The following is a 57671-nucleotide window of genomic DNA, read 5'->3' as shown; positions in this document are numbered from 1 at the left end:
ATAAGTCAGGTCTGTCCACTCAAATGTCATACCGTTCGGTAATTCACTTTCCAGGATTTTGGTAATGGCTGCTTCTGCCTGCCCGGAGCTGTATCCAGGTGCTGGTGCACCGTTGATTTCGGCAGTCGGGTAGCCGTTGTAATGCATGACCCGATCCGGACCTGCAGTGTGGCTCACGTCCACAAATGAGGCCAGAGGTACCATGTCGCCAAACTGATTACGAACCTTGAGTTTGTCGATCTGGTCAGCGTCTTCACGGAAATTCTGTTCCGCCTGGACGTTCACTTGGTAGGTGCGACCAAACATGTTGAAGTCGTTGACGTATAGGGAACCCAGGTAAACCTGCATTGTATCGAAAATGTCATTCAGCGGAATGCCGTGTGTTTTGGCTTTTTCCCGGTCCACATCCACGTCGATCTGAGGAACATTTACCTGGAAGCTGGAAAAAATGCCGGTAAGTTCTGGCGTTTGCCAGGCTTTCTGGATGACTTTCTGAGTCTGAGAAAACAGTTCTTCGTAACCCAGACTGGAACGGTCTTCCACCTGCAGTTTAAATCCTCCGATGGTGCCAAGGCCCTGAACAGGAGGCGGCGGGAATATGGCAACAAAGGATTCTTTAATGCTGGCAAACTGCTGATTGAGCTGCCCGGCAATAGCTCCCGCTGACATGCCTGGATCCTTGCGCTCCTCGAATGGTTTCAGAGTCACAAAAACAATCCCGGCATTAGGGCTGTTGGTGAAACCATTGATGGACAACCCAGGAAACGCTACCGCAGAATCCACGCCGGGATGTTCCATGGCGATTCGGGACATTTCCCGGATCACCGCTTCAGTCCGGTCCAGATTGGCGGCATCCGGCAACTGGGCAAATGACACCAGATATTGCTTGTCCTGTCCTGGAACAAAGCCGGTAGGGGTGTTGGCAAACTGTTGATAAGTCAGGGCCAATAAACCTCCATAGACCAGTACCACAATGGCGCTGCCACGGATCAGCCGTTTGACGCCAAAGGTATAGACGTTGGATAACCCATTGAAGAATCGGTTAAACGGCGCAAACAGCCAAACCCCGAACAGTTTGTCCATGATACGCGTGGGCAGGTCCTTCTTGCTGTCGTGTCCTTTCAACAATACGGCTGCCAACGCCGGGCTCAATGTCAGAGAGTTAAAGGTGGATATGATGGTCGAAATCGCAATGGTCAGGGCAAACTGCTTATAAAACTGACCTGTCAGACCTGAAATAAAAGCGGTCGGAATAAATACCGCGCTCAATACCAGCGAGGTGGCAATAATCGGGCCGGTAACCTCTTTCATTGCCTGCTTGGTGGCCTCAATCGGCGACTTGCCCATTTCGATGTTTCGTTCGACGTTTTCCACCACCACGATGGCGTCGTCGACCACAATCCCTATTGCCAGTACCAGGCCAAACAGAGACAACGCATTGAGAGAAAAACCGAACAAGTGCATGACCGCGAAGGTGCCGACTAACGAAACCGGTACCGCCACCAATGGGATGACGGATGCACGCCAGGTTTGCAGGAACAGCACGACGACCACGACAACCAGAAGTATCGCTTCCAGCAGCGTTTTGACGACCGCTTTAATCGATCCTTTTACAAACACCGTAGGGTCATAAACGATGGAATAATCCACCCCTTCCGGGAAGGTCTTTTTCAACTCCGCCATGGTGGCACGAACGTTTTCGGAAATCTCAATGGCATTGGATCCGGGACGTTGGAATATCGGTAAGGCGGCAGCCGGCTGGTTGTTCAGAAGTGAACGCAGCGCGTAAGAGTTGGCACCCAGTTCAATGCGTGCGATATCGCTAAGACGGGTAATTTCGCCATGATCACCAACCCGAACAATGATGTTGGCAAACTCATCTTCAGATTGGAGACGCCCTTTCACATTGATCAGAAGCTGGAACTCGCTGGTGCTGGCTGAAGGAGGGGAACCAATTGCACCAGCGGCGGCCTGGCGGTTTTGCTCACGAATAGCCTGAATAACATCGGAAGTAGTGAGATTCAGGCTGGCCACTTTCTCAGGATCAAGCCAGATGCGCAGAGAGTAATCTCCTGCACCGAATACCCTGACGTCACCAACCCCATCAATACGAGCCAGCTCGTCTTTAACGTTGAGCACCGCATAGTTGGACAGGTACAGCATGTCATAGCGATTATCCGGTGAGGTGATGTGAACCACCATGGTGAGATCCGGCGAGGACTTTTCTGTTACCACCCCAAGTCTCTGCACTTCTTCGGGTAACCGGGGCAGCGCGCGGTCAACGCGGTTTTGTACCTGCACCTGGGCTTTGTCCAGATCAGTCCCCAACGCGAACGTGACCGTCAGGCTGAGTCGGCCGTCAGAAGTGGACTGTGAAGACATATACAACATGTCTTCCACACCGTTAATCGCCTGCTCAAGAGGCGAAGCTACCGTTTCCGCAATAACCTTGGGGTTAGCGCCGGGATAATTCGCTCTAACGACGACTGTAGGCGGAACGACTTCCGGGTATTCGGTAATCGGTAATTCAAATACCGATATCGCCCCGGCGATAAAAATCAGAATCGACAGCACCCCGGCTAATATGGGGCGCTGGATAAAATACTGGGAAAAATTCATTAAAGGTCTCCAGAATTCGACAACAGTTCGAATCAGCCGCGAGGCTCAGTCGTTGCAGAATCGATCTTGTCAACTGTCGGCGTACGCTCTGCAGTCAGCGGAGGATCCAGCTGCTGTCGGCTATCTTCAACAATCTGCTGCTGGCTATAAAGCTGCTGCAAAGACTCTTCACTGAACATTGAGACGGTTTCCGTCTGAACCTGAGAGCCAGGACGTACCCTTTGTAAGCCATTCACCACAATTTTTTCATTACCTTTCAAACCGGTGCGGATAATTCTCATGTCCTCGATTTTTGGCCCCAATTGGATGCCACGATATTCCACGCGGTTGTCATCGGTTAGTACCAGTACATACTTGTTGTTGAGGTCAGTACCGATGGCACGGTCGCTGACCAGAACCGCTTCGTATTGTGGGCTGGCAGCCAGTTTTACTCTGACAAACAGTCCAGGAGTGAATTGGTTATCCGTGTTGTCGAATACCGCACGGGCGCGAATGGTTCCAGTTTGTGGGTTGACCTGGTTGTCGATGAAATCCACATATCCCAGATGGGGATAATTGTCTTCATTGGACAAGCGCATGAACACTGGTGTTTTGTCGGCTTTGGCATCACCTTTGGACTGAGCCTTGTACATGGCACGATATTCCAGGAATGTCTGCTCATCGGCATCGAAGTATGCGTGCACCTTATCGGTGGAAACCAGCGTGGTGAGCTCGGACTGTCCAGCCTGCACGTAGTTACCCTCGGTAATCAGGGCCTGGGAAACACGACCGCTAATAGGAGCTTTCACTTTGGTGTAGCTAAGGTTCAATAAAGCGGATTCCAGGGCTGCCGAAGTTGCTTCTACCTGGGCAATAGCCTGATCTTTGTCTGCGGCCCGGTTGTCCACTTGTTCGATAGATATGGCATTCTGGCTTTTCAGCGATTGGGCACGTTTCAGATCACTTTCAGCCAATGCCTGTTTGGATTGGGCCGATTTCAGTTCTGCCCGCAAGCGTGAAACTTCTGCCTGATAAGGGCGGGCATCTATTTCGAACAGCAGATCTCCCTTATTAACCAGTGCTCCCTCTTCGAAGGCAACGTTCTCAATATAACCGGATACCCGTGGACGCAGGGTGACGGTCTCGGTTGCTTCAAGTCGTCCGGTAAACTCGTCCCATTCCGTAATGGTTTCGCTTACGACGGGAGCCACACTGACAACCGGCAACGGTGGTTGGGATTGCTGTTGCTGAGGTTCAGCCGGGGCGCTGCAGGCAGTCATCAGCAATAACCCTGTCAGTCCGAAAAGACTATTTCTGGCAAGGACTATACGACGACGCAGTCCCAGACTGGTGTCAGTTAAAACAGTATTCATTACAAGCTCCTTGAATTGACCTTATGTATCCATCGGTCTCAGGATGAACACGGGGTAGAAATTGACCATTGGTAGAAATTGACCACCGGTAGAAGTTAAATAGTGGACCTATTTTGAACGGAGTCTCCTGACAACTGTCTGTCAGGAGACTCCGCTTGATACCCATTGGTGTACAGGTGCCATTTTGCGCTTGAGTATGTATATCGTCTAATTTATATTTCGTATTTAACACATCATGAGTTGAAATGTATTGATAGCTGAGCAGAGGAAAAATAGATGAAAAACATAGACTTGAATCTTCTTTTGATCTTCGATGCTGTCATGACAGAGAGTTCTATCAGCGGGGCAGCAGAGCGTTTATCCATGACTCAGCCAGCCGTTTCAAACGCTGTGGCACGGATGCGGCAGGTATGGAATGATCCGCTATTTATCAAAGACGGGAGGGGAATCAAGCCCACCACATTTGCTTTAAGCCTCTGGAATCAGACCAATGGACCTCTGACGATGATCAAGGATGCAGTGAACCCCCAGGAGTTTGATCCCTCTACTGCAAAACGCCGGTTCCGGGTTGCCTGTGCCGATATTATGGTCGACCTGGTCTGGCTACCCATGCGACGCCTGATTGAGCGGGAAGCGCCTCATATTGATCTCCATGCCGTGCCCTATTCCAGATTGAACGCCTCCACTATTCTCCCGAATGCGGAAGCTGATCTGGTGATCGGTGTGCTGGAAGATATGCGGAGTTCCGATCGTAAGGAGCTGTTGTTCCAGGGAGAATATGTCTGCGCCATGCGCAGGGACCACCCACTGGCCAGTCAGGAACTGTCACTGGAACGATATCTTGAAGCCGATCACCTGCTGGTTTCCCTATCTGGAGATGCGGAAGGTTTTGTGGATACCGCTTTGAAGCAAATGGGCAAGTCCCGCCGTGTGGCTGTCACCGTAAATCACTTTGCCTCCGTCCCTGCCATGCTGTTGGGTACCGACCTGATCAGTGTGGTGGCCAACACGGTAGTGGCCAAGGAAGCACTGGCCGGAAAACTTCATATTACAGTTCCTCCTGTAGCAATCCCCAGCACCCAGGTCGCCGTCTCCTGGCATGCCCGCCACGACCGTGATCCCGGTCTGCACTGGCTCCGTGAAAATATCGTCCACTTTGCGCGGCAGGAGTGGGCAAAATATGGACCTGCCTGTTGTCTGCAAACCCTGGCATGTAAAGCCTCTGCAATGCACTCAGAGAAATCGAGAAAGGAATTGCACTGATGAGGTTGTGTATATCACTAATTAAAAATGGCTCTATTTTCTATTTCTTGAGGCAAAGAAATACCAAACCGTTGTAACTGTTTGCGGTTGAAGTATAGAACACCTGATTGGTCCACTTCGGGGACAATGGAAAGTGGGGATTGACCTTCCAGAATTTTAAGTGCAATGGCTCCGGCTCTTTTACCGTGTGTTTTACCATTAATAACCAGGGCTCCCACCGCACCATTGTCCCCGACTGTATAGTCCTGATTTGCGAATATTGGAATTTGACTGGTTGAGGACATTCCGGCGATGGATTCTTCGGCGGACAGGTACCTGCCGTTTTCGTCCTTAATGTTGAAATACGCCACCGGAATCACGGCATCATAGGTTTCATGAACTGAGCGGAGCGTTTCCAGCCAGTTTGACCATGTGGGAGCGATTTCAATATTGGCCACTATGCCTGTGGTGGCGAAAGTCTTTTGGTCAAGCAAGGTATTCTTTAACTCTGCGCGGGAGGTTTGACTGTTTCCTGCTATTACGAGTACCCGTTTAGCTTTCGGCATAATTTTTGAGATAAACCTTAAAGTGCCGAGAATGGGTGTTCTTTCCAGGACACCAGTCATGTTTGGCGGCAGTAAACCATCTGAAAAATAGACTCGTGGATTATCATTAATGCCTAAAAAAACAACCGGAATATTTTTTTTGGCAAGTTTGGGCCCGAGGAACTTTAGCGCGTTATCATCACCAAGAAAGATAAGATCTGCCTTCGATTCCTCGATTTTCTTCAATGCCTGATCTGCTCGGTCCTGAAATTCAGTTTCAGGCAGTCTTTTGGTGTCCATGTAAAAAGTCTCTACAGTAGCTATTGCAGACACCGATTCCCGGATACCGGCTTCGCACTGATTTGTCCAGGGAAATTTATAGTGATAGCTGGAGACCAGCAACACGACTTTCGATTCTGGCCATCCTTTGGCGGAATGAAATGCACTAACTATAAAGACAATTAGCAGCATGTATTTCATATCATCCACCGATTCCTGGTACTTGGTTTATAAAACGGAATGGCTGAGAATTATGCGCGCTTTACTGTCGGCAGCCTTCTTCGCCGGAAGTATTCAGGGGTACCATTAGGAAGTATAGCTTCTGAGAACACATCCACATCTGCATATCTCCAAATCTATGATGGCCTGCCTGGTGATATTTGTCGTCAATCATCAGTTGGTTGAGGATATGTGGGGTTTATCTACTTCGCGGGACTATTAAGTATTCAAAAAACGGAGCAAAGTATTCAAAAAAACGGAGCAGCAGGGCACTGCTCCTAACGGGGGCTTTAGATCGCTTTAGCCACAAAATTCTTTAATTGGGCGAAGCCGGCGACACCACTTTGGTTGGCGACGGCTTTGCCGTCTTTGAAGACGATCAGGGTTGGAATGCTGCGGATGCCCATGGCTCCGGCAATATCCCTGTTTTCATCAACGTTGACTTTGACTACTTTGATATCTTCGGCCATGTCTTCTGCCAGCTCATCCAAGAGAGGAGCGATGGCGTGGCAGGGGCCGCACCACTCTGCCCAGAAATCTACCAGTACGGGCTTGTCTGACTTGATAACGACATCGCCGAATTCGCTTTCGGAAATGTGCTGAATAAATTCGCTCATGTTAAACCTCAATTATTCAAGCGTTACGGCGGGAAGGCTTTGCCTTCGCAGGCCACTTGTTTATCTGTTGAGGCTATCTTGCCTGGGGACCTGGCAGGTTACTAATTGACCATTGATATAGCGATTATCACTTCCCGTGATATAAGAGCGCACGAAGCCAGGTCAGCGGTATGCTGGAATAGTCGTTCTTCCAGGCGAGTATTTAGAGCATCAAGGAGTCTCAGGTTCAATGATGACACCACGGATGATGATGCGGTCGATCTTGGCAATGTCCCGGATGTTTTGAGAAGGATCACCATCAATGATGAGAAGGTCTGCTGGAGCGTTTTCGCTAATGGTGCCCAGTCCGTCTAACTGCAGCCAATCTCCAAGAATTTCTCCTGGCTTTCCGGTGGCCATGGTCAGCGCCTCTACAGGTGAGTATCCACAACGGTCCACTAGCAGATAGAGTTCTGCATGCGTAGAAGCACCGGCGGAAGCGCCTAAAAGTGGCGTATCGGTACCCACCAGTAAGGGGATTCCTGCCTTGCGCATCTTGTTGCATCCTTCATAGCGATCGACAGAGTGGCGGGAAATATTCTCTCCGTATTGGAGCATGGCAGGGGTAACTTCAGGCTTGTCGGCAAACGCCTGGACGGCCCCGGTATCCATGACACGTGCATCGGCGGCCGTCACTGGGTTTTTCCCTTCGCTAACCAGGGTGACATTCTGGAATATCCGTAACGTGCTGATGACCGGAGTGCCGGATTGTTTCAGATGTTCGAGACTACTATCTGTCAGTTCCGAGCTGTTAACACTGTGTGCAAAAAGGTCGACGCCGGCTTCAAGCCCGGTTTCCATATCTTCAGCGGTACCGATATGTGCAGCTACCGGCAGGCCTGCTTCATGGGCCGCGGCAACTGTTTTACTGGCTATTTCCAGAGGCATGGAGGGAGTGTTCAGGGGGATACGGTCAATCATGATTTTGACCAGAGAAGCTCCTTCTTCAATGCGGGAATGGGCCAATGCCTGAAAATCGGTATTGTCGTCGATTTCGTCCATCATCCATTGCTTCACCAGGCTTGAGATCGGCCAGCTCACGGTCTCCTCGATCAGCGGACCTGGATGGCTTTCTGCGACGGTCACCTGGCGCCCGGCATACGCGAGCCTGGGTCCTGCGATGTCGCCGGACTCCAGCTCCTCATGGAGCGACTGTAATTGTCCGGAAATTCCTCCCATATCCACCACTGAGGTGACGCCGAATGCCAGAAAGGCTGACAGGGTCCGTTCTGGTGGATAGAAGGTCTTACGCCAGGGCGGCGCATCGGTGCCTCCGACGTGAGTATGGAAATCAATGAGACCCGGCATCACCAGCTTACCTTCTGCCTGCAGCTCTGTACCGGCAGAAACATTTAGCGGGTGTGGAGCCACGCGAACGATGCGTCCGTTCTCCACAAGCAGGTCCATGTTTTCCTGGATCGGGTGGTCGGCTTGTCCATCAAAAATACGGGCATTCGTAATCAGCAGGCTTTGTTCACTGCTCTTTTTGACCATCGGAGGGAGAGAGGCATAGTGAAAGCATCCAGACATACCGGCAAGTGTGATGGAGACGGCGAGGGGGCCTATTAGTCGAGAGAGCTTACCATGATGATATGCTGAGAAAGGGATCATGATTATTTTCCGTTGTAATGAGACTGGCTGTTGCGCATAAGACTTTATCAAACGCCAAAATACAAACTGGGATATTCGCCACAACTTTAACATCCGCTTTTACTGGCCGGGCATGCAGAACATAAAACGCCGGTACCTTGTAATTAACGACAGACACTTATATTTGTTGCCGACTGATAAAAATGGGCATACATTTACCTCTCTTAACATCATATTCTGTGATGTAACCCGGACGGACAGGATAAATGAAGAACCAGGACCTGACACTGCTATACGTATTTGATGCCATCATGACGGAAGGATCCGTGACACGAGCCGCTGATCGGCTCGCCATGACCCAGCCTGCGGTCTCCAATGCGGTTTCCCGTATGCGACATCTCTGGAAAGACCCTCTATTTGTGAAAAAAGGGCGAAGCATTGAGCCAACTTCATTTGCCTTGAGTTTATGGGATCAGGTCAGAGCGCCCATGCATGAACTTTCCAACGCGATAGATGCCAGTGCATTTGAACCTGCTGAATCCAAACGAAAATTCCGCATTGCCGTTACCGACGTGCTGGTCGATCTGATCTGGCAATCACTGGCATGTTCATTACAACGTAAGGCTCCCGGCATTGACCTTTATGCCGTGCCATACACGCAGGCAGATGCATTCAATCAGTTGAGGGAAGCTCATGTTGACCTGGCGATTGGTATGCTCACCGGTCATGACAGCAGCCTACGGAGTATCTGGCTATTTGACAGTGAATACACGCTGGCCATGCGAGACGACCATCCATTGGCGAAGAACGGTATCACCCTGAAGGATTTTCTGGCGGCGAAACATCTGATGGTTTCCCTGTCTGGTGACACTACCGGTATTGTTGATCTGGCTTTGTCACAAAGAGGCTGGAAGCGCCGGGTGGCTGTCACGGTGAACCATTTTGCTGTCGTGCCCCAGCTACTGCGAGAATCCGACATGATTGCGGTAATTCCCAAAATTGCCACGGGTGGAGCCGGCTATCAGGATGGCATTTGGTTTGCCGATGTTCCTTTTGATCTTGACCCCACCAGTATCTATCTGATTTGGCACACCCGTCATGATCGTGACCCGGGGTTAATGTGGATGCGGCAGCTGGTGGAAGACATCACCAAGATGAAATGGAAAGGCTGTGCTCACTGTACTGGTAAGGGAAGCGCTGTGGTCGGTTTATAGAATTCAAAGTACTTTTTATCTTATATATAACAATAGGTTAGATGTTTTTTAATAAATATTTAACCTTATATTGATTTGAACTCTAATCAATGTCTGGTTAGAATGATGCGCTCTTTAGTCACGAGAGCAATGAAAAATGACGAAAACTAAGTCGGATGAGTCCGACATTAAGTTTCGCCACCCCACATCAAAAGACGGCTTAGCCGTTAATCAATTGATCGGCAGATGCCCACCCCTGGACACCAATTCCGTCTACTGCAATTTGCTGCAGTGTTCTCACTGGAGTGGGACCAGTGTCTGTGCCGAAATCGATAACCGAATCATGGGATTTATTTCCGGATATCGGGTCCCGGACAAGCAAGACCACTTATTTGTATGGCAGGTTGCCGTCGATGCCGAAGCCCGGGGAAAAGGCTTGGCCGGACGTATGCTGAGAGAGCTTGTTAACCGCCCCGGCAGTGAAAATATCCGCTTTATGCAGACCACAATTAATCCGGACAACCAGGCATCCTGGGCGCTGTTCGAAAGCCTGGCTGCAGAACTCAATACTTCCACCCAACGGGAATGTCTGTTTGGACGGGAGTCGCACTTTGGTGGCCGGCATGATGACGAGATCATGCTGACGATCGGCCCTTTTTAAGCGAATAGATATATGGGGAGGCCTGCATCAAAGGTGACAAAGATGCAGGAAAGGGCGAGGTATAACTGAAATTTACGTAACCGGACATGACTGTTAGTTTCAGTCAAATGAGAACCGGCCCCGCTAGCGCAGCAGATGTAGATTTTTAGCAGTAAAAAGGTAGTCACTCACAAGCACGAACGACGAGTTTGTTATTACGGAATTAAGAAAGAAAACAGGTACCATCATGAATATTTTTGAAAATGTTGAATCCGCCGTACAGAGTTATGCACGTTCATTCCCTAAAGTGTTTAAGCGTGCCCGGGGAGCACGTATCGAGGATGTCGATGGTAACAGCTATATAGATTTCCTGGCTGGTGCTGGAACGCTGAATTACGGGCATAACAACCCGAAGTTGAAGCAACCATTGTTGGACTATATCGCCGAAGACGGTATTGCCCATGGCCTGGATATGCACACCGATGCCAAAGGCCGGTTTCTGGAAAACTTTGACGCGCTGATCCTGAAGCCCCGGAATTTGAAGTATCGCCTTCAATTCACCGGTCCGACCGGTACCAACGCTGTCGAAGCGGCGTTGAAAATTGCCCGTAAAGTTACTGGGCGCACCAATGTGGTGGCATTCACCAATGGTTTCCATGGTTGCACCTTGGGCTCCGTGGCTCTGACAGGCAACAGCCACCACCGCGACGGTGCCGGTGTATCGCTGAATGATGTGACCCGCCTGCCCTATGACGGTTACCTGGGGAAAGACTTTGATACCACCAGGTTGCTGGAAAAAATGATCAAGGATGGTAGTAGCGGTCTGGATCTGCCTGCTGCAGTGATTGTAGAAGTGGTGCAGGGTGAAGGTGGATTGAACGTTGCCAGCGACCGCTGGTTGCGTCGTCTTGAGAAAATCTGTCGGGATCACGGCATTGTTCTGATTGTTGATGATATCCAGGCGGGATGCGGCCGTACCGGTCACTTCTTCAGCTTTGAACCTTCCGGTATCAAACCGGATATTGTGACCTTGTCCAAATCACTGAGTGGATTTGGTCTGCCCTTTGCCCTGACATTGATCAAGCCCGACATGGACATCTGGAAACCCGGTGAACACAACGGGACCTTCCGTGGAAACAACCATGCGTTTGTCACCGCCAATGCTGCCCTGGAGCATTATTGGAAGGATGATCAGTTTGTGACTGAAGTTCGTGAAAAAGCGGACTTGATCGAGAAGCGATTCAGCAAAATGGCTGATCGTTTTGGTCATTCCCTGTTTAAGGTGAAAGGCCGGGGGATGATGCGTGGTCTGAGTTGTGTGGACGGTGAACTGGCCGCTGCGATTTGTCAGAAGAGTTTTGGCAAGGGCTTGATTGTCGAAACCAGTGGGGCTGATTCCGAAGTGGTGAAATGCCTGTGCCCACTGGTGATATCAATGGATGATCTGAGTGAAGGTTTATCCATTATTGAAGAAAGTATTAAAGAAGTGGTTGCCAGTGAAGAATGGCGTGCAGCCGGCTGATAGTCTGGTGGCTGACGACATTAAGACAGAAGGCATTGAGACAACCACAGAAATAGAATCTGGAGCACGAGAATGATTGTTAGAACACTGGAAGAAGCTAAAAAAACTGATCGGCGGGTGTCCGCGGAAAACTGGGAAAGCGTACGTCTTTCTCTGAAGGATGATCAGATGGGCTTTTCCTTTCACATCACGACGATTTATGCGAACACGGAAACCCCGATTCACTATCAGAATCATCTGGAAACCGTTTATTGCATATCCGGTGAAGGGGAAGTGGAAACCGTTGCCGATGGTAAGGTATATCCTATCAAGCCCGGTACCGTTTATATCCTCGACAAAAACGATAAGCACCTGCTGCGGGGCTTCACGGACATGACAATGGCCTGTGTATTTAATCCCCCCCTGAACGGCAAGGAAACTCACGACGAGAACGGCGTCTATCCGCTGGAAGCGGAAACAGTGGTGGACTGAGTCAGTGGCCGGTGATTGCCGGCCACAACTGTTAACTCATTCACCTCTGTTAATCAAACAAGGAGGAGCACCATGAAACACGTCAGTGAAATCAGCATGATTGCTGGAGATAAACCCTATGCCTCACGTACCGGTGATGAGACCCTGATTCAAAAACGTCAGGATCCGGTGGTTTATGTTGAGAACAACCAGATTGATCGGGCAGATCAGGGTGAGGCTCAGAAGTCTGAACAGCCGGCTCTGGCATCCGAACACGCTCTGACCTCTGAACACGTTCTAACACCAGAACAACTGGAAAGCTACCGTAAGAATGGTTTTCTGATGCTGGATAACGTATTTACCGAAGATGAGGTGGGGCCGTTGCGCCGGGAGCTTAACCAGATGCGGACGGATCCATTGTTACGCCGCCGTCCGGAGAGCTTCAATTACGTCGATGACGAACTGCATTCCGTATTTGGGGTACACAAACTGAATCCGTTGTTCGGCAAAGTGGCCCGGGACGCGAGATTAACCTCGATTGCCCGTCAGATACTGGCCGACGATATTTATATCCATCAATCCAGACTGTGTTACAAGCCCGGGTTTACCACGGAGAAATTCTTCTGGCATTCGGACTTTGAAACCTGGCACGTTGAAGACGGTATGCCGCGGATGAGAGCCTTGAGTATCTCTATCGCTCTGACCGAAAGCCATGAGCATAACGGCCCTTTAATGATGATTCCCGGATCTCATGACTATTACGTCCGCTGCAGCGGGGACACTCCCAAGGATCACTACAAGCAGGCCTTGAAACAACAGGAACACGGCATTCCTGATACTGCAGTGCTGAGTACGTTAATGTACGACGGAGGGATTCAGTCTGCCTGTGGCAAACCGGGCTCTATCGTCGTGATGGACAGCAACACCCTGCACGGAAACAACGGCAATATTACGCCGGATCCCAGGGCCAATTTCTTTGTGGCCTATAATGCCTGGTCCAATCAGTTGCAGACACCGAACTGTGAGCGTGAACCACGTCCTGAATATGTGGCTGCCAGAAAAGTGGGCTCGCCTCTGGCATAAGTGTCAGACTAACCTTCCACACGAGCCACTTTGTTGACCGCTGTCCGGGACCCGATTCGGTTGGCCCGGCCGGCGATTAACGAACCTCCGACGATGGCCAGACATGCCAGAGCCAAAGACCAACTGGCTTCTGCCTGGCCGGCGGCAACCAGCAGAACGGTTGAGATGAGCGGAGCCGCATAGGCGAGAACTCCCAGCAACTGGATGTTGCCGTGCTTGATACCAAAATCCCAGGTAAAAAAGGCGATCCCCACCGGCCCCAGACCCAATCCGATGACGCCAAGCCACTGCCATGTATTCTGGGGCCAGACCGTGGTTTCCCAGTACCCGTGACACACTAACGCCAATAGGGCGGTAAAGGCACAAAACCAGCCTACTGCATCTGTGGTGACCTGTTTTACCAACCGGCTGGCGACTGAGTAAGTTGACCAGATAACGGCGCATGCCAGAGCCAGTATATAGCCGGTGATGTAATCCCATTGAAATCCGGTACTGCCTTTTCCTATCAACAGCCAGCAACCGACGAGCGCTAATAGTGCTCCCACAATATGATATCTGTGTAAAGATTCGCCTGGCAGCAGAGCCGCCAGAAGTACAATCATCAATGGCCAGAGGTAGGCCAGTAAGCTGACCTCCACGGCTGGAGCCAGTCCCATTGCCAGGAAATAGCACAGGTGATAACCGAAGTAGCCTCCCACACCAAGTAACCAGGCCAACGGGGGCTGGCGTAGGTAGCGAAGACCGGAAACACCCTGTTTCCACCAGCGGATGAGCATTAGTAGAAATGCCAGGCCGAAGCACATTGCCATCAATTGAAAAGGTGGAATCAGGCCTCCTGTCAATTTGGTGAGCAGAGCCAAAGTGCCCCATAAAAAAATTGAGATAAAGCCGATGAAAGTCGCCGATTGTCGCTGTGGCATGCGTGGCTGTGACATACATCGCTGTGACATAAAAGTACTCCTGGATAGTGATGACAGGAGTCTAAGAAGTCAGACCTTATACGTCTTTGCTGAAACGGCAGTGTTATTTGGTGTTCTGGTGAAAAGTGTTTCCATGGGGCATTGTGGTGCTGGGGCGAACATCGGTATCCAGGCGCGTACTGGTTCCTAGGCAAGATCGCTATTTGAACGAAAGTACCGGGGAGACTTGCCGAAATGCTGACGGAAACGGTCACTGAACGCCGACAGATTGGAATAGCCAACCTCATCTGCAATCCGCTGAACGCTCAAATCAGTTTGTTCCAGCAATTGCCGGGCATGTTGCATGCGCAGGGATGTCAGATACTGGTGTGGCGTCTGGCGATAACTTTGCTTAAACAAATCAACCAGCTGGCGCTGGCTAAGATGAGCCACTTCTGCCAATTGATAAAGTGAAACGGGCTGCTGGTAATGTTGATCAAGCCATGTTTTGGCAGCTGCAACCCGGCGATCTATGCATACTGTGCCACCATGGCGTTCCATCAGTAACTGGGTCAGGAGAAGCAACATCGTCGTCTTACTTTGGCCCTCATTGCCGACGACGGTTTGGCATTCCAATATTTGCTGGTGCATGAACTCCACATAGCGGACAAGAGCCGGGTCCATGGGGAGGAATGCAGGGAGTCGCTCAAGGGTGGGGGCCAGCGAGTGAGGAATATCTGCGACGACAAAACGGTTGTTGTCATCAGCGGCAAAGCTGTGATTTTCACCGGCCGCTATGAATGCAGCCTGTTGGGTGTATACCTGCCCTCCGGAATGTCCCACCGTCATTTGGAGTTGCCCTTGAACGGGTAACACCAGTTGGTGGTAGTCATGCTGATGGTTTTGCATCTCGCAGTGATAACTGCGCAGATCCAGATTGGGAGTCAGGTTGTTCATCGGCATAGTATAGCCGGGCTGATGCTAATTCGAACAGGTGCTCAACTTATAACACGCGCTATTTCTATTAAGTGCTATTTATACCAAGTGCTTTATGTTGACCGGGTAATGCACTTCGACCAGACACTTTAATTCAATCAATTGATCTATCTCGAATAAGAGCTTTAGGTGGCGGCATAACCTTTGTGCCGGATACTGTGGATAAATCTATTTCAGATAGTGCTCAACGATGGCTTGATACTCGCCATCGTCGATCAGTTGCTGTAGTTGCCTGTCAAATTCAGCGACGAATTCGGACATAGTGGTCTGTTTTGAAAAGGCGAAATATGCCGGCTTTTGGGAAACCACCAGCGAGGATGCCTTAATCTCCTTTGCCAGGCCAAGCTGTTTGATTTCCAGTATCCCGGTGACTTCATCCGCGATGACACCGTCAATCCGATTCAGGGCCAGCATCTTCCAGAGGACCTCCCGGTCGCTCTGTGGGACCATTATCTTGAAAAAGTCCGGGGTTGATTTGAGCCGATCAAACTCAGAACTGTAGGAAACATTGATTTGCACTCCCAGCCGAAATTTGGTGCCGGAAAGCTGTTCCAGTCGGGTCCAGGGCAGGGTGGCCGCATCCTTCGTCCTGACAAAGAGAATGTTGGGCGAGGATAAGCCCACTTGGGAATAGTTGGCATATACTTCTCTTTCAGCCGTTTTATATGCACCGCTGATGAGGTCTATCCGGCCTACTCTTAACTCCTGCAGCCCACGTGCCCAAGGCATTTTGATAAACCTTAGCTCGCATTCCATTTGTTGAAAGACCTTTTTGGCAGTTTCAACACTGATTCCCTGGACTTTACCGGGGTTATCCGGGCTGGAAAAACTATACGGTGGATCGTCATTCCAGCGCATAAGTTTGCTGCAGGCTCCAAAGGTAGCCGGTACCTGTAACATTAAAAATGCAGATATGATCAAAGCAGCATACATAGGGCAGCGTTGATTATGGGGAATCATGGAAGACCGCTTTATCTGTAGGTTCTGAGTAAATTATGGTCCAAAATTCAGTCATTATCCTGACCAGACAGTGCTGGATATTGAAATTTCGAACATAGACTGCGAATCAAATTAGTGGGCTCATTATGGTGATAGGACAATTTATCGGTGGAATCGGACTGTTCCTCCTGGGGATGACACTACTCACTGATGGATTGAAGCTGGCGGCAGGCCCAGCGCTGGAAATTATGCTCGGTCGTTGGACATCCACGAGATGGAGAGCCTTGGTCAGTGGGCTTTCCATAACGGCTCTGGTCCAGTCATCAAGCGCTGTCACGGTGGCAGCACTGGGATTCGTCAATGCAGGACTGTTGGTATTTGATCATGCCGTATGGGTGATATTCGGCAGTAATGTCGGCACCACGCTAACTGCCTGGCTGGTGGCGTTGCTGGGATTCAGTATCAAGATTGATGCTTATGCTCTGCCGTTGGTGGGAGTGGGCGCTTTTCTCCATTTGATGCTGAAGTCCAATCGCCACAGAGCGATCGGTACTGCGATTGCAGGATTTGGTTTACTGTTCCTGGGGATTGATATCATGAAATCTGCGTTTGAAGGTTTAGGCGCGGGAATCAGTGATGGCCTTACCGCTGATGGAAGTTTTTACTTGCTCTGGATGGTGGTGGTCGGGGCCATACTCACGGTACTGATGCAGTCCTCCAGTGCGGCCATTGCGGTGATCCTGACGGCGATAGCCGGACACTTACTTCCGTTGGAAGCAGGGGCAGCGGCGGTGATCGGTGCCAATATCGGAACCACTTCAACGGCCATTCTGGCTTCTTTCGGGGCGACCGCCAGTGCCAAACGATTATCGGTTGCCCACGTCCTGTTCAATCTCATCACCGGTTTGGTAGCTTTGCTGTTGCTACCCCTGTTTATGTGGGCAGTGACGGAATTATTGAAAGGTGAAAGTCAGGCGGAAAATCCTGCGGTATTTCTGGCGGCGTTCCACTCTCTGTTCAACCTACTTGGAGTTGCCCTGATGTGGCCGTTGGGAACGCCCATGATCCGCTGGCTCAAAACCCGCTTTCAGCGTGGCGGAAAAGTGTTGTCACTGAAGCATATCGATAAAAATGCTTCGGTGGTCCCCGATCTGGCCTTCCGTGCGGTGCGCATGGAGCTTGAACGCTTCCAGGGTTTGTTGTCAGCGCATATACGTGCCTCGTTATTGAATCCCGAGGACAAAGTGACTGAAGAAACCCGTAATGCCTTAAGGGAATTGCTTGATGAGATTAATCAATACATCAGCAATCTGCTTCAGCAGCCCTTGTCCGCATCGATGGCAAACCAGATTCCGGATGCTTTGCAGGTAGTTCAGTATGCCTATAACCTGCTGGAAACCATGGATTCATTGCGCAAGGAGCCGACGGTTCAGGCTGAGCTGATGACTCAGCTTAATGATTGGTTGGTCAATCATGCTTTCCCCTCCAATCTGGAACCCTTGGATATGTTGGGAACCAGTAAGGATGCCGATGACTCATATCAGAGGTTGAAACAACGGCTGTTGGATTCAGCCATGGAAGGGCGGTTGGGGCTGTCCAAGATGAACCAGCTCCTGCAGCGCTTGAGTCAATACAAGCGTTTACAAGAACAACAGATTAAAGCAGTTCGTCTATTGCTGGACATGGGAAGTTAACGCTTACTGACCGTTTCGAGTCGGCTCATTCCCGATAGTGAAGGGGGCGAGCAGGGAATCGCCTCAAAAGCTCTGGCAAGTTGTTCTGCTGCTGGAGAAAAGTAAACAATCAACTCGCAGTGGAGTCGACCCTCCGATTCATGACGATAATATACGGGAGCTTCCTCTTGCGATTGAGTCTGCTGAAGCATGTCGCAAGCTTTCGTTTGTATCTCTGAGAGGGCTACATCAGCGAGTAGTGCGTCTCCCAGGTTTTTCCTATACCAACCTGTCATCACCGGTTACCAGAATCAAGATACCCTCAGCTTAATGGGACGACTCGATAGCAGCAACGCCGTGCACCTTCGATAATGTGGTCGGTTCGTTCTACCGTTGCCACCCCCTCAAAGCAATGCTGAAAGTTCTCCAGCTCTGTTCGGCACAGGCCCTGACATTGTCGGGCTGCCACGCAAATCGGGCAATGGTTTTCGATAAGAAGGTAGTAATCGCTTACTTCTTTTGCTTTGGCCATATAGCCTTCGGCGGAGCGTAGCTCTGCCAGCTTTTCAAGACGCTGAAAGGCATCTTTGATTGGTGTCAGTATGGCCAGATAGCTTTGCAGTTGCTTGCGATTCCGCACTTCAATCAGCTTGTCTAATCCTTCTTCGCCAAAGACCTCCCGTGTGGAAGCAATCAGATCCACCGTGAGATTGGCATGGCTGTCAGGAAAACGAGCCTGAGCCTTTTCCGACAAATACCATTTTGCCAGCGGACGACCCCGGGGCTGCTTTTCTTCACGGCTGTAAAGCAGTCGTTCCTGTTCCAGACGGGCAATGTGCTGACGTGCGCCCATCGTGGTCATGCCCAGCCAGCTGCTGAGTTCTTTGGCACTGGCAGGGCCTCGGGATTTGATCAGGTAGAGAATTCTTTCTGCACTGTCTTCCTGAGAACTCAAAACATTTCTCCCATGGGTTTCAACAGAGCCCAGTATAACGTCATAGCTAAAATTTAAGAAAGCGATAGCTTTACTAATTGTGGTTTTCAGGAGTAAAGTTTTAATTAGTAAAGTAAATGCTTTACTAATTTGTGGTAAGCAATATCGGGATCAAACAAAGCAATAACAGTGAACAAAGAGGACACAATCATGTATCTGGAACATGCAAATATCACCGTAGAAAATGCTCAGAAAACCATGGAATTTCTGAAAACGGCTTTTCCTGATTTTGAGCTGCGGGGGGAAGGAAAGCTGTGGAATCAACCTGGTAAGTGGGTTCATTTTGGTAACGAGAGCTTTTATTTCGCTCTGCAGCAATGTGATGACCATTTGAGTGAAACCGGCACTCGCTATCTCAATGACGGGATTAATCATGTGGGGATGGTGGTGGAAGATCTGGATGGAATTCTCTGCCGGTTTAAAGAGAAAGGCTATTCAGGCTATGAAAGTGATGCTCACCCATATCGTCGACGGGCCTATTATTACGATCCAAATGGCATTGAATGGGAGTTTGTGCAGTATCTCAGTGAGAAATCTGAGGAACGCAATTACTACGAGCAGCAAGCGTGATGATTAATGGTTTGGAGGCCGAAATGGACCAGAGCCTGAACATTGCCATGATCCTCGGTAGTATCCGGGAACAACGATTTTGCGATACGGTGGCCGCCTGGGCGGCTGCCGAGGTGGAACGGTATTTTCAGGCAGCGCCTGAGGTGATCGATCCATTGCATCTGAATATCCCCGGACTCCCTGGCGGATCTGATCACTCGGCGCAGAGCTACAGAGATAAGTTGCAGCAGGCTGATGCATTTGTCGTCGTGGTTCCCGAATATAACCATAGCTATCCGGCGGCACTGAAGGTTGTGGTTGATTCTGCCAAGGCCGAATGGCGGGCGAAGCCTGTGGGCTTTGTCAGCTATGGTGGAATTTCCGGGGGGCTGCGTGCGGTGGAACATATGCGTCAGGTGTTTGTGGAGCTGCATGGAGTGAGCGTGCGGGATTCCGTGAGCTTCGCTTCGGCTTGGGAGCAGTTTGATGAGAACGGAAAGCTCAGAAAACCTGAACGTGCCGAAAGTGCCATGTCGCGAATGTTGGCTCAATTAAGTTGGTGGGGGCGGCATTTGAAGCAGGCCAGGCAAATGGAACCCTATGAGGTATAGGCTTACGAGGAACAAAGAGAGTATTGGTTCAGGGCTGCGCTTGTCGCAGTCCTTGCTACATGTCCAGTCATGATTTCCGGGGTGAACCTAAATGCCAGGCTCTTGCGTAAACCCATTAGTCAGTAAGCAGGAGTCAAGATGAATCACCCACCATCCGATAAATTCATTCGAAATCTACACGTCGTTTTTGGCGATCAACTATCAATGGAAACAGCAGCATTCAGTGAACTGGATAAAGAGCTGGATGCGATTCTCATGATGGAAGTGGACCATGAAGCTACTTATATTCCCCAGCATAAAATTCGTCTGGCATTGTTTTTCTCTGCCATGCGCCACTTTCGTGAGGCATTGAGGAAGAAAGGTTTCCGCGTCTTCTACACGGAGCTGGAAGATCAGGAAAATACCCACTCCTTTGCCGGTGAAATTGAGCGTTGCGTGTTCTGTTGTCATCCACAACAGGTCTTGGTGACCGAACCTGGGGACTATCGTGTTCTCAATACCCTCAAGCAATCTTTGAAAGCTCTATCGGTTCCTCTAAAAGTTGTTACAGACGACCATTTCATGTGTTCCATAGACGAGTTTAAGGCGTTCGCAAAGGATCAGGAATCGCTCCTGCTTGAGCGCTTCTATCGTACGATGAGACGGCGCTACGGAATTCTTATGCAGGGAGACGAACCTGAGGGTGGCCGGTGGAACTATGATAAGGATAATCGTGAATCATTCGGCAAAGAGGGCCCTGAGAATGTGCCTAAGATGCGGACGTTTAATCCTGATCAGATCACCTGTGATGTGATCCGGTTGGTTGAGCAGAGATATGCTGACAGCCCCGGTCACCTGGATTTTTTCGATTATCCGGTAACACGCCGGCAGGCACTTGAATCGCTGGAGGATTTTATTACCCATCGATTACCGGATTTTGGGCGTTATCAGGATGCCATGGTAACGGGTCATCCCTATCTGTATCACAGCCGTTTAACCTGTGTGTTGAACCTGCATTTGCTTGATCCCCGGGAAGTCATAGATGCTGCTGTGGCGTCCTACTATTCCGGTAAAGCCCCGTTAAATTCGGTTGAGGGTTTTGTTCGTCAGGTCCTGGGCTGGCGGGAATATGTGAGGGGAGTGTATTGGCTGAAAATGCCGGACTATGAGCACCAGAATGCCTTGAAGGCTCATCAGGATATGCCTGCGTTTATGTGGACTGCCGAGACCGATATGCGTTGTCTACAAGCCTGTCTCCAGCAATTGGTGGACCATGCCTATGCCCATCACATTCAGCGTTTAATGGTTTTAGGCTTGTTTTCCATGTTGTTGGGAGTGAATCCCTGGAAGGTGCATGAATGGCACATGTCTATGTATGCGGATGCAGTGGATTGGGTTTCGGTGCCGAATGTGCTGGGGATGAGTCAGTATGCCGATGGGGGCTTTCTTGCCACAAAACCCTACGCAGCGTCCGGTAACTATATTCAGAAGATGAGTAATTATTGTCGGCATTGCCGTTATAACCCCAAGCAGGCTACCGGTGAGAAGGCGTGCCCCATCACTACGCTTTACTGGGATTTTCTTGACCGCCATCGGGAAGTCATTCGCGAGAACCATCGTATGAAGTTCCAGTATTCTAACTTGCTGCGGAAATCCGAAGGTGAGATGTCAGCCATTCGCCGGCAGGCAGAATCGTTGCGAAAACGCTATACATGACCAGGCTGCGATTGATCTGCTACAGTAGCCAGCCAAATGATAAGGCGGTAGCTAGCGACAGTTTTCTATGTATATCGAATTAATGGATGTGGTCTGGCTCACTGTGATCGCCAGTATTGGTGGGATATGGTGGCATGGATTCAAGGTCAAGGAACGGGCGTTGGCCGCCGTAAGAAAACGTTGCGAGGAACTGGATCTGCAGTTCCTGGATCAGAATGTTGCCCTGCGATCTATCAAGTTAAAGCGTACTACGAGCGGCCAGGCTAGAGTGTATCGGGTCTATGGTTTCGAATTTTCCTCAACGGGAGAAGAGCGTTACCGTGGTTATGTGACACTCCTCGGTATGCAGGTTCAAGAGATCATAATTGAACCTCACAGGCTTCACTGACAGGCACCTCACTGCTTATCCTGCAATAAAACCTTCATACAGAAGCGATAGGGTCTCCTATTTGACTCACCACTTAACCCACCAATAAGAAGTGACAGAGGGGATTCCACATGAAGTTGCACGCATTAGCGATTGCATTGGGCCTGGTTGTGTCCACAGGTGCAAGCGCACAGCATTTTTTTCAGCCGATAGTTTCTCTAGAGTTATTGGGCCAGCATCAGACTGGTGTGTTTGATGAAGGTGCCGCTGAGATCGTTGCCTACGATTCCCGTAACCAGCGTATTTTCAAAGTAAACGCGGATGCTGCCGCCGTTGAAGTGCTGGATATTCACGATCCTTCCCACCCCTTGTTGATTGGTACTATTGATGCCTCAGCCCTCGGTGGAAGTGCGAATAGTGTGGCGGTACACAAAGGCCTGGTCGCTGTTGCCATTGAAGCCGAGAATACGCAGGAGCCAGGGGTTGTGGCATTTTATGATGCTATGACGCTGACGCTTCTGAACACCTTACCGGTTGGTGCGCTGCCTGATATGGTGACGTTTACGCCGAATGGCCGATACGCACTGGTGGCTAATGAAGGCGAGCCTAATGACGATTACACGGTTGATCCCGAGGGCTCTGTCAGTATTGTCGATCTGCGTCACGGGGTGAAATATGCCGAGGTACGCACCGCTGATTTCTCCCGTTATAACGGAATGAAAGAAGTTTTACAGGCCAAAGGTGTTCGCGTGTATGGGCCAGGTTCTACAGTGGCGCAGGACTTTGAGCCGGAATATATCGCCGTATCCCGTAACTCGCGCTATGCCTGGGTGAGTCTGCAGGAAGCCAATGCTATGGCCGTGGTGGATATCAAAAAAGCAAAAGTAATCGATATTCAGCCCCTGGGAACCAAAGACCATAGCCTTCCGGGTAACGAACTGGATGCAAGCAATAAGGATGACGGCATCAATATTACCAATTGGCCGGTAAAGGGCATGTATATGCCGGACTCCATTGCCAGTTACTCTTTCTTTGGCCAGACCTATATCGTGACGGCAAACGAAGGGGATAGCCGGGATTATGATGGCTACAGCGAAGAGGAACGGGTAAAGGACCTGGACCTTGATCCGACAGCTTTTCCCAATGCCGCGATGTTGCAGGAAAGCGAGAATCTGGGCCGCCTAAAAGTCACCACCGCCAATGGCGATACCGATGGCGATGGTGATTTTGACGAACTGTATAGCTATGGCGCCCGATCCTTTTCCATCCGTAGTGCTTATGGTCGCTTGGTGTACGACTCGGGATCAGATTTCGAAAGGATCACCGCCGAGAGAATTCCGGAAAACTTCAACAGCAATAATGACGAAAACGGCTCCTTTGACAGCCGTTCAGACGATAAGGGACCAGAACCGGAAGGTGTCACCCTGGGCAGGATATATGGGCAGACCTATGCGTTTATCGGTCTGGAGCGGGTTGGCGGTATTATGGTGTACGACATTACCAATCCGTACCGGGTCAGTTTTGTAGACTACTTTACTTCACGCAATTTTGAGGTGGATGCACAGCTACCCGATGATAGTGTTAACCCACTGGTGGGCGACCTTGGACCGGAAGGATTAACCTTTATCCCGGCACATCAAAGCCCTAACAGAAAGCCGCTCCTGGTTGTGGGTAACGAGGTAAGCGGAACCACCTCGATTATCCAAATCAATGTGGACTTTCCCTGGTTTCACCTTGGGCGTTAATCTTTCCGCATCTGATGTCTAAGCGGAAATAGAAAACGATGTAGAAAACAAGGGCAGCAAGGATGCTGCCTAGACGTCTTCACTGATCAGTTTAGTGATCGCGTGGATGCATGATCCACTTTGCTGCAATGCCTACGACAATGGCCCAGAATGCGGAACCCACTCCAAACAGGGTAATACCGGAAGCGGCAATCAGGAACGTGATCAATGACGCTTCGCGATCAGCCGGATCAGCCAATGCTGTGTGCAGGCTGTTGCCGATAGTAGCCAGCAAAGCCAGGCCTGCGATTGCGACCACCAGAGCCTTCGGGAAAGCCAGGAATAATGCTGACACCGTGGCTCCGAATATTCCCAGAAACAGATAGATCACCCCCCCGGATACGCTGGCCCAGTAACGTTTGGATGGATCTTTATCCACATCGGGGCCCATACAGATTGCCGCCGTGATAGCCGCCAGATTGAGAGCATAGCCACCAAATGGTGCGAGTATAAGACTCGCCAATCCTGTCCATGTAACGGTAGGCGAGATCGGCGGTTGGTATCCATGAGCCTTAAGCACGGCAACCCCAGGGATATTCTGTGAGGTCATGGTAACAATGAATAGGGGAACGCCGACACTTAGTAGGGTAGTCATATTGAATACTGGCCATGTGAATATTGGTGTCGCAAATTCGAGGCTCAGACGGCTGAAGTCTAATGAATGATCCCAGGCAGCCCAGACAATGCCGACCAGCAGTACCAGCACGACGGTATAACGTGAGCGAAAGCGTTTAAAGACTAGGTAAGTGAGGCCCATTATAGCGACCAACGAGAAGTCATCTCCAAAGGCGCGAAAGACATCCAGGCCGAACTGCAACAATATTCCTGCCAGCATCGCAGCCCCTATGCCCAGAGGAATATGTTTCATCATACGCTCGAAAAGTCCGGTGACTCCTGATATCAAAATGAGCAGTGAAGACAACACGAAAGCCCCGGTTGCTTCAGCCAGCGAGACTCCCATCAGGCTGGTGACCAGGAGTGCCGCTCCAGGAGTCGACCATGCGATGAACAACGGCATTTTATAGGCGACCGACAGACCAATGCTGGTGACGCCCATGCCAATCCCCAGCGCAAACATCCAGGAGCCGATTTCCTCCGGCGTAGCACCCACAGACTGTGCCGCCTGGAAGATAATCGCCGCTGAACTGGTGTAGCCGACCAGCACAGCAATAAATCCCGCGACCAGATGATTTATGGAAAATCCTTTCAGCATGGAGATCTCCGTGCAATCTGAGTATTATGAATGTGCGCTATAACGCACGTGTGAGAATATCACTTGTGCGCTATAGCGTACATATGAAATTTATTCAGGGGAGATACCTGTCAGTGGATTCGATCAATCAGCATATTGCCGAAGTCCTGAAGCGTGAGCGAAAACAGAAAGGCTGGAGTCTGGATAAGACGGCACAGGCAACGGGTGTCAGCAAGGCTATGCTGGGGCAGATCGAACGGGAGGAGTCCAGCCCGACAATTGCCACATTGTGGAAAATCGCCACCGGGATGCGCCTGTCATTTACGTCCCTGGTAACTGATACCGAAAGTAGCCGACCGCCAACCCTATTGCACAGGGCAGGGAACTCTAAGACCCCTATGCCGGAAGACGCTCTGGCTGTGGAAATTCTGTTTCCGTTTGATCCCGTATTGGGCTTTGAGTATATGGAGCTGACCCTTCCGGCTGGAATCAAGCACTTGTCTGATCCCCATGAGACCGGAGTGATTGAACATGTCACTGTCATAAAAGGGAAGCTGGAAATTCTTCACCGAGGGAAGTGGATCAAGCTGAAAAAGGGAGATGCGTTGCGGTTCGCTGCTGATGAATCTCATGGTTACCGGAATTCCAGTCAAAAGCCGGTAGTATTTCATAATGTGATTCATTATCCCGGCAGGTCCTGAAGCCTACTGGTATTCGGAATAAGATCGTCGGGGAGAAACAAAAAAACCACTCCCGAAAAGGGAGTGGAAGGATTGCGCGGGCAAGGTCCGCCGAGGCACGGTTTACTTACCCTATGGCCCGCGAGGAGGCCATTGCATGAAGCCAGGGCAGGCTTCGAAAGGTACAAATAAGATATGGAGCAACAACTATTGCCCCCCGGAGAAACTCCGGGGGATGCGGCACATCCTTGTACCAAGCCTCACTGTGTTCTTACTTTTCCCAAGACTTGATCAGGGCATCGTAAGAAACAGTTTCACCATTAGGTTTCTCGTTAGCCAGTTTGGCTTTTGGAGAACCAGCTTTGTTCAGCCATTCGTTTGGATCCACTTCTGGATTCAGCTTAGGACCACACTCGCCTTGAACGTTGGCACGTTCCAGACGCTGTAATACGCGATCCTGAGCCTGGGCCAGACCGTCCAGAGCTTCCTGTGGAGTTTTCTCACCGTTAGCGGCTTCTGCAATGAACTGCCACCACAGCTGAGCCAGCTTCGGATAGTCAGGTACGTTGGTACCGGTAGGAGTCCACTGAACGCGGGCAGGGCTGCGGTAGAATTCCACCAGACCGCCGAGTTTTGGAGCTACTTGAGTCATTTCTTCAGACAGGATGTCAGACTCACGAATCGGAGTCAGACCAACCAGAGTCTTCTTCAGAGAGACGGTTTTGGACACAGTGAACTGCGCATACAGCCAGGCTGCCAGACGACGCTCGTCAGGTGTGGATTTCATGAAGGTCCAGGAACCAGCATCCTGATAACCCAGTTTCATGCCTTCTTCCCAGTAAGGTCCTTTTGGAGAAGGTGCCATCCGCCATTTTGGCGTTCCGTCAGCATTTACAACAGGCAGACCTGGTTTGGTCATGTCCGCAGTAAAGGCGGTATACCAGAAGATTTGCTGAGCGATGCTACCCTGGGCTGGGACAGGACCAGCTTCAGAGAATGTCATACCCTGAGCTTCAGGGGGAGCATACTGACGCAGCCAGTCAACGTATTTGGTTGTTGCATATACGGCCGCAGGACCATTGGTCGCGCCACCACGAGTAACACTGGAACCAACAGGACGACAACCGTCTACACGAATACCCCACTCGTCAACGGGGACCCCGTTAGGAATACCCTTGTCACCTGCACCTGCCATGGAGAACCAGGCATCGGTGAAGCGCCAGCCGAGGGATGGGTCTTTTTTACCGTAATCCATGTGACCGTAAACACGCTGACCATCGATTTCTTTCACGTGAACGGTGAAGAATTGTGCGATGTCTTCGTATGCAGACCAGTTCTTGGGTACACCCAGCTCATAGCCGTAGATTTCCTTGAACTTCTTCTTAAGGTCTGGACGCTGGAACCAGTCATAGCGGAACCAGTAAAGGTTGGCAAACTGCTGGTCCGGGAGCTGGTAGAGTTTACCGTCAGGACCGGTGGTGAAGGAAAGACCGATGAAGTCTTCCAGGTCGAGAGTCGGCAGAGTGTAGTCTTTGCCGTCACCTGCGATCATGTCAGAGATGGGAACCACTTTACCGTAGCGGAAGTGAGTACCGATCAGGTCCGAGTCATTGATGTAACCGTCATAAATGTTACGGCCTGATTGCATCTGGGTTTGCAGCTTCTCTACCACATCCCCTTCCTGGATCAGGTCATGATTGATCTTGATACCAGTAATCTCGGTAAAGGCCTTGGCCAATACTTTGGATTCATATTCATGGGTGGTGATAGTTTCTGAAGCGACATTGATTTCCATGCCACGGAACTTTTCTGCAGCCTTGGTAAACCAGGCCATTTCCTTGAGCTGCTCTTCTTTGGAAAGAGTGGACTCTTTGAACTCCTGCGATACCCATTTTTCGGCTGCGTCGCTGTATTGATCGGCCCAGGAAACACTGCTGGTGCCAAGTGCTACTGCAACGGCGAATGCCATTAAGCTCTTACGCTTTTTATTGTTTTGCATAGTTAGCCTCTTGATTGTTTTCATTTATGTTCAGCTTCCTTACCAGTGAACATCCCTGCATTGAGTTAGCGACTAATCGAACCAGTTATTAATTCCGGTAACCGGAACCAACCCTCCCGGTAATTATTAGCCACGACTTACTACATATCGAATGTGATAAATTGGCGTTTCATCTGTAACAGTTGTATTTACCTCTCGCTTTTTTTATTTCGTTAGAGACGAGCCTTGTCTAACCCCAGCGCATCACAATAACCATCCAGATTACCGAGATGATGGTGGCGATCCAGAGTGTGGCATCCGTGATAGCCAAGTAGGCCAGGTGAATATAGGCGCTGCTAAGCAGGCCGATAAACAACCGGTCTCCGCGCGATGTTGTAATCGGCAGGAAACCTTTGCGTTCTACGCTGGGAGACTTCAACTCCCAGATAGTCATTGCTGTAAGAATAGCAATGATGGTGGAAAAGAATCCGGCGGTAGGTATTGTCCAGGCCATCCAGTTCATAGTGATACTCCTCTTAGGAATCCGCTGAAGTTGATTAAACCCGACCCAAGGCAAAGCCTTTGGCCACATGGTTTCTGACGAACCAGATCACCAGCATGCCGGGGATAATGGTCAGGACACCGGCTGCCGCCAGTACGCCCCAATCGATACCCGAGGCAGACACGGTTCGTGTCATGACAGCAGCAATGGGCTTGGCGTCGACAGACGTCAGCGTTCTGGCGAACAACAGTTCAACCCAGGAGAACATGAAGCAGAAGAATGCAGTCACCCCGATACCGGAACGGATCATCGGAATAAAAATCTTGATAAAGAATTTCGGGAAGCTGTAGCCGTCTATATAGGCGGTCTCGTCAATTTCCCGGGGCACGCCGCTCATAAAGCCTTCAAGAATCCATACGGCCAGAGGCACATTGAACAGACAGTGTGCCAGCGCCACTGCAATATGGGTGTCAAAAAGACCTACGGAGGAATATAGCTGGAAGAACGGCAACAGGAATACCGCTGGAGGTGCCATCCTGTTGGACAACAACCAGAAAAACATCTGTTTGTCGCCAATGAACTTATAGCGGCTGAATGCATAGGCCGCCGGTAAAGCCACCAGAAGACTGATAACCATGTTCAGGGTGACATAGGAGATGGAATTCACGTAGCCCAGATACCAGCTCGGATCGGTAAAGATCTTAACGTAGTTGGCAAAGGTAATATGATCCGGGAACAGGCTCAGGCCACCGAGAATTTCCTCATTGGTCTTGAACGACATGTTCAACAGCCAATAAATAGGAATGAGTACAAACGCTATATAGGCGATCAGACCAAATCTTGATTTGCTCATCTGGACCACTCCTTTTGCTTTGGAGCGCGAGGCGGACGATGAGGGTGTCATCGTCAGGGTCGCTGTTTCAGTTACTTGTTGTTGTGTCATTGCTATACCTATTGTCTAAATCATTACTTTCATCGGTCGTCACGGCTGATGTGCATGATGGTGGTATAGAACAGCCAGCATACGAGCAGTACGATCAGGAAGTAGATGATTGAGAAAGCCGCTGCAGGACCCAGGTCAAACTGGCCCACTGCCATCTTGGTCAGGGACTGACTCAGGAAGGTGGTGGAGTTACCCGGACCGCCACCGGTCAGTACGAACGGCTCGGTATAAATCATGAAGGAGTCCATGAACCGTAACAGTACCCCGATAATCAATACGTTGGTCAGCTTGGGCAGCTGGATGAAACGGAATACCGCCCAACGGGAAGCTCTGTCGATCCGGGCTGCCTGATAGTAAACCTCAGGAATGGCGCGCAGGCCGGAATAGCACAGCAGGGCTATCAGGGGAGTCCAGTGCCATACATCCATCAGCAAGACGGTCAGCCAGGCATCGACGGGATCACCCGCATAGTTATAATCCGCACCCATGCTATTGATGGCCCAGCCAAACAGGCCGATGTCCGCACGTCCGAAGATCTGCCAGATCGTTCCGACTACGTTCCAGGGGATCAACAACGGGATAGCGATGAGAATCAATGCCAGAGAGGCGCTTTTGCCTTTGGTCGGCATCAATAACGCCACACCAATGCCCAAAGGTACTTCAATGAGCAATACGGAAAATGAGTACATGAACTGGCGCAGAAGTGCTTCATGTAAGCGTGTATCGAATAACATCTGGCGGAACCATTCGGTGCCGACAAAGTAACGTGTATTTTGATCAAAAATGTCCTGCACGGAGTAGTTTACGACCGTCATCAGCGGAATAATGGCTGAGAAGGCAACTAGTAAGAAAACCGGCAGAACCAGGAACCAGGCTTTGTTGTTTTCGACTTTGTTCATCCCAAGTCCTCCATCAGAAATTCGTCGACATAGACTTTGAGCCATTGGTCAGGAAAGCTGACATAGGCTTTGCCATGGGGCACTTTCTGGTCTTCCTGGAGACGGGCTTTCATTTCGATGCCGTCCAGGTCAAAACTCAGGATTTTGTAGGTACCCAGGTCTTCAACGTATTTCACATCCACCACGAAGGCGTCATCGTTAGAGTCGTCCCAAACATGAACGAATTCAGGACGGATACCGATCTTGATGTTATCTGACTGCTTGGCTTTGACGCGTTCCAGAAGCTGCTTGCTTAGAGGAATTTCTGTGTTGGCAAAGCGAACCCCACTATCAGTCAGAGTCACTTCGGTCAGATTCATGCCGGGGCTGCCGATGAAAAAGCCGACGAATGTATGGTTGGGGCTTTCAAACAACTCACGCGGAGTACCGAACTGAACAATTTGTCCTTCGTACATCACCGCAATCTTGTCAGCGAAGGTGGAAGCCTCCAGCTGGTCGTGGGTGACGTATACCATGGTGATATTGAACTGTTCATGGATCTGCTTCAGTTTGCGACGCAGCTTCCACTTGAGGTGTGGGTCGATAACGGTCAATGGTTCGTCAAACAGGATAGCGGATACATCATCCCGCACCAGTCCGCGACCCATAGAGACTTTTTGCTTCTCATCAGCTGTCAGACCCTTGGCTTTCTTATCGAGAAGCTCGGTCAGTTCCAGGATGTTCGCAATTTCATGGACTTTGCTTTTGATCTTGTGCTCAGCAACCTTCACGTTCCGCAGAGGAAATGCCAGGTTGTCGTACACGGTCATGGTGTCGTAGATCACCGGGAACTGGAACACCTGCGCAATATTGCGATCCTGAGGCGTCAGGCTGTTAACCTTTTTACCATCAAACAGAATATCGCCATCCGAGGGTGCCAGTAGTCCGGAAATAATGTTCAGCAGAGTACTCTTGCCACAACCGGAAGGGCCAAGCAGGGCATAAGCGCCACCTTGTTCCCATACATGATCCATTTTGCGGATTGCATAATCTTCATCGGATCTTGGTTGGCTGGAGTAGGTGTGCGCCAGTTGAGATAAACGTATTTCTGCCATGATTAGCCTCCAACCTTGCGAGCTGGTGCCTGTACCATCTGACCGTTCATGTCAAAGGCGTACAGCTTGTGAGTCGGGAAGTAGATGTTGATGTCCTCATCCACGTCGTAGCCATGAACTCCGGATAAATGTAGTACCAGGTTCATGTAGTCGTTGCGTACGTGCAGAAACGTTTCTGAGCCACTGATCTCCGCCAGGTCTACTTTCACTGAAAGTTCCAGGTCGTCATCGTTTTGTGGCACCAGACCGATATGGGAGGCACGAACACCGAACTGATACTGTCCGGGCTTTAATCCCCGTAAGTCCTGATTCAGCGGGAAGTGTACCGTTTGGTCGAAAGACACCTCAGATTCCGTTACACGTCCGTTAACGACATTGATCGGCGGCTCACTGAACATCTCGGCAGTGAGGATATCCTTGGGACGATGATATACCTCAGCAGTCGGGCCATACTGAAGTACACGGCCTTCATGAAGTACCGTCGTTGTACCGCCCAGGGCCAATGCTTCGTTAGGCTCTGTGGTGGCGTATATGGCAATGGTGTTGCGTTCCTTGAACAACTCCCTGAGTTCCAGGCGGAGTTCTTCGCGTAGTTTATAGTCAAGGTTGACCAGTGGTTCGTCGAACAGAACGATGGTGGCTTCCTTGACCAGCGCGCGTGCCATCGCAGTACGCTGTTGCTGACCACCGGAAAGTTCCAGTGGCAACCGGTGCAGGTATGGCTCGATATGAAGCATCTCGGCTGTTTCGTGGACACGCTTGCGGATAGTAGCTTCGCTGATATTAGCCAGACGCAGGGGCGAGGCGATATTGTCGTAAACAGTGAGGTTCGGGTAGTTGATGAACTGCTGGTAAACCATGGAAATGTTGCGGTCTTTTACCGGAACACCGGTAACGTCCACGCCATTCATCATGATTTGTCCGGTAGTCGGTTTATCCAGGCCTGCGATTAACCTCATTAATGAGGTTTTACCGGCCAGGGTACGTCCGAGAAAGACATTAAAGGACCCTGGTTCCAGGGTGAGATTAACGTCGTTGATCCAAGTTTGGCCGTCAACGACACGGCTCAGGTTTTTTAGCTCTAGGCTCATAGTGTATTCCGTCAAATTGTTTGATTTATTTTCGGAATTTTTCGAAATTCAATTTTTGAACGTGGATATAGAAAAGCAAATAAAGGGCCAATTTCTTACATTTCCGTTAAAATTCAAATAAAATTGATATATAACAAATGGTTGTGAATATTATTCTATGGCTTATAACGAATGTCAGAGGTTGATTGAAAATGTTCAAAAACGAAAAAATGTTGACAAGTGTTCAAATCACGTCGATTATTTGAACACTAATTTGAACAGTGAACACCGGTGAACAGTGTCACTGAGCGAAAGAAAATGAGTGTAAACGACGAAAATTCATCACAGGCCGAACATCCGGAAGAACCCACACATAAGGAAATGATCGAAGCTTCATGGCATCGTTGTGAGCAGTATGGGCTGACCCACAGTAGTACTCCTGTTTATGGCACTCTCTCCCATGGCGCGATCAGTGCACTCCTGGATGAACACCAGGTTCTGGTAAATACCACCCAGAAAGAAGTGTTACCTTATTACGACCATATTCTGGCCAACTCAAAATGCATGATTGTTCTCGCCGATCGGCGGGGTCATGTGTTGAATACCTGGGGGGATCAAAGGTTCGCTGATCAACGTCATGGTCTGGTCATCGGCAATCAGTGGACAGAAGTCAGTACCGGCACCAATGCCATTGGAACCGCTATTGCCTCGGGACAGGCCGTCCAGGTTGGCCGGGAAGAACATTATCTGCGGGCTAACCGCTATATGGTGGGTTCTGCGGCACCTATCTTTAACACCAATAAAGAAATGGTCGGCGTTCTGGATATTTCTTCGGATGCCTATCTGCCCCAGGACCACACCCTGGGTATGGTGAAGCTGATGACCCTAACGGTGGAAAACCGCCTGATCGTTAATGCTTTCGCCAGTGAACACATGTTGATCACTTTCAACACCAATATTTCATCCCTGAACAGTCCCTGGTCAGGCATGATGGCGATCGACGGCGACGGACGCATTATTTCTGCAAACCGTCGTGCCGAGATCATGCTGGCTCACGATCTCGCTTTGGCCAATATTGAAGATGTCTTTGGCTGCAAGTTGAGGGAATTACGCCACCAGCCCGAAGGCATGCCCCTCGAACTCAATGCTTTGGGTAGGTACCGCATGCATGTATTGGTGCGTTCTCCGACAAGTGTTCCGCTGATTGCCCCCGATTTCCGCGTTAATAAAGATAAGGAAATTCCCAAACCTGTGCCTGTTGTAGAGTCTCAGACTGAAAAAGATATAGATGTAGCCGGTGAGCTTCCCGAAGATGTGGTTCCGCTGCATGAGCTTGAACACGGTGACGACCGTATGTCGCGCATGATTAAACAGGCATCGCGCATTATGGAAAAGGATATTCCTATTCTGATGCATGGTGAAACTGGTGTGGGCAAAGAGGTTTTTGTGCGGTCTTTGCATTACAACAGCAGTCGTCGTAAGCATCCGCTGGTGGCGGTCAACTGTGCCGCCATTCCCGCAGAGCTGGTGGAATCGGAATTGTTTGGGTACGAAAAAGGTGCCTTTACCGGCGCCAATTCAAAGGGGTCCATCGGGTTGATCCGCAAAGCTCACCGGGGAACCCTGTTTCTTGATGAAATCGGTGAGATGCCTCCGAACGTTCAATCGCGGCTGCTTCGGGTATTGCAGGAGAGAAAGGTGACGCCGCTTGGATCCACGGAATCCTATCCGGTGGATATCAAACTGGTCTCGGCGACGAATCGTTATCTGAAGGATGAAGTTCGGGAAGGTCGTTTTCGGGAGGATCTGTATTATCGAATTTCAGGTCTGAACCTCGAGCTTCCGGCATTTCGTGAGCGAATAGATAAGCGTGAATTGCTGGTATATGTTCACAAACGTCTGGCCAGACAAAGCGGGGAAAAGTATCTTCCTCTTACCACTGACATCCTGGACAAAATGTGTGATCACCCCTGGCCGGGCAATGTCCGTCAATTGATCAGCGTACTCAGCGTTGCTTTGGCAATGGCTGATGGAGAGCCAATTGAAGACTGGCACCTGCCGGATGACTTCTATGACGATCTGCGACGTGAGGAGAAGGAACCGGCAGCAATGTTCTCCAGCCACCCGAGCAATTTCGATGAAGATCTCGAAACCCGCATCATTCGTCTGTTCGAGGAGCATGACGGTAATGTATCAAGAACGGCTAAAGCTGCCGGAGTTAGTCGAAATACCGTCTACAAGTACACTCGTGGCGACTAAGTGTGGGGCTGGTCGCCCTGCCTGTGAGCTGGCAAGGCAATGATTGGTCCATAGAGGTCTGACGCTCCGGTAGAAGAAATTAATAGGTAAACACAATTGGTTTATCATTAAGTATTTCTAATACCTCAGCTTTACTGAAGGTAATTGTGTTACTTAACGGCTTCGCTCCTGCAAGCATTGAGGGATTTACAAGTTGAAACTCAATTCGATCAAACTGTGTTTCAGAAATTGACATCGCCGCGCCATGGTCTGAGGGAATAGCCAAATCCTTAAAGAAGAAGGCTGTATAGGTAGAGCCATTCTGGCCAAAAAGAATTTTTTGTCCTTCAGAAACAAAAGGCCCCATGGCAAACGAAATGCCTACTTCTTGCTCCTCGTTTATGACAGTGCCGCGAAACTGAATTATCGTATCGCTTGTATCAATAGGAGCATCGGAGCGAAAAACAAGACTGACAAATGTTCCCGGATACAGAAAAGCATCTTCGTTTTTCTGAGTAACGGAGGCGACGGATAGAGTCGGTTCGCTAATGCTGATTATATTGGAAGCACATCCAGACATAATGGCAAATAGTAAACAAAGGGAAAGTTGAAGCAACTTCACTATTTTATTCCTATAGCTTTGGGCTTAAGTGGCGCATTTTGGATTTCTTTCCTTGCCCGCTGATAAAGCGCCAATGCATCTTCATGGTTTGTATCCATTTCTACGTTCAAAGCACCATTTTCACTACCTAACTGTCCCCCAACATTAGCAACATAGTCCCCACTGGTTGAACCTCCTGTCATTCCCGGCCAAGTCGTCAAAGCTGAAATAAAGTTTCCAATGATAGGAACTGCACCAACAGTTAGATCCATAATGGACTGTTTACAATAGACGTTAACCCATTTGGCGGCATTAACACTACTAAAAGGAAATAGAGAAACTGGATCCAGTGTAATGAGTTCATCAACAGGGATGCTTAGTTTAAACAGCTGCTGTGTCAGGTCCATAGCTGCTTGACCGCCCCAGCTATGCCCGGTAAGTCTTATGCTTTTATAAGTGCCATTTTTCCAGTTCGTTTGGATATCTTGGAGAATTTGGATTTTTTCTTCATGACCGTAATATTGGCAATAAATATCTGAAGTGGTGTTAGCACGGTACTCCTTTACTCTTCTCATGATATTTGTTGCGCCAGTGATGCTGGTGATGAAGTCACTTTTGTCACCACCACCACCGATAAAATACTCAACTTTAGAACTACTCATACATTTTCCTTAATGAAGCAGTATGTTTTGGAAGAAAACTTCGACTTATCGCAAACCCCTACCTATGGACATGGGGAAATCTAAAGTTCGACCGCAGATGAGCTAAGGGGCGGTCGAAGTGCGTTCGATAGTTTAAAAGATGAGAAATGGTAGCAATATGTTATGTCGGTCTCTATCGGGTATTTGGCATAAAAAGGTTGCTTTGACATCAGGGCTTAACTGCGGGAAAGCCTCGGGAGGATCTGTATTATCGAATATCTGGCCTGAACCTTGAGCTTCCTGCATTTCGTGAACGAATAGATAAACGTGAATTACTGGTTTATGTTCACAAACGGCTAGCCAAACATAGCGGGGAAAAATACCTCCCTCTTAGTGCAGAGATTCTGGACAAAATGTGTGATCACCCCTGGCCGGGCAATGTCTCCAGAACAGCTAAAGCCGCTGGTGTGAGCCGAAATACCGTCTACAAGTACACTCGTGGTGATTAAGAGTACATTTGAAAGGGAGGGTTGGGTTGACTAATATCTAACCAATCCCCATCTGAGGCATAGCAGTATGATCTTCCGGTTATTGCTAGTGCTTGGCCTGCTGTTATATTCACTCATTGGAATAGTTCAGGCTAAGAGTTCAGAGGATGAAGCCAACCTTACCGTCACTCATTATCAGAGTCAGGCCCGCTACCAATATGGCCTGAAAATCCTTGAATTAGCCCTAAGTAAGCTCGAAATCCCCTTTAAAATTCAATCCGTTGACTATCCTGACCTGAATGAAGCCCGAGGGGAAAGGATGGTTGAGAAAGGTGAGCTTGATCTGGAATTCATGTCCACCAATGCTGATCGGGAGAGTAAGCTTCTAGCCGTAAAGATTCCCATATATCGGGGGATTCTCGGACTCCGTCTCATGCTGGTTTCCAAAGACAAACAAGAAGAAATGCAAAATATCTCGTCGATAGAGGACTTGCGTCACTATGTCGGCGGCCATGGCACGCATTGGGGCGACTTGCCGGTTTATGAGGCAAACAGTTTAAAAGTTGTGACCAGCGCGCAATATGAGACATTGTTTACCCTGCTGAAGCACAATAGATTTGATTACTTTCACCGTGGCATTAACGAAGTATGGGATGAAGTGCTAAGACACTCTGATCAGCTTGTTGTGGCAGACAAAGTGATGCTGTTTTACCCCCATCCCGTCTACTTCTTTGTCTCCAGGAAACGGCCGGAACTGGCCGAGGCCATCGAGAAGGGGCTTAAGCTTGCGATTGAAGATGGTTCATTCAAGCGGCTCTTCCTGGAGGAAGCCAAGCCGTTTATTGACCGGGCTGAACTTGAAAGTCGAAAGCTGATCATTCTAAAAAATCCTGTGATCCCGCCAGGAACGCCGCCCTTGGAAACCAGCTGGTGGCTCCCTGAAAAATTTCAGTTACAGTTGAAGGATTTTCCACTCATTCAATAAGCAGTGATGACAGCGGCATCCTGGGATCGAGCTCGAAATCAATCGGCCATGTCGGCCAACCTCTATAGATCAGACTATATTTATACCAACTAAGAAGCATTTATACGGACTAAGCAGTATTTGTTTGGACCAGGCAGCATAATTCCGACTGCCAGGCTGACTAGAAGGAGGTGTCCTATTAACGCCCCTATTGACCTTCCCGAGTTGCCATTTGAAGCCACAAGCAATGAGGGCCCGCTGTTGGGTGCCGATGTGGTGGTTCATCTCAACAATGGGTATCTGATTCCCAGTGTTCTGAAGTCCCTGGATGAACTGAATCAAAAAGTGGAAATTGCCGATCAGTCCGACCAGCATCTGACCACCATTGATTTTTCCGAGATTCGTTATTTGGTGTTTCCCCATAAACTAATCCCTGAGGAAAATAACGGTCGAACGGCTGAGCCTGAAAGTTTCTCTGTGGAATTCCAGGATGGGGGGAAAATCAGGGGTAAAACATTGGGCTTTGCTTCAACAGAGGCCGGGCTGACATTGTTCCGCTGTGAGGATAAACGCTCAATTTGCCGACTGTTTGTACCGGCGACTGGAATCAGGAACTACCAGATTGAGCCCTATTCAGGTGCGGATATGAAGGAATTCGAAGTTGAGTCGGAGCTATCTGCAGAGCCTGAGGCCACGCTATCGCCCGCCATGCAGCAAGCGCGGGAGATGCGGGACGAGCTGGAAAAATCCAAATCGATGAGTGATGAAGAAGTTCATCGGGCCTTGGCCAGCAAGCTGGGAATTCCGTTTATCCAGTTGAAGAACTTTGTGATTTCTCCAGAAGCCATTGCGATGGTTCCGGGTGAATTTGCCCGTCGCTATCTGCTGATGCCCATCAGTCTGGAGCATGAAAAGTTGGTCGTGGCAATGGACGACCCCTGTAACTTGGATGCCATTGATGCCCTGCAATTTATTACCAATCGTCACCTGGAACTGGTTACGGCCAGTAAAGCCGATATCTTTCAGGCGCTGGGTGAGTTCTATGGTGAAAGTTCGATTGACGATGAAATCCTGGCAGCCGAGGACGACCGGGAAAAGGTGGAGGCTTCTTTTCACAAAGATAAAGAAGTGGGGGAGTTGGAACGGCTCAGCCGGGAACGCCCCATTATTCGCCTAGTCAGCCGCATTATTGTGGAGGGCATCAGACGCCGGGCGTCAGATATTCATATCCGGCCACGGGAAAACATTGTTGATCTTTACTATCGGATCGATGGAACCCTGATCAAAATTCGTAGTTTCAGTAAGAACCTGCTACCTGCGGTGGTCAGTCGTATCAAGATTCTGGGCACGATGGATATTGCGGAACGGCGGTTACCACAGGACGGCCGCTCGCGGGTGGTGGATCAGGAGTCCATTGTGGACCTCAGGATCTCCATCATCCCCACGGTAGAAGGGGAAAGCGTGGTGATCCGGCTGCTGAATCTGAATGCAGGATTATTGTCGATCAGTGAACTGGGGTTTAACACCAGAGACGAAGAATTGTTTACCGATCTGCTGCATAAAAGCTACGGCATGATACTGGTGACTGGGCCTACCGGTTCCGGAAAGTCGACAACCCTTTATGCGGCTCTGCAGGAAGTCATCAAGCAGAACGTTAATATCATTACAGTGGAAGATCCGGTGGAGTACCACATTGATGGTATTGAACAAATCCAGGTGAACACGGCGCCGGGATACACATTCGCTCGGGCTCTCCGGCATATTCTCAGGCACGATCCGGATGTCATTATGATCGGAGAAATTCGTGACGAGGAAACCGGGAAGATCGCAGTGGAAAGTGCCTTAACGGGGCACCTGGTGCTCAGCACGCTACACACCAACGATGCTGCTGGCGCGATCACCCGCCTGATTGAAATGGGGGTTGAGCCTTTCCTGATTAATGCCACAGTGCTGGGTGTTCTGGCGCAACGGCTGGTGCGGCGTAACTGTCCCCATTGCATTGCGGAAGAAACTCCTGAGCCGCTGGTATTGAAATCGCTGGGGGTGTCTGCAGAGGAAGTGTTTTATAAAGGGCAGGGATGTGATCACTGCCACCATACAGGGTACAAGGGGCGAATTGCCGTATATGAACTATTGAAAGTGTCTTCTGAAATGCATGCTTTTGTTCAGCACGGGGTTGCGGTGGACGATATTCATGCCCAGGCAATGAAAGAAGGCATGATGCCCTTGACGGAAAACGCCCTGAACCTGGCTCGCCAGCGAACAACCTCGTTATCTGAAGTTTATCGGGTGCGCCTGGAGTGAGATAAACCCCTCTAACCGTCAGCGAAGCTCAAACCTGATGGGAATGGCCAGGGTCAGCATGTTTTTGGCAAGCTTTTCTGGTATAGGTTTGAACTGTTTGATGGATCTGACGGTGTTCAGAGCAGCTTCGTCGAGAATCGGGAAGCCGGAACTTTCCCTTAGCTGAATTCCTTCCAGGCGGCCTTCCCGGTAAACCGTGAACTCCACCAGAGCAACACCTTCCTGGCGGCGTCGCTTGGCGCGCCGAGGGTACTGCATGGCGTCCTGTAAGGCTCGATGCAATGCTGCCAGATAGTCCTGTTCAAGCGCCGGATCAATGATCGGTGAATCCATTGCAGGCTCTTCAATGAGACCGGGGGCACTGCTGGCTATTTGGGGGGAGTCCTGAATCGGCTCTTCGCTGTTCTCCTCTTTCTGAGGCGCCATTTTTTTTGGCTCTTCCAAGTCAGCGACAGGTGTTTCTTTGGGCTGTTCAGGCGGTGACGGAGTAGATTTCGCGGGCTGTTGTGCGACCTCGGTTGTTTCCGGATTCTCTGGTGTTTTCTTCTCAACTATGGGTTCAGGACTTGGCGTTGGCTCGGACGCTATTTCAGCGACTTCGTAGGGCGGTTCAACTTCAGGCTCTGGTGAGTTTTCCTGCACAGGCTGATCTATCTTCTCATCAGCGGGCTCTGCTTCATTCAGGGGAACTGGCTCCGGCTGTGACCATCCGATCTGATTGATCGCTACGGCAACCGGTGTTCCCTCGGGTGGTGGCGCCGCCTGATCGCGATACCACCAAACCCCGGCCGCCACCAGGCTGGCGTGAAGGGCAAGTGCGGTACTGAATCCGATGGCGTGATATCTCATGATGCTCGTTTCGCCAGAATGGAGACGTCATTAAACGACTGTTGCTTAAGGATATCCGTCACTTCCACAAATCGGCGAAAGACGGTTTCTGCGTCGACCAGCAATTTAATTGGTTGGGTTTCAATACCTTTCAATCGTTGGTTCAGACTCTCAAGATCAATGGCTTCATCATTCCAGTAGATGGATTCATCCGACGCGATGGTCAAAGTGATCTCAATGTTGTCCTTTGTCGGTGACTCCACTTGTTGGGATTCCGGTAGTGTGACCGGAATGCGACCCTGTACCACAAAAGTTGCGGTCGTCAGTACGATCGCCAGCAATACCAGCATGATGTCGATAAAGGGAATGACATTGATCTGGTCGAACTTTTTCATTTGCCGGTCGCTTGCTGTTGGTGAGCCCGCCACATGGCCTGCTTGACCTCGATCTTCCGATTCAGGCCGTTGACCAGGATAATGGTGGGAATTGCCACCACCAGACCCAGAGCCGTCGCCTTCAAGGCCAGCGCCAATCCGCTCATGACGGCACTTACATCCACTTGGCCTTTTTGTCCCATGTCATAGAACGTCAACAGAATACCCGCGACTGTGCCCAGCAAACCGACATAGGGAGCGTTAGCACCGATACTGTAAAGTGTGGTGATGTTACGGCTGAGATCGACAGTGAGATTGTCATAACTGGAATAGTTCGCTACCGGCAGGCGCTTCAGGAAAAGCACCCGTTCCACGCCGAGCCAGACCACAATAAAGCTCATGCTGCCAAGGATGGAAAACACGGCGACGTCCAGCCACAGGGAAAGTGACTCCACAGTACCTCCTATAAGTGATCGTTCCAGATTATTAAGTGTTCGTCCCAGACTATAAGGGCTCGTTCCAGAACAAGGTTATTACCAGAAATAGAATCTTGGCTTGTCCAGTAGAATAACTGATAATCATACACAATTGATAATGAATATCAATTGTAAGTGGGATGACGCACAATTCCTAGGAGCAATAAGCAAAATCCCAGGAACAAATTTCCAATTCATAGAATTACCGATGAGGAGCAATAAATTTTGGGAACCTTGGATATACCGGTACCGTCATTTTTCAATCCGACACAAGCTCATGATGGCATTCTAATGAGTGATGAGTTTTGGCCGGTTTTATGGGTGAAATTTTCCGGGGCTGTATCTCTGGAACAGGTGATGAAGTGGTTGGCTGAGATGGATGAGGCTCTGAATCGTGCGCAATCGTATGTCATTGTGATGGAGAACGGCTCTCTGATTGATTTTCCACAGGAAGGCAAAAAGCATCAGGTGCTCTGGTTCAAGTCTAACCGGGAAGCAGTGGCAACACATTGTCGGGGCATAGTGAGAATTGTGCGTGACCAGGTGCAGGCGGATAAGCTCCTTCGTCCACAGGTACAGAATGCATTTCCCTGTCCGATGAAGGTGGTGATGTCTGTTGATGAGGCCGTCAGTGTTGCCGGGGAATTGTTAGAGTGAACAAACTTCACCGGGGAGTATTATCCCCGGTGGTTGAATATACGGATGCTTGATTAGAAGTCCAATCCGTATCCCAGGGTCAGAGTGCGTCCGCGTCCCTTAAAGTAGCGGTCGTCGTTGACAACGGCGCTTTGTGAATAATAGGTGAAGTAGTCCTCGTTCAGCAGGTTGGCCACTGCCACACTGATTTGGCCGACCGGTAACTGGTAGCCCAGGGCTGCATCTACCAGGGTATAACCGTCAAACTCCTTTTCAGGATCATCAAAACTGCGGTCAAACGCATGGGAGGCCTGAAGCGTCGAATGAAGCTTTGTAGACCAGTTGGCGTTCCAGCTGGCAATCAACTTATTAGGCGATATATTCAAGCCGTCCAGCTTGCTATCCAGAGAGCCGTCCTGATCGCTGTCGAATTTTCCATTGATATGTGAATAAGTGAATTCAAGCCGGTGTTGTTTGTGGGCCTGAATTCCCAGCGAGGCTTCGATGCCGTCTATTTCTGTTTTCTCCCGCTTGACGAAATACACACCGTCGATGTTTTCCAGTCTAGAGCCCAGATCGGAGTCTGATTGATAATAACTCAACTCAAAATCCACTGGTTGCATATCGATACGGAAACCGATTTCCCGGTTGTCAGTGAGGATGGGTTGCAGATTGAGGAAGTCGTCCACATCCTGGCCGGTCTCATTGATACCTCTGAGAACCCGACCAGCGTCAGGCATGCCGAAGCCTTCAGAATAGTTGGCGAACAGGCTCAACCAATTTAGAGGCTTCACAACGATGCCCGTGTTATAGAGGGTTTCACTAAAACTGGGATTGCCGCCTTCGACTGTGACGCTGTTAGCGGATGCCAGGGTCTGAAAGGTATCAACATCCAGTTCAGCATGTTCATAGCGAATACCGGCATGCAGAATGACACTTTCCATGGGCTTCAACTCCGCTTGCAGGAACGGAGCATAGTTCTTGTAAGTCGTTTCGGGTACCCAGGTGCGGCTGGTCAGGACAAGCGTTTGCTGGGTAGTGTCCTGCAGCAGGTCGAGTCCGCCAGTCAGTTTCAATTTATCGTTGAACAGATCAGCCTTGCTGAGGGTCAGCTTGGCACCGAGTTTGTCAGATTCGTTCTGGGATTGGTCATACAGTGTGCCAACCGGAGCAATATCGGTATCCTGGAATGTGGAAGTCAGGGTAGCGCCGAAACGGCCTTCGAATTGCTGGCTATACGCTTGTGCTGTCAACACCATGCCGTAGAAATCGTCATGGCGATAGTTAACACTGGCAGTCAGCACCCGGTTACGTGGCGCTTTGCCTTCCGGGCTGCCTTCTATAGACGTTGTCGCAATGCCTTTGCTGCGGTCACCGGTAACACTGATATAGTTCATCTCACCATCGAGGACGAATCGATTGATTTCCAGCTCAATGTTTTGATTGTCGTCGATCCAGTATCCCAGTTTGGCAAACAAGTCATAGGCTGCGGAATCCATCAGGTCGCCTTGAGTATTATCGACTCCCACATTGCTTCCGTTAGCATCGAGGTAGACTCCCTGGTTTTCATAGTTAAGGCCCAGCAGGTATTCAAAATTATCCTTGCTGCCCTCAGCACGATAATTGAGTTTATATGCCAGGGAATCGCTATCCAGTTCATCGGTCGGTGTCGTTGCCTGAACCTCGGCATGTTGCTTGAAGCGATCAGATGACGGGCGTCGGGTGATAAAGTTGATGATGCCACCTGTCGCACCCAGACCATGGATTGCATTAGCGCCGTGGATAACTTCAATACGTTCAACCATGGAAAGGTCAATGGTATGCCCCGAGCGACCCGCGTTGCGCAGTGGATTGGATTGAGGCACCCCGTCAATTAGCAACAAAGCTGAGCGGCCGCGAAAGGTCTCTCCGCTGCTGGTCAGTTTCTGGCGGTTGGGGGAATAAGCCGGAAGCAGGTTGCTCAGAATTTGTGAAGAGTCGGAGGTAATCGCCAGTTGCTGCTCAATTTGTTCACGGGTAATGACAGTGACTACCTGTGGCGAGTCCTCTTTTTCAGTACCGGTTCTTGTTGAGGAAATAACCGCTTCATCCAACACGGTCGGGGCGGCTTGGGATACACTGGTGGCAACAGCCAAAGGCAACAGTGCCATGGCACAATGGGAGGGTTTTAACTGCATGAATGGATACCTCTGGATTCATCTTGGGAGGTTTATAAGCATTTAAGGGAATGTAATATTATTATGCGGGCAAATCTTAATCTAAATGATAATGATTATCAATTATGAAATATGAGTAACTATCACCATACGGCTGGCTCATCACATTCCTATATTTGTTTGGGTTTGGGTTTGGGATTGAGGCTGAGATGGTGTGAATTGATAGAGGCAGATCGAATTGAATGGGCGCAGCTACGTGTGCGCCCAAGAGAAGATTTTATTCAGGTATTAGAGAAGTGGGTCTTCTTTAATTGTTGACGCCATTGGTCTTCCTGTTCCTGCACTTCGATCGCTCTATGCCCTAATTCCATTGCTTGCTCGGGATCAAGGACAAACAAACCATCGTCGTCACCTAACACTAGATCTCCAGGGCGAACACATACGCCAGCGATACTGACCGGTACATTGACTTCCCCCCCCGAGTTGAGATTACGGGTGGTGAGCGCACTGACGGATCGGGAGAACACAGGGAAGCCCAGTTCAGTGATGATTCTGGCATCGGTCGCACATCCGGACACTACAACCCCGGCCAATGGTTTGGTCATGGCTGCTAAAGTGCGAAGTTCGCCCCAGCAGGCACGGTTGTCATCTCCGGACATATCAATCACCAGGACATCTCCCGGCTGGCTGAGTTTCAGTGCTTCCCGAATGACGCTTCCATCGAGGTAAGGTATCCGCACCGTGACAGCATTCCCTATCAGGCGGACAGGCCGGAACAGAGGTTGTAGCCCGGCGGCATAGCCGAAATCTGTCAGATGCCCGATAGTCGCAGCGTCGATATCGCGATAGAGAGCCAATAACTCCTCATTGACTCCCTGGACCCGGGGATGAATGCGATAGGGGGACGGTTCTTCTTGAGCGGTAACATTAAGCTGGTTCATACAGTGATGATCTCCTTATTTTTGGGTTTCCGTGGCCGTTTTGGCCGAATTAAGGGACAGGTGGAACAGTATTCTTTTGGTTCACTGGCTCGGTAGTAGTAACAGCAGGTTTTCCTGAAACGGACAGACTTGTTCGAGTGTGTCACCTGCTGCCTGGGCCAGAAGTATTTATGCAGAGGGTTTTCGGAGGTCCCGAACAGCTCTGCAGGCGCTTCGTTGATCAAATAGTGAAAGTCTTTATCGACCCTGTTTTGCAGACTGACGCAACCTAGATCCGACATGCGCCGTTCATAGAGTGAGTAAACTCTCACTGCGGTATTTTCCCAGAGTATGGAAAGCGGCACTTTTGCCACCTCTACCAGTACTTGCCAAAGGCGGGACAAGTTGTCGGCGAACAGTTGTCTGATCAACATTCGTCGCCAGGATTCACGCTGGCCATTTTCTGGAGCGGACAAGGACAGGTCTGTGAGTGGCATGTGGGATTGCCATAGACGGTTTTCATAGCCGAATTCGAGGTAGCAATTCTGCAGCGACATATTCAAGCCTTGGTTGTACGCGGACATGGCATAAAGGCTGGAGGCTGTGCTCAGAAAGGCGATACGCTTGCTCAGCAGAGAAGCGGTTACTCTACGCGAAGGGGAGTGAATAACCGGTGTCAGGTAGTCCAGCAACTCAGTGCATATCTGAGGGTCGAGCAGATCTATGGTGCGAATGGAATGTATCTGATCCCGATCTTCTGCTGAGACCAACCGGAAAAGGCTATTCAATGTTGCCCATTGTGCCGGATCAAGCGATAGCTTCTTCATGATCCTCTTGCTCAACCGTGAGGCGTCGTCCTTTGCCAAAAGGAATGCATATCGGTGTTCCGAAGAGAGGGTCTCGGATTACCCGGCACCCCAGTTGGAAGACATCCCTGACAGTCTTTTCGGTAACGACCTCTTCCGGCGTGCCCTGAGCATAAACCGATTTGTTGTTTACCGCCACAATATGGTGGGCATATCGGCAGGCCAGGTTCAGATCGTGCAGCACCATCACAATGGTTTTCCGCTCTCTTCGATTCAGGTCATAGAGCAGATCAAGCACCTCAATCTGGTGGGTCAGGTCCAGATAAGTTGTGGGTTCGTCCAACAGCAGGGTGTTGGTGTCCTGTGCCAGGGTCATGGCGATCCAGGCCCGTTGTCGCTGGCCACCGGAGAGTGAATCAACAGATTGGTGCATGAGGGCTGTGAGGTCTGTATCTTCCAGGGCTTTCTTCACCACCTTTTCATCTTCTTCGGACCACTGTTGTAACCAGCTTTGGTGGGGGTAGCGACCCTGTCGGACCAATTGGGATACTGTTAATCCCTCCGGCGCTGACGGCCCCTGAGGCAGAATGGCAAGTTTTCTGGCCACCTGGCGGGTCGGTTGGCTGTGAATATCCCTGCCTTCCAATAGCACAGAGCCGTGTTGGGGATTGAGAAGACGAGCAAAGGATTTTAGTAGTGTGGATTTACCGCAACCATTACTGCCGACAAATACGGTTATTTGGGCTTCAGGTATCTGCAGGTTCAGACGGTCGATAATCAGTTGCCTGTCGTAACCCAGACTGAGTGACTGGCTCTCAAGTGGATACATGAATACCTTCCCTCGCATGTAATTTATTTACCGCTGGTGCTTGTAGATGTTCAACCCTGGACATCAGCGGTGCTGCCGGTAGAGCAAATAGATGAAAAATGGTGCCCCCACGGCCGAAACGAATACCCCTGCCGGAACGTCCAGGGGAAGAAATGCAGTCCTTCCAATGGTGTCTGCCACGACCACCAGGCAACCTCCTATCAAGAGGGACGCCGGAGCCAGTGAGCCAAAAGAGCGGGGAACCAACTGTCGGGCGATATGGGGTGCAATCAGTCCGACGAAACCAATGGCGCCGGCATAGGCCACGGCTGAACCCGCCAGGGCCACGCTGATGGCCAATAACACAAAACGAGTACGCTGTACCTGAACCCCCAAGCCAACGGTCACCGGGTCACCCAGTTCCTGAACGTTAATTGTGCGGGACAGCATCAGGGACAGGGGAAGCAGTACCAGTAGCCAAGGCAACAATGCCGTGACATCCTGCCAATCAGATCCATAGATACTGCCAGTGAGCCAGACATAAGCCATCATGCTGGTTGCAATCGGACTGAGCACAATCATGAATGTGGTCATTGCTCCAAGACCGGCAACCAGACCTATACCGATGAGGATCAAACGGAGAGGAGTCACCCCCTGCCGCCAGGCGAGGAGATAGATAATCAGAGAAGTCAGGGCAGCTCCCAAAATGGCGGCAAATGGCAGCCATAGGGCACTAACCGTTTCGGCAAGATAGGAAAGAAAAAACACTGCCGCAGCCGATGCTCCACTGGTGATTCCGATAATGTCCGGAGAGGCTAACGGATTGCGTACGAGGCTCTGCAGGATCAATCCGGAAACCGCCAGAGCTCCCCCAACCAGAAACCCCGTTACTACTCGTGGCAGTCGCAGTGTTTCAATGACAAAGGCATGCTGGCCAGGTTCTGAAAGCAAGAGCTCTTTCACTACCTCAATCGGATTCAACCATTGGCTGCCGGCGGACAAAGACATCAGTGCAATTGCCAGTGTGCCGATCAGTAATGTCCCCAACATTTTTAGGGTCACAGAATTCAGCTGAATTGAAACAACCGATGTTCGCAGAGTGAGTAGTTTATCCATGCCAGGCACCTATCATACCGTGTCCTACGACTGAGCGACGGCGGTTTGCCGGGCGAGATAGATGAAAAAAGGTGTTCCCAGCAAGGCGGTCATTACACCGATAGGAACTTCCTGGGGCATGATCAGAAAGCGGGCAGCAATGTCTGCCAACAAGAGCAATGTCGCGCCGAGTAGCATACAGCCGGGGAGCAGCCAGCGATGATCCGTACCGAATAAAGCGCGGGCAATGTGTGGCACAATCAGGCCGACAAACGCGATATTTCCCGCAATTGCCACGGCGCTGCCTGCCAGTCCCACCACAAGAAGTCCCATCAACAGACGTATGAGTATTGTGCGTTGCCCCAGTCCTTTGGCGACGTCTTCTCCGGACACCAGAATATTGATATGCCGGCCCAGAAACAGGCTGGCGACCAATGCAATAAACAGAAATGGTAGTACAGGCCGAACCAATTCCAGGCTGCGTCCCGCCACCGACCCCGCCAGCCAAAACAGAATACTATCGAGGCCGTCCTGATTGATGACCAGTAAACCTTGGGTAAAGGAGACGAATAAAGCCGTAATGGCAGCACCGGCGAGCACGATCTTCACGGGCGTAACTCCATCCCGGCCAATCGTTCCCAGGCCATAGACCAGAACTCCGGCAAAGCCTGCCCCTGCAAACGCGATCCAGATGTAGTCTTGCAGCGAGGCGATGGAAAACAGGGTGGAGCATAGAACAATCGCGAACAGCGCCCCGGCATTAACGCCAAATATCCCCGGTGAGGCCAGGGGGTTACGGGTCATGGCCTGCATCAGGGCACCGGCAACCGCCAGGCCGGCTCCCACGAACATGGCGGTAAGTGCGCGTGAGAGCCGAGTGGTGGTCAGAATAATATGGTCAATAGAGTTGGCGTCGTAGTTCGTAAAAGCATCAAACGCGGTACCGAGTGGAATGGAAGTTTGGCCCAGTACGATGCTGGCAACGAAAGCCACTACCAGCATGATGATGGCAATCAAAAGTTGAAAGCTGCGCACTGAACTCGACATCATCGTAAGGACTTCCTGTCGTTACATTACGGGATTCAGGCCAAAGTGTTCGTAGACCTGATCCAACATTTGATTAGCGCCCATTATTCCCCCGGACATATTCCAGGCCACTTCATCGACCTGGAAGACCTGGTGATTTCGCGCTGCATCCAGACTTTTCCACAATGGGTGGTTGGTCCACTGCAGGTAATTTCGTTTAACCGCCGGATCATCCTCGGTCATGAAGACAAAGAAGACGTCGGCGTTCATGGTGGGAATACTCTCCTTGGTAGAGAGCTTGACGACCCATTGGCCCTGTGGATGATTGGCTGGGCGAATAAACCCGAGATCGTTCAGTATCGAACCGGCAAAGCTGTCTTTAAGATAAATACGGGCATGGTCGGCCCGAAAGTTCAGGACGGCCACTTCCAATGGCCATTGTTCCCCTAATTTTTGCGGGATTCTCTGTTGGAAGTCCGCCACTCTGTTTTTCCAGCTCTGAAGCAGAGCATTAGCTTGTTGCTGCCGGTTCATGGCCAGCCCCATCATGGCGACGGTATCTTTAAAATCGAACACGGTTTCCAGAGCGATAGTGGGGGCTATCTGGGACAAGTGGCCGTAAATTTTTTCATGTCTTCTTTTCGAAGCCACAATGAGATCTGGTTGAAGACCGGCAATGACTTCTAGATTCGGTTGGGATTCCAGTCCGACATGGGGCACGTCAGCCAGATCCTTACGCAGATATTTATAGGTTGGCTGTTGCACCCAGGAATCAACGACGCCGACCGGAATAACACCTAATGCAACGGCTGTATCCGTTGCTCCCTGAAACAGCGTTACTACCTTGACAGGTGTGCCGGAGACTTTGGTGCTGCCCATGGAGTGTTCGACGATACGCTGCTCGGCAGAAGCTTCCTGAATGGCGGTGACCATAAATAAAAAGCCAAGTAGTAACTTCCGGGAAAGCTGGAGTGATATGGAAAAATCTGAGTATCTTTGGGATCTGAACATCATGAGCGTCATAACAAAGAAAAACGCCAATGATATAGATTCTCATTTGCATTAACAAATTAAATTGCTGTGAAGATGGCTTCAGGTGCGCAAGAGTAATAATAAGTGATCGTCAGATATTCAGGCTTCTGTGCTTTTCGCTGACAGTGCATCCACTGCCATTTCCTCCATAATCCAATCCTTGAACTGTCGCATGGCGTAGGTCATCGGGCGGTTCTTGCGGTACACCAGATAAAACGATTTTGGCAACTCCAACGGTATATCCAGTGGTGCCACCAACTGACCACTCTGTATTTCCTCACTAACCAGATTCACATCTGTGAGTGCGACTCCTACACCCCGTGCGGCCGCTTGTGAAGTGAGCAGGCCGCTGGAAAGATAGAGGCCCTTACGCCGCTCGATAAAAGTCGTGTCGGCTGCTTTGAACCAGTCCCGCCATTCCTCTGGGCGCCGATTGACGTGCAGCAGCGTGTGGTGAGTGATGTCTTCCGGTGTGTGAATGGGATGTTTAGCGAGCAAGCCGGGTGTACACACGGGAATCAGCGCGGAGCGTTTCAGGAAATGGCATTCCACATCATCCCACTGGCCGTCTCCAAAATAGACTGCCATGTCCGTGTTGCTGTGGGCAAAATCGATCAGGCCGGTAGAGGCGGATATCTCCAGTTCTACATTCTGATGGCTGTCGTAAAATCGACTGATTCGGGGTAAAAGCCATCGGTGTAAAAAGGCTGAAGCAACCGCCAGGCTCAATTCACCACTGCCATGGGCGGCAACCAGTTTTTGTGTCGCACGTTCTATTTCACCCAAAGCCTTTTGAATGGACTTCAGGTAGCTTTTTCCGGCGGAGGTCAGTTCGATCTGGCGAGTCTGCCGTAGAAAAAGCTCTACCTCCAGAAAGGCTTCCAGAGATTTGACCTGATGACTGATAGCCGATGGAGTGACAAAAAGCTCTTCGGCGGCTTTCTGAAAGCTGCCAAGGCGGGCGGCGGATTCAAAACTTCGAAGGCTGTTCAGGGGCGGTAATCGTTTAATCGCGGCAACTCCACAGGTGAAAATAATTCACTTATAACATGAAAATCCATCGTTTGTGACCAGGAAGACAGACTCCTACCATATGCACTGTGACGGATATGACGATTACCCCTTCACAAATACTTAATCAATATGAACCGGAGGTTGACCCATGGATACCCAAGCATGTGACTCTGTGGTCCTGGACAAGGCTGGCAGGGTCGACGTGAATTACTATGTAGCTAGAGCTCATCAAATGCGCGCCGAAGCTTTTGCCCAATTTCTAAGCTCAGCGAAGCATCGCATTAGCCATATGGTACATCATATGTTCGAAGTATCGTTTCATCGAACCCACAGCGCTTAAATGAACGATAGAAAGTAGCCGGCGCAGCTCATTCAGTCGCTGCGCCGAAAGATTTTCTCTTTTTCATAACCAAATTACTCCCGCCCCTAAAACTAAATTACTCTCTCCTTTATAGCTAAATAGTTAGCCGCTTGTCTTAATACAGAAACCTGGAACGAGAAGCTGTTTGTGACGTTTAGTTCATCGCTATGTGTGCCTGAGCGTCCTCACTACGAGCTTTGTAAAAGTTCAACAAGGTTTTGGCAGTATCATCCACCAGCAATTTACTTAAAGGCCCTGAATACCAATTGAAATTGGTGCTTACCCGATATTTCACACGAAGTGTCAGTGTTGTTCCCTGTTCATCCGGGGTAAGTTGGTATGAGGTATCTATCAGATCGAAGTACTTCCCGCCAATGACCACGTGATCATCCAATGCTCCTGGCGGAAAAGATTCAGGGCGGAATTGGTAGGTCCAGCGTACATAACGGTTTTCTTCCCAGTCGGTAATGACTTCGTCAAAGGTGACGCCTTTGGCCCAGCGTACATGTCGGATGCGACCTTCATCTGTTAACTCAGTAAACGCTTCCTCCGGATAAGGCGTTCCGATTTTATAGGCCAGACCATCACCTAGCTCATCAGGTTCGATGTCTTTCGGATTTACAATGAACTCCCACACTATTTCCGGTGGCGCGTCTATATGAACAGATGACACGGAATCCGCATATTCTGCTGGAAGTGTCAGGAAACTTTCAGCGCCGCCGAGTATTAATGGTAAAAGTGTGATAGATCGAACAGTTCCTTTTGATGGTTGTATGAAATGGAGTATGGCAAAAGTGATAAGTCCACTAACGGAGCCTACGACGCAGATAATGGGGAAGGCCATCACAATGCAGATACTGCCCTCAAGCAATACCAAGGCAGATCCCAATGTGCATAAAAATAAAGGCGCCCAGGGACCGAAAATACATAGTCTCAAGGTCCTGCGAGGAGCTTGATATACAGTGATAGCTCCTATAACTGCCGGCACCAGTACAATGAATGAAAAAAGCATTGGGCCACTGGCCGCATCGCTGGCTGAATATAATTTGGGGGACAGGAATCCGAAGACTATACGCATCATCAGCCCGTAAAAGGCTCCGAAGCCAAATACCCACCATAATCTTTTATCCAATTTTATTTACCACTCTAAGATCGTCCCAGAAATGCGAAGGAGTCTAAACTTTCTTAAATCTGTTAACTAGGGGCTGTTGACGTTTCATTTGACACTCATGCTGGAGGCCATTTTCGTGATCCAGCCTGGCAGAGGGAGCGCAGTTTAGTTGTTCTAACTGAGCCGTAAAGGAACTCTGGCCGGAAATCGACTTAAAGTTCAGAAAACTTGTGCAGAAATGCAGTCTTGTAAAAGAAAGAACCCGGCATTTGCCGGGTTCCTTGGGGTCAGCGTGGAAGTGTGACCGACAGGTAGCTGGAAGGGGCACTGGCACCGCAGGCATTTTTGGCAACTACGCGAGGGTAGTAGTTGTAGCCACTTTGAAGTTGGCGGAAATCCACATAGTTACTTTCAGTCGTGGTATGGGTTTTCCAGGCCCTGGAATAACCATCCCATACTTGAACTTCGTACTGTGTGGCTTCGGCAACTTTCGGCCAATCCAGTCTGTACCAGGTGGAATACAGGTAGGGAGTACGCAGCCCGGTGGGTTTGGCTGGGGCTGCAGAACAGCTTTTCTGTGCTGGGATCTCCACTTTGATCCAGCTGGTTGCCTGGCCGGATCCACATTGGTTCTTCGCGTAGACGCGATAGTATTCAGTAGAACCTTTGCGGGTGGCGGTAATGCCCAGGGAAGTCGCATTAGTTTCCTGATGATCCTGCCATGCCCAACCGGTCCATTTCTGAACGGTATAGGACGATGCACCTTCCGCGGCACTCCAACTCAGGGTGAAACTTCCGTTGTTGACGTCGGAGGCTGCAAATGCACCTGGAACACCGGGTGGTTGGGTGCAATCCTGGCTGTCTGTCAATTCCACGGTGATATAGTCGGAAGGATTGGAATCGCCGCAGGCATTCTTCGCTGCAACTCTGACCCACTGGGTGCTGCCCGCTTCAAGTCCTGTGACGGAAACTGTCGCGTCGGTCGTTTCCTTCAATACATCCCACTTGGAAGCTGACTCGTTCCAGATATCCGCACGGTAGCTCTCGGCGTTGGATACAGGGCTCCAGCTGAAACTGAATGAGGTTGAGCCCACATCTGCGGAAGCCAGGCCGGTTGGTGTGGCCGGAGCTTCGTCGCAGGTAGAGCCGCCATCCCCGAGATTGATGGTCCAGGTATTTTGGGATACCAGGAGTTGGTCTGGATCTTTAATGACATGGGATGTCTTATCAGCCGACACGGCTTTCAGCTTGTAAGCACCCTCTTGATACTTACCGCTATTGAAACTGAACGTGGAACCTTCTCCGATTTGTTGATCATTCAGGTACCAAAGCGTTTTGACGGTATGGGAAGTTGTATCGACGGGGGTAATGGTGAAGTTTCGCGCTTCCCCTTTGTTCATGGAAATATCCGTTTGTACCGGATCTTTGGCGTCGATGACATTCACCTTACCGTAGATGCGGCGAACTATTTCACTTTCATTGACGGCATAGAAGGGCTCTCCCAAAACTTTCATCATCGAAGTCTGGCTGGGGCGGTACATACCGTTGGCACAGTACATAGCGCCTTCATACACCCCGATGTTGGCGTCAACGTTGGTCCAGTGCTGCCATTTGGTTCCAGAGCGGTCTGCTGTGGCATTGGCATTATCCGGTTCGTAAACCCGGCAGGTACCGTAGTCGTATTCATCTGCGAGCTTGGCAAAGCTATGGCCCAGCTCATGCAATGCCAGATCGATAGCCTGTGATGCCAGAGACATGGTCGCCACTTGCCCACCGGCGCCGCCGTATTTCTCGGTGTTCACGACCACCAGCACTTTGTCCATGGCATTGGAAGGCACAACCGAGCGCAGATAGCTCAGAACTTTGCTCTCGTCGACGCAGAGCAGGCGATCGATGTTATAGCAATTGAAATAAGCGCCGAACTTGGTATCGATTGGGCTGCCATATCCTGCTCCGCTTTGGTTGCTGGGCACTTCCACGCGCCAGACATTGAAGTGGTTTTTATATTCCTTGTAGATATCTTCGGCGAAGTAGCCTTCGACAATTTTGCGGGCATCTTCTTCGAATTTGCTCAGATCACTTGAAGTGTATCCCTCAGAAAGCAACACCAAGTCGACCCGATTTTCCGAATCGCCGGTTTTGAAGATACTGTAAACACCATTAGCTGCCTGGGCTTCCATTGTCACTTGGGCTTCCGCCTGAAAGGCCTGGCTCTTTCCCAGCTCAATGCGCTGTATCAGATTAAACTGGTAGCCGGAGTCCTGCTTTTCAATCGTGTTTAATTCCAGAGTCTGGATGTCCTTTTGATTGGGAACGTCCAGTCGAAGCGTGCCGGAATCCTTCACGATTTCTTCGGCAGTTTCCAACTCCCCTGTGTCCGGATTGAATACTTCGGCGTGTACCAGCAGCGGGTTATCAACCACATGGCGATAGACTTCCCGCCCGTCTGCGTCTTTGCCGATCACCATGAGCTGATCCGTGGAGACTACATCATCATCCTGAAAATATTTGGCCTGCTTGGCGACTCTTTCCTTCACACTAGCGCGGACTCCCGCCGAGATATCGTTGGGATTGGCGGAAAAGATCTGGGTTCGATCGAGTTGGATATGCAGTTCGGTCATCGATTCTGCTGTGGCGAAGACTGATAAGCACAGCAAGATGGAAGATAGAAATAACTTCACAAGTGCCTTCATTGTCTGCCTCCTTTCAGGCAATAGATCCATGGACGGGTGATGCTCGGAGCTCCTGCCTCTAATGGCATCGTGGGTATCCATATATCCAGTTTATAGACAAGCCCGGAACGTCTTTTCCATATTCTCCGGACTGGTTAATAAATAAGCATAGCGGGTAATTAAGACACTTGTGAGACGCGATTTTACTTAGGAGAAAGAGGGTATATAGGAGTGTATAAGCTTAATAAAATCAAAGGACTAGGGTGTATTAGGCTAAATAGGTGTGGACATGATGTTTTTAATAAGTTTTTTGCCTAAAAAGCAGGAAGAATGGGCCAGACTTATGGTGATTCGTCCGGCCCAGGACTTGGCAGAATAGCGGTTTAAGCCAGATCTGTTTTCAGGTTATGGAAAGGGTTCTGCAAGGTTCCTTTTCCAAACGGCATACTACCGGGACCACCGGCGCGTTCAATCAGGGGTTTGACTAATAGCTTGAGTGGCCACTCGCTATTTTCAAACAGCTGCTGATTAATCATCGCCCTGACGTCGTCAGAAAAATCCACAGTCTGAATGACCTGCTCCAGTTCCTCCCGTATCACCAACCATAGTCTGGCATCGTCCATGGAAAAACGGATCGCCAGAGTCTCGATGATGGCGCGGAGGTTGACCTGGATGCCCAGCGTCAGAAGGTAAAACAGCAAGTCTTCCGGAGCGTCGTGGTAGAGGGTATTAGGCGTTCCCTTTCTAATACAATATTCCGGATCAGCAAGGCCGTTTTCTTCCAGCCAGGGGACGTATATGCGCAGGGAGTCATGATCCCGGAACAACAGTCCTTCAGGCTGGCCGTCTTTCAGCACCAGAACGACGTTCTGGCCGTGCATTTCGGCCAGCATGCCAATGCGGAACATGCGCAGTTTGATATCCAGGAAACATTGACAGAGCTCCCGGAACAGTATTTCCACCGACTCTGGGGATTCAGCCAGTTGTCTGTGCTCCATCCACTGATCAAAGAAATGCTCAAGGCCTTTGGGATTTTCAGGCGAGGGACCGGTTTGACTGTTAAGTAGGGTTCCCATCGCGGCCATCGGAACCATTCTGTAAGTGGAATCCTCAAGCAGTTGCTGTGGGTAAGTGCGTATCAATGCTGCCAGGTGCCGGGGACCTTCATCAAACAGGCCTTTGCCTTCCGGCATAAATCCCCACCACTTGGTTTCATCGCACAGAAATACCCGGTCCGGTAAGAGGGGGTCGAGAGGCAGTGCCTGTTTCATCAGTTGCTCACTGCGTTGACCGTTAATCATTTTAGCGCCGGGCAGATAGCGTGATGCTCCCAGTGAATAGATCGCCATAGGTAGTTTCAGATAGTGAGGACTGTTTGTCAGTGGAGCCATGGTGCGGACGGACGAAGTCGCAAGAACCTTGGCCTCGCTGAATGACAGTGTTTCGAGAATACCTGTCTGCCAGGCTTCTCCAATCTGTTCGGGGAGAACATGTTCCAATTGCCATGGATGAACCGGAATGGCGACATGGGTTTGATCTATACCGCGCCGTTGCATTTCCTCTTGTAAGCTAGCCTGCTGTTCCCTGCTAAGCAGGAACTGGGCTGGATGGATCTGCTGGGGTGACTCAACACCGTTTCCAAAGCATAGACTGTCTCTTGCTACGGCAACCCAATGTAATGGTATATGCTCACCGAACTCCGCCAGATATTGGCGGTATTCGGTTTCATTCAATCCCATTTTGGCTTTGGCTATTGGATGAAACGGACGGTCCCTGATGGATGACCATTGCTCCAGAACCTGGAAGGTTTCTGCGGCCGGCCGGGTAAAGAGTCCATCGGTATTGATCTGGTGCTCTAGTGACCAGGCTGTTTGTTGCAGGGTGGTTTTCAAGGATTCCAGAAACAGTTCGCAGCCTTTGGTTTGCCCCGGGGTGTCATCGGGCAGTAATTTCTGAACCCGTTGCATCAGGCTGACAGGCGTCAATGAGAGCACCTCAAATGCTGTCTGGGTGTCGTCGAAATTCACAGCATAAACCGGGGTTGACGGAATGCGTTGCAATGTCAGGGCAATGTTCTTTCGAACAGGAATAACGATGAAAGAGTGTGGCGGTTCGCCTGACCAGCAGCACCAGAAAAGAGTGCTCTGTTGCGGTGAGCCGGCGTCAGGCCATCGGGTCAGCTGATTGAATAATCCCGGATATTTCTCACAACTGATTTGAAGCTGTTCCAGGGATAACAGTTTCTGGTCTGTATTGAGGAAAAATCCTTCGGTGAACAGGCATTCGACCAGATCCTGCATGACCAGTTCGGAAGCCTGTTGTTGAAAGTGTTCATTGGGTTTCACGTTCGTTTCCTTTCACAGAAAAATGAATGCATTGAAAAGATTGGGAGTTGCCGGGCTTTCAATTTGAGGTTGGCCTGAATGCATAAAGTGGATTGGGAACCTGCTTGAACCGGGGCTGACTGTCGCCGTACAGGCGTCTCTTGGTCAGCTCTTCCACCTGGTAGGTTTCTGCAAATACATCGAACGCCTTATATCTCTCAGCGTGCTCGGGATATGCCGACTGATAATCCAGAATAATTTTGGCTGTCATTGACCAGAATTCGGTTTCTACTAATTGGTACTGCTGTTCCAGAAAGATCCCGAGTTCCGCCAGACAGATGAAAAAGAAGGCGTCACAGGAAAAGTCGCGTACTGCATCAAGGTCGTTCGTCAGGATGAATGAATTGGCGTTGATCAGGGCATGACTCGGCGGCACCGGATAGAGATCCGGAGCTCGTTCTGGATCAGTCAGATGGGCGGGAGAGTAACGAACGCCATCATGGAAATCCTTCAACGCGATACGAACCGGCCAACCGTTTTG

Annotated in this window: 51 protein-coding genes (2 of these 51 cut by a window edge); 18 read left to right on the top strand and 33 right to left on the bottom strand. The window is 50.2% G+C overall.

The window, feature by feature from the left end:
- Together BTA51_RS11900 and BTA51_RS11895 are read right to left on the bottom strand one after the other, a co-directional pair.
- Positions 1 to 2619, bottom strand: partial view of an efflux RND transporter permease subunit gene (locus BTA51_RS11900; RefSeq protein WP_094707681.1) — the 5' portion only. The gene continues 570 nt to the left of window position 1, outside the view; the window shows 2619 of its 3189 coding nt (coding positions 1–2619); it begins with the start codon at positions 2617 to 2619; the stop codon falls past the left edge of the window.
- Positions 2620 to 2651: 32 nt separating this feature from the next.
- Positions 2652 to 3971, bottom strand: coding sequence for an efflux RND transporter periplasmic adaptor subunit (locus tag BTA51_RS11895; protein ID WP_094707680.1), 1320 nt, complete (start codon positions 3969 to 3971; stop codon positions 2652 to 2654).
- Between the two features lie 276 nt (positions 3972 to 4247).
- Here BTA51_RS11895 and BTA51_RS11890 point away from each other — a divergent pair, with 276 nt between their 5' ends.
- A complete protein-coding gene (locus BTA51_RS11890; RefSeq protein WP_094707679.1) occupies positions 4248 to 5234 on the top strand; it encodes a LysR family transcriptional regulator in 987 nt (328 codons plus the stop codon).
- Between the two features lie 17 nt (positions 5235 to 5251).
- Here the strand turns inward: BTA51_RS11890 and BTA51_RS11885 are convergent, their stop codons facing one another.
- From BTA51_RS11885 to BTA51_RS11875, 3 genes are all read right to left on the bottom strand, one after another.
- Positions 5252 to 6238, bottom strand: a complete 987-nt coding sequence (locus tag BTA51_RS11885; RefSeq protein ID WP_094707678.1) for an ABC transporter substrate-binding protein — start codon at positions 6236 to 6238, stop codon at positions 5252 to 5254.
- Positions 6239 to 6546: 308 nt separating this feature from the next.
- A complete protein-coding gene (gene trxA, locus BTA51_RS11880) occupies positions 6547 to 6873 on the bottom strand; it encodes a thioredoxin (protein WP_168188144.1) in 327 nt (108 codons plus the stop codon).
- Between the two features lie 210 nt (positions 6874 to 7083).
- Positions 7084 to 8523, bottom strand: a complete 1440-nt coding sequence (locus BTA51_RS11875) for an amidohydrolase family protein (protein WP_168188143.1) — start codon at positions 8521 to 8523, stop codon at positions 7084 to 7086.
- A 245-nt stretch (positions 8524 to 8768) separates the two neighbouring features.
- Between BTA51_RS11875 and BTA51_RS11870 the strand changes: the two genes are divergently transcribed.
- The 5 genes from BTA51_RS11870 to BTA51_RS11850 all read left to right on the top strand — a co-directional run bounded on the left by BTA51_RS11870 (position 8769) and on the right by BTA51_RS11850 (position 13390).
- Positions 8769 to 9716, top strand: a complete 948-nt coding sequence (locus tag BTA51_RS11870) for a LysR family transcriptional regulator (protein WP_094707675.1) — start codon at positions 8769 to 8771, stop codon at positions 9714 to 9716.
- A gap of 136 nt (positions 9717 to 9852) precedes the next feature.
- Complete coding sequence (ectA, locus tag BTA51_RS11865) at positions 9853 to 10356, top strand: diaminobutyrate acetyltransferase (RefSeq protein ID WP_094707674.1); 504 nt, start codon at positions 9853 to 9855, stop codon at positions 10354 to 10356.
- A gap of 226 nt (positions 10357 to 10582) precedes the next feature.
- Positions 10583 to 11857 (top strand): diaminobutyrate--2-oxoglutarate transaminase, encoded by a 1275-nt coding sequence (ectB, locus tag BTA51_RS11860; RefSeq protein WP_094707673.1) that lies wholly within the window; start codon positions 10583 to 10585, stop codon positions 11855 to 11857.
- Between the two features lie 72 nt (positions 11858 to 11929).
- On the top strand, positions 11930 to 12328 hold the full coding sequence (locus tag BTA51_RS11855; RefSeq protein WP_094707672.1) for an ectoine synthase: 399 nt from the start codon (positions 11930 to 11932) through the stop codon (positions 12326 to 12328).
- Positions 12329 to 12400: 72 nt separating this feature from the next.
- Positions 12401 to 13390, top strand: a complete 990-nt coding sequence (locus BTA51_RS11850; RefSeq protein WP_094707671.1) for a phytanoyl-CoA dioxygenase family protein — start codon at positions 12401 to 12403, stop codon at positions 13388 to 13390.
- Positions 13391 to 13398: 8 nt separating this feature from the next.
- Here BTA51_RS11850 and BTA51_RS11845 read toward each other — a convergent pair whose 3' ends face one another.
- From BTA51_RS11845 to BTA51_RS11835, 3 genes are all read right to left on the bottom strand, one after another.
- Positions 13399 to 14340: a DMT family transporter gene (locus tag BTA51_RS11845; protein WP_246841015.1), complete on the bottom strand. Its 942-nt coding sequence runs from the start codon at positions 14338 to 14340 to the stop codon at positions 13399 to 13401.
- 156 nt (positions 14341 to 14496) lie between these two features.
- Positions 14497 to 15252, bottom strand: a complete 756-nt coding sequence (locus BTA51_RS11840) for an AraC family transcriptional regulator (protein WP_246841014.1) — start codon at positions 15250 to 15252, stop codon at positions 14497 to 14499.
- A 201-nt stretch (positions 15253 to 15453) separates the two neighbouring features.
- The gene (locus BTA51_RS11835) at positions 15454 to 16185 is read right to left on the bottom strand and encodes an ABC transporter substrate-binding protein (protein WP_168188142.1); all 732 of its coding nucleotides are present in this window, start codon (positions 16183 to 16185) and stop codon (positions 15454 to 15456) included.
- 185 nt (positions 16186 to 16370) lie between these two features.
- Here BTA51_RS11835 and BTA51_RS11830 point away from each other — a divergent pair, with 185 nt between their 5' ends.
- On the top strand, positions 16371 to 17918 hold the full coding sequence (locus BTA51_RS11830) for a Na/Pi cotransporter family protein (protein WP_094707669.1): 1548 nt from the start codon (positions 16371 to 16373) through the stop codon (positions 17916 to 17918).
- Between the two features lie 301 nt (positions 17919 to 18219).
- Here the strand turns inward: BTA51_RS11830 and BTA51_RS11820 are convergent, their stop codons facing one another.
- Positions 18220 to 18852 carry a metalloregulator ArsR/SmtB family transcription factor gene (locus tag BTA51_RS11820; RefSeq protein WP_246841013.1) on the bottom strand — a complete coding sequence of 211 codons (633 nt, stop codon included), beginning with the start codon at positions 18850 to 18852 and terminating at the stop codon, positions 18220 to 18222.
- A 189-nt stretch (positions 18853 to 19041) separates the two neighbouring features.
- On the opposite strand from BTA51_RS11820, the gene BTA51_RS11815 reads away from it, so the two are divergent.
- The 5 genes from BTA51_RS11815 (at position 19042) to BTA51_RS11795 (ending at position 23858) form a co-directional block, all read left to right on the top strand.
- Entirely contained in the window at positions 19042 to 19461 is a 420-nt protein-coding gene (locus BTA51_RS11815; RefSeq protein WP_094707667.1) for a VOC family protein, read from the top strand.
- A 23-nt stretch (positions 19462 to 19484) separates the two neighbouring features.
- Positions 19485 to 20051, top strand: a complete 567-nt coding sequence (locus BTA51_RS11810; RefSeq protein WP_094707803.1) for an NADPH-dependent FMN reductase — start codon at positions 19485 to 19487, stop codon at positions 20049 to 20051.
- 138 nt (positions 20052 to 20189) lie between these two features.
- A complete protein-coding gene (locus tag BTA51_RS11805) occupies positions 20190 to 21746 on the top strand; it encodes a cryptochrome/photolyase family protein (protein ID WP_094707666.1) in 1557 nt (518 codons plus the stop codon).
- A gap of 67 nt (positions 21747 to 21813) precedes the next feature.
- Positions 21814 to 22134: a DUF3301 domain-containing protein gene (locus BTA51_RS11800; protein WP_094707665.1), complete on the top strand. Its 321-nt coding sequence runs from the start codon at positions 21814 to 21816 to the stop codon at positions 22132 to 22134.
- A gap of 110 nt (positions 22135 to 22244) precedes the next feature.
- Positions 22245 to 23858: a choice-of-anchor I family protein gene (locus BTA51_RS11795; protein WP_094707664.1), complete on the top strand. Its 1614-nt coding sequence runs from the start codon at positions 22245 to 22247 to the stop codon at positions 23856 to 23858.
- Between the two features lie 91 nt (positions 23859 to 23949).
- On the opposite strand, the gene BTA51_RS11790 is transcribed toward BTA51_RS11795, so the two are convergent.
- The gene (locus BTA51_RS11790) at positions 23950 to 25110 is read right to left on the bottom strand and encodes a benzoate/H(+) symporter BenE family transporter (RefSeq protein ID WP_094707663.1); all 1161 of its coding nucleotides are present in this window, start codon (positions 25108 to 25110) and stop codon (positions 23950 to 23952) included.
- Positions 25111 to 25223: 113 nt separating this feature from the next.
- Here BTA51_RS11790 and BTA51_RS11785 point away from each other — a divergent pair, with 113 nt between their 5' ends.
- Positions 25224 to 25790, top strand: coding sequence for a helix-turn-helix domain-containing protein (locus BTA51_RS11785; RefSeq protein WP_094707802.1), 567 nt, complete (start codon positions 25224 to 25226; stop codon positions 25788 to 25790).
- Between the two features lie 250 nt (positions 25791 to 26040).
- Here the strand turns inward: BTA51_RS11785 and BTA51_RS11780 are convergent, their stop codons facing one another.
- From BTA51_RS11780 to BTA51_RS11755, 6 genes are all read right to left on the bottom strand, one after another.
- Complete coding sequence (locus BTA51_RS11780; protein WP_094707662.1) at positions 26041 to 27768, bottom strand: ABC transporter substrate-binding protein; 1728 nt, start codon at positions 27766 to 27768, stop codon at positions 26041 to 26043.
- Positions 27769 to 27997: 229 nt separating this feature from the next.
- Positions 27998 to 28270 carry a DUF2160 domain-containing protein gene (locus BTA51_RS11775; RefSeq protein ID WP_094707661.1) on the bottom strand — a complete coding sequence of 91 codons (273 nt, stop codon included), beginning with the start codon at positions 28268 to 28270 and terminating at the stop codon, positions 27998 to 28000.
- Between the two features lie 34 nt (positions 28271 to 28304).
- Positions 28305 to 29102 carry a carbohydrate ABC transporter permease gene (locus BTA51_RS11770; protein WP_094707660.1) on the bottom strand — a complete coding sequence of 266 codons (798 nt, stop codon included), beginning with the start codon at positions 29100 to 29102 and terminating at the stop codon, positions 28305 to 28307.
- 119 nt (positions 29103 to 29221) lie between these two features.
- A complete protein-coding gene (locus BTA51_RS11765) occupies positions 29222 to 30091 on the bottom strand; it encodes a carbohydrate ABC transporter permease (protein ID WP_094707659.1) in 870 nt (289 codons plus the stop codon).
- Positions 30088 to 31185, bottom strand: coding sequence for an ABC transporter ATP-binding protein (locus tag BTA51_RS11760; protein WP_094707658.1), 1098 nt, complete (start codon positions 31183 to 31185; stop codon positions 30088 to 30090). The genes BTA51_RS11765 and BTA51_RS11760 overlap by 4 nt, the downstream gene beginning before the upstream one ends.
- A 2-nt stretch (positions 31186 to 31187) precedes the next feature.
- Positions 31188 to 32276, bottom strand: coding sequence for an ABC transporter ATP-binding protein (locus tag BTA51_RS11755; protein WP_094707657.1), 1089 nt, complete (start codon positions 32274 to 32276; stop codon positions 31188 to 31190).
- A gap of 297 nt (positions 32277 to 32573) precedes the next feature.
- Here BTA51_RS11755 and BTA51_RS11750 point away from each other — a divergent pair, with 297 nt between their 5' ends.
- Positions 32574 to 34514 carry a sigma-54-dependent Fis family transcriptional regulator gene (locus BTA51_RS11750; protein ID WP_094707656.1) on the top strand — a complete coding sequence of 647 codons (1941 nt, stop codon included), beginning with the start codon at positions 32574 to 32576 and terminating at the stop codon, positions 34512 to 34514.
- A gap of 79 nt (positions 34515 to 34593) precedes the next feature.
- Here the strand turns inward: BTA51_RS11750 and BTA51_RS11745 are convergent, their stop codons facing one another.
- Positions 34594 to 35115 carry a hypothetical protein gene (locus tag BTA51_RS11745; protein ID WP_094707655.1) on the bottom strand — a complete coding sequence of 174 codons (522 nt, stop codon included), beginning with the start codon at positions 35113 to 35115 and terminating at the stop codon, positions 34594 to 34596.
- Positions 35115 to 35756, bottom strand: coding sequence for a hypothetical protein (locus tag BTA51_RS11740; RefSeq protein WP_094707654.1), 642 nt, complete (start codon positions 35754 to 35756; stop codon positions 35115 to 35117). Before BTA51_RS11740 ends, BTA51_RS11745 begins: the two co-directional genes overlap by 1 nt.
- A 555-nt stretch (positions 35757 to 36311) precedes the next feature.
- Between BTA51_RS11740 and BTA51_RS11735 the strand changes: the two genes are divergently transcribed.
- Positions 36312 to 37208 (top strand): ABC transporter substrate-binding protein, encoded by an 897-nt coding sequence (locus tag BTA51_RS11735; RefSeq protein WP_094707653.1) that lies wholly within the window; start codon positions 36312 to 36314, stop codon positions 37206 to 37208.
- Positions 37209 to 37460: 252 nt separating this feature from the next.
- Complete coding sequence (locus BTA51_RS11730; protein WP_168188141.1) at positions 37461 to 39491, top strand: GspE/PulE family protein; 2031 nt, start codon at positions 37461 to 37463, stop codon at positions 39489 to 39491.
- Between the two features lie 18 nt (positions 39492 to 39509).
- Here BTA51_RS11730 and BTA51_RS11725 read toward each other — a convergent pair whose 3' ends face one another.
- Genes BTA51_RS11725 through exbB form a run of 3 tightly spaced genes read right to left on the bottom strand, consistent with a single transcriptional unit; the run spans position 39510 to position 41148 of the window.
- On the bottom strand, positions 39510 to 40340 hold the full coding sequence (locus BTA51_RS11725) for an energy transducer TonB (RefSeq protein ID WP_094707651.1): 831 nt from the start codon (positions 40338 to 40340) through the stop codon (positions 39510 to 39512).
- Positions 40337 to 40714, bottom strand: coding sequence for a biopolymer transporter ExbD (locus BTA51_RS11720; protein WP_094707650.1), 378 nt, complete (start codon positions 40712 to 40714; stop codon positions 40337 to 40339). Before BTA51_RS11720 ends, BTA51_RS11725 begins: the two co-directional genes overlap by 4 nt.
- Positions 40711 to 41148, bottom strand: a complete 438-nt coding sequence (exbB, locus tag BTA51_RS11715) for a TonB-system energizer ExbB (RefSeq protein ID WP_246841012.1) — start codon at positions 41146 to 41148, stop codon at positions 40711 to 40713. The genes BTA51_RS11720 and exbB overlap by 4 nt, the downstream gene beginning before the upstream one ends.
- A 246-nt stretch (positions 41149 to 41394) precedes the next feature.
- On the opposite strand from exbB, the gene BTA51_RS11710 reads away from it, so the two are divergent.
- On the top strand, positions 41395 to 41826 hold the full coding sequence (locus tag BTA51_RS11710) for a hypothetical protein (RefSeq protein WP_094707649.1): 432 nt from the start codon (positions 41395 to 41397) through the stop codon (positions 41824 to 41826).
- A gap of 53 nt (positions 41827 to 41879) precedes the next feature.
- On the opposite strand, the gene BTA51_RS11705 is transcribed toward BTA51_RS11710, so the two are convergent.
- From BTA51_RS11705 to gcvA, 8 genes are all read right to left on the bottom strand, one after another.
- Positions 41880 to 43982 (bottom strand): TonB-dependent receptor, encoded by a 2103-nt coding sequence (locus tag BTA51_RS11705; protein ID WP_094707648.1) that lies wholly within the window; start codon positions 43980 to 43982, stop codon positions 41880 to 41882.
- Between the two features lie 260 nt (positions 43983 to 44242).
- A complete protein-coding gene (locus BTA51_RS11700; protein ID WP_094707647.1) occupies positions 44243 to 44902 on the bottom strand; it encodes an RraA family protein in 660 nt (219 codons plus the stop codon).
- Positions 44899 to 45708 (bottom strand): IucA/IucC family C-terminal-domain containing protein, encoded by an 810-nt coding sequence (locus tag BTA51_RS11695; RefSeq protein WP_094707646.1) that lies wholly within the window; start codon positions 45706 to 45708, stop codon positions 44899 to 44901. Before BTA51_RS11695 ends, BTA51_RS11700 begins: the two co-directional genes overlap by 4 nt.
- Entirely contained in the window at positions 45689 to 46516 is an 828-nt protein-coding gene (locus BTA51_RS11690; protein WP_094707645.1) for an ABC transporter ATP-binding protein, read from the bottom strand. Before BTA51_RS11690 ends, BTA51_RS11695 begins: the two co-directional genes overlap by 20 nt.
- A 63-nt stretch (positions 46517 to 46579) precedes the next feature.
- Positions 46580 to 47611: an iron chelate uptake ABC transporter family permease subunit gene (locus tag BTA51_RS11685; protein ID WP_094707644.1), complete on the bottom strand. Its 1032-nt coding sequence runs from the start codon at positions 47609 to 47611 to the stop codon at positions 46580 to 46582.
- Positions 47612 to 47635: 24 nt separating this feature from the next.
- The gene (locus BTA51_RS11680) at positions 47636 to 48637 is read right to left on the bottom strand and encodes an iron ABC transporter permease (protein ID WP_094707800.1); all 1002 of its coding nucleotides are present in this window, start codon (positions 48635 to 48637) and stop codon (positions 47636 to 47638) included.
- 21 nt (positions 48638 to 48658) lie between these two features.
- The gene (locus BTA51_RS11675; protein WP_094707643.1) at positions 48659 to 49549 is read right to left on the bottom strand and encodes an ABC transporter substrate-binding protein; all 891 of its coding nucleotides are present in this window, start codon (positions 49547 to 49549) and stop codon (positions 48659 to 48661) included.
- Between the two features lie 198 nt (positions 49550 to 49747).
- Positions 49748 to 50659, bottom strand: coding sequence for a transcriptional regulator GcvA (gcvA, locus tag BTA51_RS11670; RefSeq protein ID WP_094707642.1), 912 nt, complete (start codon positions 50657 to 50659; stop codon positions 49748 to 49750).
- A gap of 151 nt (positions 50660 to 50810) precedes the next feature.
- On the opposite strand from gcvA, the gene BTA51_RS11665 reads away from it, so the two are divergent.
- Entirely contained in the window at positions 50811 to 51002 is a 192-nt protein-coding gene (locus BTA51_RS11665) for an RSP_7527 family protein (RefSeq protein ID WP_094707641.1), read from the top strand.
- A 175-nt stretch (positions 51003 to 51177) separates the two neighbouring features.
- Here the strand turns inward: BTA51_RS11665 and BTA51_RS30495 are convergent, their stop codons facing one another.
- From BTA51_RS30495 to BTA51_RS11645, 4 genes are all read right to left on the bottom strand, one after another.
- A complete protein-coding gene (locus BTA51_RS30495; protein WP_210404820.1) occupies positions 51178 to 51696 on the bottom strand; it encodes an SRPBCC family protein in 519 nt (172 codons plus the stop codon).
- 725 nt (positions 51697 to 52421) lie between these two features.
- Complete coding sequence (locus BTA51_RS11655; protein ID WP_246841010.1) at positions 52422 to 54755, bottom strand: M64 family metallopeptidase; 2334 nt, start codon at positions 54753 to 54755, stop codon at positions 52422 to 52424.
- Positions 54756 to 55189: 434 nt separating this feature from the next.
- Positions 55190 to 57151 (bottom strand): IucA/IucC family protein, encoded by a 1962-nt coding sequence (locus BTA51_RS11650; RefSeq protein WP_210404819.1) that lies wholly within the window; start codon positions 57149 to 57151, stop codon positions 55190 to 55192.
- Positions 57152 to 57209: 58 nt separating this feature from the next.
- Positions 57210 to 57671, bottom strand: partial view of an IucA/IucC family siderophore biosynthesis protein gene (locus BTA51_RS11645; RefSeq protein WP_094707639.1) — the final stretch only. 1467 nt of this gene lie beyond the right edge of the window; 462 of the gene's 1929 nt are visible here — the last part of the coding sequence; its start codon lies beyond the right edge, outside the window — the gene reads right to left on this strand; the stop codon is at positions 57210 to 57212.

Source organism: Hahella sp. CCB-MM4 (assembly GCF_002260525.1).
GTDB lineage: Bacteria > Pseudomonadota > Gammaproteobacteria > Pseudomonadales > Oleiphilaceae > Hahella.
Note: the sequence above shows the minus strand (reverse complement) of the source record. Positions and strands in the feature narration are given on the sequence as shown.

Coding starts and splice junctions, on each gene's coding strand:
- BTA51_RS11895 (WP_094707680.1), bottom strand. CDS start 3,971: ATGAATACTGTTTTAACTGACACCAGTCTGGGACTGCGTCGTCGTATA.
- BTA51_RS11890 (WP_094707679.1), top strand. CDS start 4,248: ATGAAAAACATAGACTTGAATCTTCTTTTGATCTTCGATGCTGTCATG.
- BTA51_RS11885 (WP_094707678.1), bottom strand. CDS start 6,238: ATGAAATACATGCTGCTAATTGTCTTTATAGTTAGTGCATTTCATTCC.
- trxA (WP_168188144.1), bottom strand. CDS start 6,873: ATGAGCGAATTTATTCAGCACATTTCCGAAAGCGAATTCGGCGATGTC.
- BTA51_RS11875 (WP_168188143.1), bottom strand. CDS start 8,523: ATGATCCCTTTCTCAGCATATCATCATGGTAAGCTCTCTCGACTAATA.
- BTA51_RS11870 (WP_094707675.1), top strand. CDS start 8,769: ATGAAGAACCAGGACCTGACACTGCTATACGTATTTGATGCCATCATG.
- ectA (WP_094707674.1), top strand. CDS start 9,853: ATGACGAAAACTAAGTCGGATGAGTCCGACATTAAGTTTCGCCACCCC.
- ectB (WP_094707673.1), top strand. CDS start 10,583: ATGAATATTTTTGAAAATGTTGAATCCGCCGTACAGAGTTATGCACGT.
- BTA51_RS11855 (WP_094707672.1), top strand. CDS start 11,930: ATGATTGTTAGAACACTGGAAGAAGCTAAAAAAACTGATCGGCGGGTG.
- BTA51_RS11850 (WP_094707671.1), top strand. CDS start 12,401: ATGAAACACGTCAGTGAAATCAGCATGATTGCTGGAGATAAACCCTAT.
- BTA51_RS11845 (WP_246841015.1), bottom strand. CDS start 14,340: ATGTCACAGCGATGTATGTCACAGCCACGCATGCCACAGCGACAATCG.
- BTA51_RS11840 (WP_246841014.1), bottom strand. CDS start 15,252: ATGCCGATGAACAACCTGACTCCCAATCTGGATCTGCGCAGTTATCAC.
- BTA51_RS11835 (WP_168188142.1), bottom strand. CDS start 16,185: ATGTTACAGGTACCGGCTACCTTTGGAGCCTGCAGCAAACTTATGCGC.
- BTA51_RS11830 (WP_094707669.1), top strand. CDS start 16,371: ATGGTGATAGGACAATTTATCGGTGGAATCGGACTGTTCCTCCTGGGG.
- BTA51_RS11815 (WP_094707667.1), top strand. CDS start 19,042: ATGTATCTGGAACATGCAAATATCACCGTAGAAAATGCTCAGAAAACC.
- BTA51_RS11810 (WP_094707803.1), top strand. CDS start 19,485: ATGGACCAGAGCCTGAACATTGCCATGATCCTCGGTAGTATCCGGGAA.
- BTA51_RS11805 (WP_094707666.1), top strand. CDS start 20,190: ATGAATCACCCACCATCCGATAAATTCATTCGAAATCTACACGTCGTT.
- BTA51_RS11800 (WP_094707665.1), top strand. CDS start 21,814: ATGTATATCGAATTAATGGATGTGGTCTGGCTCACTGTGATCGCCAGT.
- BTA51_RS11795 (WP_094707664.1), top strand. CDS start 22,245: ATGAAGTTGCACGCATTAGCGATTGCATTGGGCCTGGTTGTGTCCACA.
- BTA51_RS11790 (WP_094707663.1), bottom strand. CDS start 25,110: ATGCTGAAAGGATTTTCCATAAATCATCTGGTCGCGGGATTTATTGCT.
- BTA51_RS11780 (WP_094707662.1), bottom strand. CDS start 27,768: ATGCAAAACAATAAAAAGCGTAAGAGCTTAATGGCATTCGCCGTTGCA.
- BTA51_RS11775 (WP_094707661.1), bottom strand. CDS start 28,270: ATGAACTGGATGGCCTGGACAATACCTACCGCCGGATTCTTTTCCACC.
- BTA51_RS11770 (WP_094707660.1), bottom strand. CDS start 29,102: ATGAGCAAATCAAGATTTGGTCTGATCGCCTATATAGCGTTTGTACTC.
- BTA51_RS11765 (WP_094707659.1), bottom strand. CDS start 30,091: ATGAACAAAGTCGAAAACAACAAAGCCTGGTTCCTGGTTCTGCCGGTT.
- BTA51_RS11760 (WP_094707658.1), bottom strand. CDS start 31,185: ATGGCAGAAATACGTTTATCTCAACTGGCGCACACCTACTCCAGCCAA.
- BTA51_RS11755 (WP_094707657.1), bottom strand. CDS start 32,276: ATGAGCCTAGAGCTAAAAAACCTGAGCCGTGTCGTTGACGGCCAAACT.
- BTA51_RS11750 (WP_094707656.1), top strand. CDS start 32,574: ATGAGTGTAAACGACGAAAATTCATCACAGGCCGAACATCCGGAAGAA.
- BTA51_RS11740 (WP_094707654.1), bottom strand. CDS start 35,756: ATGAGTAGTTCTAAAGTTGAGTATTTTATCGGTGGTGGTGGTGACAAA.
- BTA51_RS11735 (WP_094707653.1), top strand. CDS start 36,312: ATGATCTTCCGGTTATTGCTAGTGCTTGGCCTGCTGTTATATTCACTC.
- BTA51_RS11725 (WP_094707651.1), bottom strand. CDS start 40,340: ATGAGATATCACGCCATCGGATTCAGTACCGCACTTGCCCTTCACGCC.
- BTA51_RS11720 (WP_094707650.1), bottom strand. CDS start 40,714: ATGAAAAAGTTCGACCAGATCAATGTCATTCCCTTTATCGACATCATG.
- BTA51_RS11705 (WP_094707648.1), bottom strand. CDS start 43,982: ATGCAGTTAAAACCCTCCCATTGTGCCATGGCACTGTTGCCTTTGGCT.
- BTA51_RS11700 (WP_094707647.1), bottom strand. CDS start 44,902: ATGAACCAGCTTAATGTTACCGCTCAAGAAGAACCGTCCCCCTATCGC.
- BTA51_RS11695 (WP_094707646.1), bottom strand. CDS start 45,708: ATGAAGAAGCTATCGCTTGATCCGGCACAATGGGCAACATTGAATAGC.
- BTA51_RS11690 (WP_094707645.1), bottom strand. CDS start 46,516: ATGTATCCACTTGAGAGCCAGTCACTCAGTCTGGGTTACGACAGGCAA.
- BTA51_RS11685 (WP_094707644.1), bottom strand. CDS start 47,611: ATGGATAAACTACTCACTCTGCGAACATCGGTTGTTTCAATTCAGCTG.
- BTA51_RS11680 (WP_094707800.1), bottom strand. CDS start 48,637: ATGTCGAGTTCAGTGCGCAGCTTTCAACTTTTGATTGCCATCATCATG.
- BTA51_RS11675 (WP_094707643.1), bottom strand. CDS start 49,549: ATGGTCACCGCCATTCAGGAAGCTTCTGCCGAGCAGCGTATCGTCGAA.
- BTA51_RS11665 (WP_094707641.1), top strand. CDS start 50,811: ATGGATACCCAAGCATGTGACTCTGTGGTCCTGGACAAGGCTGGCAGG.
- BTA51_RS11655 (WP_246841010.1), bottom strand. CDS start 54,755: ATGACCGAACTGCATATCCAACTCGATCGAACCCAGATCTTTTCCGCC.